General features: G+C 73.4%; 45 protein-coding genes and 2 tRNA genes. 28 read left to right on the top strand and 19 right to left on the bottom strand.

Translation table 11 applies throughout. From position 1 onward, the window contains the following. Positions 1 to 425: 425 nt before the first annotated feature. The 6 genes from ACIBO1_RS29220 to ACIBO1_RS29195 form a co-directional block, all read right to left on the bottom strand. Complete coding sequence (locus ACIBO1_RS29220) at positions 426 to 1,391, bottom strand: endonuclease/exonuclease/phosphatase family protein (RefSeq protein ID WP_396752029.1); 966 nt, start codon at positions 1,389 to 1,391, stop codon at positions 426 to 428. A 19-nt stretch (positions 1,392 to 1,410) separates the two neighbouring features. Next, positions 1,411 to 2,901: a phosphatase PAP2 family protein gene (locus tag ACIBO1_RS29215; RefSeq protein WP_396752025.1), complete on the bottom strand. Its 1,491-nt coding sequence runs from the start codon at positions 2,899 to 2,901 to the stop codon at positions 1,411 to 1,413. A gap of 124 nt (positions 2,902 to 3,025) precedes the next feature. Further along, a complete protein-coding gene (locus ACIBO1_RS29210) occupies positions 3,026 to 4,036 on the bottom strand; it encodes a YihY/virulence factor BrkB family protein (protein ID WP_396752023.1) in 1,011 nt (336 codons plus the stop codon). Next, positions 4,029 to 5,015, bottom strand: a complete 987-nt coding sequence (locus tag ACIBO1_RS29205; protein ID WP_396752021.1) for a diacylglycerol/lipid kinase family protein — start codon at positions 5,013 to 5,015, stop codon at positions 4,029 to 4,031. The genes ACIBO1_RS29210 and ACIBO1_RS29205 overlap by 8 nt, the downstream gene beginning before the upstream one ends. A gap of 113 nt (positions 5,016 to 5,128) precedes the next feature. Further along, entirely contained in the window at positions 5,129 to 5,710 is a 582-nt protein-coding gene (locus ACIBO1_RS29200) for a Clp protease N-terminal domain-containing protein (protein ID WP_396752019.1), read from the bottom strand. Further along, positions 5,710 to 5,946 carry an HTH domain-containing protein gene (locus ACIBO1_RS29195; RefSeq protein ID WP_111218248.1) on the bottom strand — a complete coding sequence of 79 codons (237 nt, stop codon included), beginning with the start codon at positions 5,944 to 5,946 and terminating at the stop codon, positions 5,710 to 5,712. The genes ACIBO1_RS29200 and ACIBO1_RS29195 overlap by 1 nt, the downstream gene beginning before the upstream one ends. Before the next feature lie 123 nt (positions 5,947 to 6,069). Between ACIBO1_RS29195 and ACIBO1_RS29190 the strand changes: the two genes are divergently transcribed. The 4 genes from ACIBO1_RS29190 to ACIBO1_RS29175 all read left to right on the top strand — a co-directional run bounded on the left by ACIBO1_RS29190 (position 6,070) and on the right by ACIBO1_RS29175 (position 11,174). After that, the gene (locus ACIBO1_RS29190; RefSeq protein ID WP_396752016.1) at positions 6,070 to 6,840 is read left to right on the top strand and encodes a PP2C family protein-serine/threonine phosphatase; all 771 of its coding nucleotides are present in this window, start codon (positions 6,070 to 6,072) and stop codon (positions 6,838 to 6,840) included. A gap of 92 nt (positions 6,841 to 6,932) precedes the next feature. Beyond that, positions 6,933 to 7,793, top strand: a complete 861-nt coding sequence (locus ACIBO1_RS29185; RefSeq protein WP_396752014.1) for a universal stress protein — start codon at positions 6,933 to 6,935, stop codon at positions 7,791 to 7,793. 86 nt (positions 7,794 to 7,879) lie between these two features. Then, positions 7,880 to 10,273, top strand: coding sequence for a phosphoketolase (locus ACIBO1_RS29180; protein ID WP_396752012.1), 2,394 nt, complete (start codon positions 7,880 to 7,882; stop codon positions 10,271 to 10,273). A 13-nt stretch (positions 10,274 to 10,286) separates the two neighbouring features. Further along, positions 10,287 to 11,174 (top strand): universal stress protein, encoded by an 888-nt coding sequence (locus ACIBO1_RS29175; RefSeq protein WP_396752010.1) that lies wholly within the window; start codon positions 10,287 to 10,289, stop codon positions 11,172 to 11,174. Between the two features lie 21 nt (positions 11,175 to 11,195). Here ACIBO1_RS29175 and ACIBO1_RS29170 read toward each other — a convergent pair whose 3' ends face one another. Continuing rightward, entirely contained in the window at positions 11,196 to 13,106 is a 1,911-nt protein-coding gene (locus ACIBO1_RS29170; RefSeq protein WP_396752007.1) for a heavy metal translocating P-type ATPase, read from the bottom strand. 188 nt (positions 13,107 to 13,294) lie between these two features. Here ACIBO1_RS29170 and ACIBO1_RS29165 point away from each other — a divergent pair, with 188 nt between their 5' ends. Both ACIBO1_RS29165 and ACIBO1_RS29160 read left to right on the top strand, forming a co-directional pair. Further along, the gene (locus ACIBO1_RS29165) at positions 13,295 to 14,302 is read left to right on the top strand and encodes an Acg family FMN-binding oxidoreductase (RefSeq protein ID WP_396752005.1); all 1,008 of its coding nucleotides are present in this window, start codon (positions 13,295 to 13,297) and stop codon (positions 14,300 to 14,302) included. A 146-nt stretch (positions 14,303 to 14,448) separates the two neighbouring features. Beyond that, positions 14,449 to 16,077, top strand: a complete 1,629-nt coding sequence (locus tag ACIBO1_RS29160) for a GAF domain-containing protein (RefSeq protein ID WP_396752027.1) — start codon at positions 14,449 to 14,451, stop codon at positions 16,075 to 16,077. 22 nt (positions 16,078 to 16,099) lie between these two features. On the opposite strand, the gene ACIBO1_RS29155 is transcribed toward ACIBO1_RS29160, so the two are convergent. Further along, positions 16,100 to 16,738 carry a response regulator transcription factor gene (locus ACIBO1_RS29155; protein WP_117226524.1) on the bottom strand — a complete coding sequence of 213 codons (639 nt, stop codon included), beginning with the start codon at positions 16,736 to 16,738 and terminating at the stop codon, positions 16,100 to 16,102. A gap of 189 nt (positions 16,739 to 16,927) precedes the next feature. Between ACIBO1_RS29155 and ACIBO1_RS29150 the strand changes: the two genes are divergently transcribed. After that, positions 16,928 to 17,902 (top strand): Acg family FMN-binding oxidoreductase, encoded by a 975-nt coding sequence (locus tag ACIBO1_RS29150; protein ID WP_396752003.1) that lies wholly within the window; start codon positions 16,928 to 16,930, stop codon positions 17,900 to 17,902. 34 nt (positions 17,903 to 17,936) lie between these two features. Here ACIBO1_RS29150 and ACIBO1_RS29145 read toward each other — a convergent pair whose 3' ends face one another. From ACIBO1_RS29145 to ACIBO1_RS29130, 4 genes are all read right to left on the bottom strand, one after another. Next, the gene (locus ACIBO1_RS29145; protein WP_396752001.1) at positions 17,937 to 18,962 is read right to left on the bottom strand and encodes an NAD-dependent epimerase/dehydratase family protein; all 1,026 of its coding nucleotides are present in this window, start codon (positions 18,960 to 18,962) and stop codon (positions 17,937 to 17,939) included. A gap of 251 nt (positions 18,963 to 19,213) precedes the next feature. Next, positions 19,214 to 20,236, bottom strand: coding sequence for a LacI family DNA-binding transcriptional regulator (locus ACIBO1_RS29140; RefSeq protein ID WP_396751999.1), 1,023 nt, complete (start codon positions 20,234 to 20,236; stop codon positions 19,214 to 19,216). A gap of 124 nt (positions 20,237 to 20,360) precedes the next feature. Next, positions 20,361 to 21,380, bottom strand: a complete 1,020-nt coding sequence (locus ACIBO1_RS29135) for a LacI family DNA-binding transcriptional regulator (protein ID WP_396751997.1) — start codon at positions 21,378 to 21,380, stop codon at positions 20,361 to 20,363. Between the two features lie 46 nt (positions 21,381 to 21,426). Further along, positions 21,427 to 22,722: an extracellular solute-binding protein gene (locus tag ACIBO1_RS29130; RefSeq protein ID WP_396751994.1), complete on the bottom strand. Its 1,296-nt coding sequence runs from the start codon at positions 22,720 to 22,722 to the stop codon at positions 21,427 to 21,429. A 255-nt stretch (positions 22,723 to 22,977) separates the two neighbouring features. On the opposite strand from ACIBO1_RS29130, the gene ACIBO1_RS29125 reads away from it, so the two are divergent. Then, positions 22,978 to 24,600: a glycoside hydrolase family 43 protein gene (locus tag ACIBO1_RS29125; protein WP_396751992.1), complete on the top strand. Its 1,623-nt coding sequence runs from the start codon at positions 22,978 to 22,980 to the stop codon at positions 24,598 to 24,600. 243 nt (positions 24,601 to 24,843) lie between these two features. After that, entirely contained in the window at positions 24,844 to 25,527 is a 684-nt protein-coding gene (locus tag ACIBO1_RS29120) for a polysaccharide deacetylase family protein (protein WP_396751990.1), read from the top strand. A 69-nt stretch (positions 25,528 to 25,596) separates the two neighbouring features. Here ACIBO1_RS29120 and ACIBO1_RS29115 read toward each other — a convergent pair. Together ACIBO1_RS29115 and ACIBO1_RS29110 are read right to left on the bottom strand one after the other, a co-directional pair. Further along, positions 25,597 to 25,671, bottom strand: a tRNA-Val gene (locus ACIBO1_RS29115). Positions 25,672 to 25,710: 39 nt separating this feature from the next. Further along, positions 25,711 to 25,783, bottom strand: a tRNA-Gly gene (locus ACIBO1_RS29110). A gap of 151 nt (positions 25,784 to 25,934) precedes the next feature. Between ACIBO1_RS29110 and ACIBO1_RS29105 the strand changes: the two genes are divergently transcribed. Continuing rightward, entirely contained in the window at positions 25,935 to 26,174 is a 240-nt protein-coding gene (locus ACIBO1_RS29105; protein ID WP_396691481.1) for a DUF6458 family protein, read from the top strand. Positions 26,175 to 26,275: 101 nt separating this feature from the next. Here ACIBO1_RS29105 and ACIBO1_RS29100 read toward each other — a convergent pair whose 3' ends face one another. Beyond that, a complete protein-coding gene (locus ACIBO1_RS29100) occupies positions 26,276 to 27,556 on the bottom strand; it encodes a hypothetical protein (RefSeq protein ID WP_396751988.1) in 1,281 nt (426 codons plus the stop codon). Positions 27,557 to 27,775: 219 nt separating this feature from the next. On the opposite strand from ACIBO1_RS29100, the gene ACIBO1_RS29095 reads away from it, so the two are divergent. From ACIBO1_RS29095 to ACIBO1_RS29075, 5 genes are all read left to right on the top strand, one after another. Continuing rightward, on the top strand, positions 27,776 to 28,384 hold the full coding sequence (locus ACIBO1_RS29095; RefSeq protein ID WP_350695515.1) for a response regulator transcription factor: 609 nt from the start codon (positions 27,776 to 27,778) through the stop codon (positions 28,382 to 28,384). 137 nt (positions 28,385 to 28,521) lie between these two features. Beyond that, positions 28,522 to 31,536: a hypothetical protein gene (locus tag ACIBO1_RS29090; protein WP_396751986.1), complete on the top strand. Its 3,015-nt coding sequence runs from the start codon at positions 28,522 to 28,524 to the stop codon at positions 31,534 to 31,536. A 19-nt stretch (positions 31,537 to 31,555) separates the two neighbouring features. Then, positions 31,556 to 32,212 (top strand): DUF4255 domain-containing protein, encoded by a 657-nt coding sequence (locus tag ACIBO1_RS29085; protein WP_396751984.1) that lies wholly within the window; start codon positions 31,556 to 31,558, stop codon positions 32,210 to 32,212. Beyond that, on the top strand, positions 32,209 to 34,338 hold the full coding sequence (locus ACIBO1_RS29080; protein WP_396751982.1) for an ATP-binding protein: 2,130 nt from the start codon (positions 32,209 to 32,211) through the stop codon (positions 34,336 to 34,338). Before ACIBO1_RS29085 ends, ACIBO1_RS29080 begins: the two co-directional genes overlap by 4 nt. 13 nt (positions 34,339 to 34,351) lie before the next feature. After that, on the top strand, positions 34,352 to 36,745 hold the full coding sequence (locus tag ACIBO1_RS29075; protein WP_396751980.1) for a DUF4157 domain-containing protein: 2,394 nt from the start codon (positions 34,352 to 34,354) through the stop codon (positions 36,743 to 36,745). Positions 36,746 to 36,825: 80 nt separating this feature from the next. On the opposite strand, the gene ACIBO1_RS29070 is transcribed toward ACIBO1_RS29075, so the two are convergent. Together ACIBO1_RS29070 and ACIBO1_RS29065 are read right to left on the bottom strand one after the other, a co-directional pair. Then, entirely contained in the window at positions 36,826 to 38,256 is a 1,431-nt protein-coding gene (locus ACIBO1_RS29070) for a hypothetical protein (RefSeq protein WP_396751978.1), read from the bottom strand. 259 nt (positions 38,257 to 38,515) lie between these two features. Beyond that, positions 38,516 to 39,490, bottom strand: a complete 975-nt coding sequence (locus tag ACIBO1_RS29065; RefSeq protein ID WP_396751976.1) for an alpha/beta hydrolase — start codon at positions 39,488 to 39,490, stop codon at positions 38,516 to 38,518. A 239-nt stretch (positions 39,491 to 39,729) separates the two neighbouring features. Between ACIBO1_RS29065 and ACIBO1_RS29060 the strand changes: the two genes are divergently transcribed. From ACIBO1_RS29060 to ACIBO1_RS29000, 13 genes are all read left to right on the top strand, one after another. Then, positions 39,730 to 41,286 carry a phage tail sheath family protein gene (locus ACIBO1_RS29060; RefSeq protein WP_396751974.1) on the top strand — a complete coding sequence of 519 codons (1,557 nt, stop codon included), beginning with the start codon at positions 39,730 to 39,732 and terminating at the stop codon, positions 41,284 to 41,286. Between the two features lie 55 nt (positions 41,287 to 41,341). Further along, the gene (locus ACIBO1_RS29055; RefSeq protein ID WP_350695527.1) at positions 41,342 to 41,785 is read left to right on the top strand and encodes a phage tail protein; all 444 of its coding nucleotides are present in this window, start codon (positions 41,342 to 41,344) and stop codon (positions 41,783 to 41,785) included. An 85-nt stretch (positions 41,786 to 41,870) separates the two neighbouring features. Continuing rightward, the gene (locus tag ACIBO1_RS29050) at positions 41,871 to 42,353 is read left to right on the top strand and encodes a hypothetical protein (RefSeq protein ID WP_350695528.1); all 483 of its coding nucleotides are present in this window, start codon (positions 41,871 to 41,873) and stop codon (positions 42,351 to 42,353) included. Next, entirely contained in the window at positions 42,350 to 42,508 is a 159-nt protein-coding gene (locus ACIBO1_RS29045; RefSeq protein ID WP_350695530.1) for a DUF6760 family protein, read from the top strand. The genes ACIBO1_RS29050 and ACIBO1_RS29045 overlap by 4 nt, the downstream gene beginning before the upstream one ends. Positions 42,509 to 42,514: 6 nt before the next feature. Beyond that, positions 42,515 to 45,658: a hypothetical protein gene (locus ACIBO1_RS29040; RefSeq protein WP_396751971.1), complete on the top strand. Its 3,144-nt coding sequence runs from the start codon at positions 42,515 to 42,517 to the stop codon at positions 45,656 to 45,658. After that, positions 45,655 to 46,083: a phage tail protein gene (locus tag ACIBO1_RS29035; protein ID WP_396751969.1), complete on the top strand. Its 429-nt coding sequence runs from the start codon at positions 45,655 to 45,657 to the stop codon at positions 46,081 to 46,083. Before ACIBO1_RS29040 ends, ACIBO1_RS29035 begins: the two co-directional genes overlap by 4 nt. Position 46,084: 1 nt before the next feature. Continuing rightward, positions 46,085 to 46,834: a peptidase M23 gene (locus ACIBO1_RS29030; protein ID WP_396751967.1), complete on the top strand. Its 750-nt coding sequence runs from the start codon at positions 46,085 to 46,087 to the stop codon at positions 46,832 to 46,834. 5 nt (positions 46,835 to 46,839) lie between these two features. Further along, positions 46,840 to 48,657, top strand: a complete 1,818-nt coding sequence (locus ACIBO1_RS29025; RefSeq protein ID WP_396751965.1) for a VgrG-related protein — start codon at positions 46,840 to 46,842, stop codon at positions 48,655 to 48,657. A 13-nt stretch (positions 48,658 to 48,670) separates the two neighbouring features. After that, on the top strand, positions 48,671 to 49,024 hold the full coding sequence (locus ACIBO1_RS29020) for a PAAR domain-containing protein (RefSeq protein WP_396751963.1): 354 nt from the start codon (positions 48,671 to 48,673) through the stop codon (positions 49,022 to 49,024). A 5-nt stretch (positions 49,025 to 49,029) separates the two neighbouring features. After that, positions 49,030 to 49,452, top strand: a complete 423-nt coding sequence (locus ACIBO1_RS29015) for a GPW/gp25 family protein (protein ID WP_396751961.1) — start codon at positions 49,030 to 49,032, stop codon at positions 49,450 to 49,452. Beyond that, on the top strand, positions 49,452 to 51,401 hold the full coding sequence (locus tag ACIBO1_RS29010) for a putative baseplate assembly protein (RefSeq protein WP_396751959.1): 1,950 nt from the start codon (positions 49,452 to 49,454) through the stop codon (positions 51,399 to 51,401). The genes ACIBO1_RS29015 and ACIBO1_RS29010 overlap by 1 nt, the downstream gene beginning before the upstream one ends. 29 nt (positions 51,402 to 51,430) lie before the next feature. Further along, positions 51,431 to 52,006, top strand: coding sequence for a phage tail protein (locus ACIBO1_RS29005; RefSeq protein WP_396751957.1), 576 nt, complete (start codon positions 51,431 to 51,433; stop codon positions 52,004 to 52,006). Next, complete coding sequence (locus ACIBO1_RS29000) at positions 51,993 to 53,180, top strand: NADase-type glycan-binding domain-containing protein (protein ID WP_396751954.1); 1,188 nt, start codon at positions 51,993 to 51,995, stop codon at positions 53,178 to 53,180. Before ACIBO1_RS29005 ends, ACIBO1_RS29000 begins: the two co-directional genes overlap by 14 nt. 6 nt (positions 53,181 to 53,186) lie before the next feature. On the opposite strand, the gene ACIBO1_RS28995 is transcribed toward ACIBO1_RS29000, so the two are convergent. Together ACIBO1_RS28995 and ACIBO1_RS28990 are read right to left on the bottom strand one after the other, a co-directional pair. Then, positions 53,187 to 54,005 (bottom strand): BTAD domain-containing putative transcriptional regulator, encoded by an 819-nt coding sequence (locus ACIBO1_RS28995; RefSeq protein ID WP_396751952.1) that lies wholly within the window; start codon positions 54,003 to 54,005, stop codon positions 53,187 to 53,189. A 115-nt stretch (positions 54,006 to 54,120) separates the two neighbouring features. Next, complete coding sequence (locus ACIBO1_RS28990; RefSeq protein WP_396751949.1) at positions 54,121 to 56,997, bottom strand: ATP-binding protein; 2,877 nt, start codon at positions 56,995 to 56,997, stop codon at positions 54,121 to 54,123. Positions 56,998 to 57,423 lie beyond the last annotated feature (426 nt).

Below are 57,423 nucleotides of genomic sequence, written 5' to 3'. Positions count from 1 at the left end.
ACTCGAAGATCACCCACCCCACAACCAGCCCACCCACCACCACCAACCCCACAGTCAAGACCCCCCGACCAGCCCAAACAGGATGGAACTACTTCATTGATGTTGCTGTCTCCGGGAGCCTCTGAGGCAGCAGTATCAATGAAGTTGCGCGGATCATGGTGGGTTCGCGCGGGACGCCGGGTGCGGGACGTGGGGTGAGCGGCGCACCGGGCCGGACCAGGTGGAGGGTCCCGGGCATGGGGCGCGGGACGTGGACCACTGTTCATCCACGACACTCGACACACTCGCAGCCTGCGCTCACCGTCTGTCTAGCAAAGGAACTGGCACGGGGATGGACCGGGCAGGAGCCAGGCGGGCACAGGTGGCTGGGCTGGACGAGGCGGACATGCAGCGGGCCTCGGCGAGCCGGACCCGGGCCACGGTGGCTAGGTGGGTGGGGTGAGAGTGAAGGTGGCGGCTACGGGGTGGTGGTCGGAGGCTTGGTGGGTGTCGGGGGTGCGGATCACCTGGACGTCGACCAGGCGGGCGGCCAGGGCGGGGGTGGCCAGCAGGTAGTCCAGGCGCATCTCGGCGAACTCCGGGGTGCGGCCGTGGCCGGTGGGCACGGTCGGTCCGGCGGTGGCGGCCAGGTCGACCAGACCGGTGGCGAGCAGGTGGGCGATCGCCCGGGTGTCCACGGTCCGTCCGTCGCGGCGCAGGTGCCGACGGCGGTACGCGGGTGCCAGCCGGGCCAGGCTCTCGGCGTGCTCGGCGCGGTGAGCGTGCTCGGCGTGGTCAGCGTGATCCGCGTGCTCGGCGCGGTGAGCGTGCTCGGCGTGCTCGGCGTGATCCCCGTGCTCGGCGCGCTCGGAGCGGTGAGCGTGCTCGGCGTCATGAGCGTGGTGAGCATGGTCGGGGTGGTGAGCATGGTCGGGGTGGTGAGCATGGTCGGGGTGGTAAACGTGGTCGGCGTACGGGGCGAGGGTGTTCAGGTCCCCGGCGAGCAGGGCGAGGTCGGCGCGGGCCCGGCGCAGCGCGGTGGCCGCCCAGCGGGCCTCGATCAGGCGGCGACCGCCACGGTACGGATAGAAGTGGGTGCTCAGGACCGCGAGCGGTCCGGCGTCGGTGGACAGGGTCACGCGCTGCGCCGCGTGGTGGAACGGGCGACGGACCGGCCCGGTCGACGGGGTCGGCCAACGCGGGTCGACGAGTATCGCGACCGGCTGGCCGAAGGGTGACCGGGCCAGGTGGGGCGTCAGACCGGCGTCCGCCGCGAAGCGGGCCACGTCGAGGCCGCGCAGCTCCTGGAGGGCGAGGACGTCCGGCCGGTGCGCGGCGACGACCCGGGCCAGCAGGGTACGCCGGTCCGGGCCGCCCCGGTCCTGCCCGCCGTTGCGGATGTTCCAGGTCATCACCCGCAGCACGGTCGCCTCAGCCCGGCTGGCCGGCCTTGGCCAGCTCGTCGTCCAGGGTGTCCACGTCCTCCGACTCGATCTCCGGCCGGTTGCCCGCACGCACGTCCTCGTTGGGGCGAATCACCCAGGAGAGCAGCCCGATCCAGAGCCCGGTCAGCATGATCGCGCCCATGAAGTCGGTCGGGTGGTGCATGCCCCGGTACATCCGGGACACTGCCACGCCGACCGGCATGATCACCGCCGCCGCCACGAAGAGCCAACGCCACCACCGGTCGGTACGCGGGAAGACCACCACCGCGATCGCCACCCAGAGGCAGAGCGTGGCGGCGATGTGGCCGGACGGGAAGGAGGAGGTCGGCATCGGACCGTCCAGGTTCTCCACCGGCGGGCGCGGCCGGTCCACGGCGGCGGCGGAGGCGAGGAAGAGCGTCAGCTCGCCGAACATGGTCAGCGCGACGAAGAGCACCGGCCGCCAGCGTCGCCAGATCGCCAGCACCAGCGGGCAGAAGACCATCGAGACGAGCAGGATGGCGTGGGTGTCGCCGACCTTGCTCCACACCCAGCTCACGTCGTCCAGGAACGGGGTGCCCCGGTCGGCGAACCACTGCGGGACAGTCTCGTCGAGCCGGGCCAGGAAGGTGCCGCCGGCGTGGTAGCTGACGAGCATGCCGAAGCCGTAGAGGGCACCGAAGACCAGCACCCAGCCGACCACGATCTCGGCGACGCCGGCACGGGCGTGCGGCAGCAGCTTCTCCTCGTCCGGTGCCAGGGCCACCTCGTGTGCCGCCTCGGGCTCCAGGCCGTCGGTCAGCGGAGCGGCCGGGCGACCGCGTTCCAACCGCCACAGCCGGAAGGCGTACGCGGTGACGCCGAGCCAGGCCGCGCCGAGCAGCCAGGCGCCGAGCACGTCGGAGAGGAAGTGCACGCCGAGCGCGACCCGGGTGAATCCGATCAGGGTCACCACGGTGGCGACCAGGGCGATCGCCGGCTTGCGCCAGCGGGGTGCCATGGCCGGCAGGAAGACCAGCAGCAGCGCACCGTAGGCGACCATCGACCCGAGCGCGTGCCCGCTGGGGAAGCTCTGCCCGGCGTACGTGCCGATCGGCACGTCCACCTCCGGGCGCAACCGGTCGACGAGCGTCTTGAGCGACGGGTCGAGGATCAGCGCGCCCGCTCCGGTGACGATCAGGAAGACCGCGAGCCGACCCTGCTTGCGGATCAGCAGCCCGACCACGGCCACGGTGACCAGCCAGACGATCACCGGTCGACCGCCGAGGTCGGTGACGGCGTTGAGCACCGTCACCAGCGGACCGATGGGTGAGATCTGCTCGTTGAGCCACACCGCCACGCCGTGGTCCACGTCGTACAGCGGGGACCACTGCACGCGGACCAGCACCAGCAGCAGCCCGAACCCGACCCCGGCACCGAGGACGAGCAGCAGCCCGGCGAGGGTACGTTCGGTGAAGTGACCGAGGGGTCGTCGTAGTACGTCCCGGACCGCGCCCACGGCAGCCTCCTTGTGCGGTGGCGTCGACCGACGGCGACGCCTTCTGGCGTGGCGCTGTACCCGCGTCGATGCGTGCGTACACCCACCCCGGGTGGCCCACGACGGTCCGGCCCGGGTGGCGGGCCTACAGCGCGGTCATCTCTCCGGTGTCGTGCAGACCCGTACGCGGGGCGTTCGGCTTCCACAGGTCCGGCTTGGCGGGCTCGGACACGCCGATGCGGACCGCCTCCAGTTGGGCAGCGAAGGCCAGCCCGCCGAAGAGCGCCATGCCGGTGAGGTTGGCCCAGAGCAACAACGCCATCATGCCGGTCAGCGCGCCGTACGTCTGGCCGAAGTCCTCACTGAACCGCACGTAGCCGGCGAGCAGCAGGCTGGCCAGCCACCACAGCGCGGTGGCGATGCCGGCGCCGAAGAGCAGCCAGGACAGGCCGGGTTGGCGGCGACGTGGCGCGTACCGGAACAGCACCGCGACGGCCAGCACGGTCAGCCCGAGGCTGAGCGGCCAGCGCGCCACGTCCCAGACGACGGCGGCCAGCTCGCCCCACGCGTAGCGGCGTTCCACCGAGTCGCCCATCGGGCCGCCGCCGACGAGGATGAGGAACCCGGTCAGCGCCGGGATGCCGGCGATGACGGCGAGCACCGCGGCGCGCAGGTACTTCCGCAGGGCGGGGCGGTCGCGCTCGACGCCGTAGATCCGGTTGGCGCCCCGCTCGATCTGCGCCATCGTGCTGGTCAGCGCGACCAGCCCGGTGCCCAGGCCGAGGGCCAGCGCCACCTCGCCGATGTCCTCGACGCGTTCGCCGCCCTCGCCCTCGCCGAGCAGCTCGGCGACGACCGCCTCGCTGGCGCCGGGGGTGAGTGCCAGGACGGTGTCGGCCACCACCTCGCCGCCCTCGGCCGCCCCGAGTTCCGCGATGAGCCCGGTCAGCGCGATCAGGAACGGCACCACGGCCAGGCAGAGCTGGAAGGCGAAGGCGCGGGCGTGGCTGAACCCGTCGCCGTAGCGGAACCGGACGAAGGCGTCGTGCAGCAGGTGCCAGCCGCCCTCGCGACGCAGCGTCTGCCAGGCGTGGTCGGCGCAGAGCTGCTCGTCGGACATCAGCCGGGTCTCCGGCACCATCTTGGTGCTACTCACCCCGGCCCTCCTCGATGAGCCGCTCACCCCGCTCGGCGGCGCCGGACGCGTCCTCGGCCAGGTCGGGTGTGCTCTCCGGCTGCGGTACGCACAGCCACAGGGCCCGTCGGCGGATCTGCACGCTCAGCTCACGGCCGGGCTCGATCAGGTCGCCGTCCAGCTCGCGCGGCTGCGCACGGTTGCTGGTGATGGTCACCCGGCGGGCCCGGAAGACCTCCATCCGGGGCACCCGGTCGCGGCGGCGTACCACCGCCCAGCCGAGCCTGATCCAGTGTCGCAACCGGTGCGGGGTGAGCACGGCCACGTCGAGGTAGCCGTCGTCGGGTTCGGCCTCGGTGAGCAGGCGTACGCCGCCCTGGAGCCGGCCGACGTTGGCGACCAGCACCGAGCGGGCGCGGCGGCGCAGCGGCGGCTGGTCGTCCAGCGAGATCGACACCCGCATCGGGCGGTCCCGTAGGTGTCGGGCGGCGCCCACCACGTACGCCGGCCAGCCGATCCGCCGTTTCGTCGTCTCGTTGGTGGCAGCCAGCATCTGGGCGTCGAAGCCCATGCCGGCCATCACCGCGAAGTGCTGCCCGTCGACCTCGCCGACGTCGAGCAGCCGCCGGCCGCGCTCGACGGCCACCTCGATCCCGGCGGCCAGATCGGTGGAGAGCCCCAGGTTGGCGGCGAGCAGGTTGCCGGTGCCCTGGGGAAGCACGGCAAGGGCCACATCGGTGCCGACCAGGGCGCTGACGCAGGCCATCACGGTGCCGTCGCCGCCGCACGCGAAGACCACGTCCACGCCCTTGGCCAGGGCCTGCTCGGTCTGGCCGCGACCAGGGTCCTCGACGGTGGTCTCCAGCCACAGCGGCTCGGGCCAGCCGGCGGCGGCGAGCGCGTCAACGACGGTGCGGCGGAACGTGTCGAGATCGTCCACCTTCACCGGGTTGACCACGACCGCACTGCGCAGGGCCCGTCCGTGCCGTCCAGCTTCCACGGCGTCAGTGTGCGGCACGGTCGGCGGTTCGGCGACCCGACGCCGGGTGACCAGGTTCACCCGCCCGGCGGGTGTGACGCCGACCCGTGGCGGTGCGGCTCAGGCGGCGCGGATCAGGCGGCGGCCCGCAGGGCGGTCTCCACCCGGCGGCGTACGTCGGCCAGGTCCACCCCAGCCTCGGTGAGCACCAGCGCGGCCAGCCCGTTGCCCTCGCGGAGCAGCCCCAACAGGAGGTGCTCGGTGCCGATGTGCCGGTGACGCAGGCGCATCGCCTCGCGCAGGGAGAGCTCCAGCACCTTCTTGGCGCGGGCGGAGAACGGCCCGCCCGGTTGCCGCCGTAGCCGACCCCAGCGGCGACGTGGTGCCGGAACGGCCTCACGCAACGCGTCCGGGCCGAAGGACTCCTCGATCCGGGCCACGATCGCGGCCAGGTCGATGCCGATCTCCCGCAGCGCGGCGGCGTCGGCCTCGGCGAGCCCGTCGCCACCGCGGACGGTGTGCCGGCGTACCCGATCCCGCAGGTCGTCACCGGTGACCCCGACGTCGCCGAGCACCCGGACGGCCAGCGCGTCGCCGTCGGCGAGGATGCCGAGCAGCAGGTGCTCGGTGCCGACGGGTCCGCGCCCCTCGGCCCGGGCCTCGTCGCGCGCGTGCCGCACCACGACACGGGCGCGGTCGGTGAACCGTTCGAACATCACGCCTCCCAGGAGGATCCGACCGCCGGTCGCCCGGCGTGCTTCTTGTGGACCGCCTGCCGGCTGACCTCGAGCGCGTCGGCGATCTCCTGCCAGGACCAGCCCTGTCGTCGGGCGTTGTCGACCTGGACCACCTCGAGCCGTTCGAGCAGCCGGCGCAGGGCGCGGACCGCGCGCAGGCCGACCCGGGGGTCGGTGCTGCCGGCTGCGGCCGCGAGTTCCGTCGCCTGACTCATGGCGTCAACTTACATTGACAGCAGCGCCTCTGTCAACCCTGGTTGACAACCCCGCGAAGGCCCTCTTCCGTTAGGGTCGGGGCCGCGCGGGGCTCCCCGCCGGTCGGGGGTCGGAGGGGTCGAGTGAGCCGGGTCGCCAGGGACGAGGTGCGTCGCTTCACGCTCGCCGGACTGACGCTGGACTTGGTCGGCGGCAGCGTGGTCGGCAACCGTTACCGGGAGAACTACGACGTGCTGCACGTCGATCCCGCGCTCCCCTTCGCCGTGGTGGCCGACGGCATGGGCGACGGTGCCGGTAGCCGTCGCGCCGGGGCCGCCGCCGTACCGACCTTCGCCGCCCGGGTCCACGCCGCCTGGCCCGAGGTCGGGGCGGCCGGGCTACGCACCGCCGCCGAGGCGGCCCAGACCGCCGTACGCGAGGCCGGGGCGGGTCGCGCCGAGCTGACCGGGTGCACCCTGACCGGCCTGGTCGTCGAGCCGGACGGCAGTCAGGGCTGGGTGGTCCAGTTGGGTGACTCGCGCGCCTACCGCCTCCGCGACGACCTGCTGGAACTCGTCACCACCGATCACACGGTCGCCTGGCTGGGCGTGCTGCACGGCTGGTACCCGGTGGACTCCCCCGCCGCCGCGCGGGCCCGCTACCAGCTCACCCGCTACGCCGGCCATCCGGCCGCGCCCGAGGCAGACCTGCTGGCGGTGACGCTGCGCCCCGGCGACACCTGGCTGCTCTGCACCGACGGGGTCAGCGACCAGGTCGGCTACCACGGGATGCGGGACGCCCTGGTCCGCGCCGACCCGGCCGACGCGGTCGCCGCCCTGCTGGACGCCTCGCTGGCCGCCGGTGGGGCGGACAACGCCAGCGCGGTCGTGCTCCGGGCGCGGCCGGCGTCCTGACCAGGGCTGCCGTCCGGCGATCACGCCCCGGGGGCGCACCGGCGCGACTAGCCTCAACAGCAGGCCGAGCGCAGCTGCGGGGGTGATGGCGGATGGCCCCAGGCAGCGAGGCGCCGGTGCTGGTCGGCGTCGGTCCGGACGGCGCGCTGCCGGTGGCCCGTACCGCCGCGCGGGTGGCCGCCGCCCACGGCCGCGCGCTGCACCTGATGCACGCGTTCAACTGGGCCGCGCTGGAGGCGCCCGCGGTCACCGCGTCCCGCTCGCACGCCGAGGAACTGCTCGCCGAGGCCACCGTGGCGGCCAACCAGAGCGAGCCGGACGTCCCGGTCACCGCCGAGATCATCGAGGGTTCGGCGGTGGCGACGCTGGTCCGCAAGTCCGAGGCGGCCTTCCTGGTGGCCGTCGGGGACGGCGGCATGGCCCACTGCGACCGCTGCATCCCGGCCGACAGTCCCGCCGTCCAGGTGGCCGCCCGCGCCGAGTGCCCGGTGCTGGTCGCCCGCCAGGAACCCCCGCCGACCGGACCGGTGCTGGTCGGGGTGGACGGCTCCACCTCCGCCGAGATCACCCTGGCCTGGGCGTACGCCTGCGCGAGTCGGCACGGCTCGCACCTGCTGGCGGTCTGGGTGGTCGAGTCCGACGCGGCGGTGGGCGAGGCCACCGACCGGCTCGCCGCCCTGGTGGCCCGGCACGGTGCCGGACACCCGGACGTCGCGGTGGAGTGCCGGGTCGTCCGGGGCGAACCGGGTGACGTCCTGGTCGAGCAGTCGCGCACCGCGCAGTTGGTGGTGGTCGCCGCGCGCGGCGACGAACCGTGGCGCGGCATGCTCGGCGCGGTCAGCCAGTCGCTGCTCTACCACGCCCCGGCCCCGGTGCTGGTGGTCCGTGGCGTCACCGGGCCGCCCACCGACGACGGGCCAGGGCACCCGGACGGGCGGGACCAACGGCCCTGATCCACGCTGGCCGATCCCGCGAAGCTGGAGGCAGGAACCCGCGCAGCGGATGCAGAATCCACCGACCCGCGAGAGGCTCAAGCAGTATGGACACGGCCGTGGACATCCCGAGCACCTTGACCGACGAGGAACTGCGTCGCCTGGACGCCTACTGGCGGGCGGCGAACTACCTCAGCGTCGGGCAGATCTATCTGCTCGACAACCCCCTGCTCCGCGAACCGCTGGCCGCCGAGCACGTCAAGCCCCGGCTGCTGGGACACTGGGGCACCTCGCCCGGCCTGAACCTGATCTACGCCCACCTCAACCGGGTGATCGTCGCCCGCGACCTGTCGGCGCTCTTCGTCACCGGTCCCGGCCACGGTGGTCCGGCGGTCGTGGCGAACACCTGGCTGGAGGGCACCTGGAGCGAGCGGTATCCGGGCGTCGGCCGCGACGAGGCCGGCATGGCCCGGCTGTTCCGCCAGTTCTCCTTCCCCGGCGGCATCCCCAGCCATGTGGCGGCGGAGGTGCCGGGCTCGATCCACGAGGGCGGCGAGCTGGGGTACGCGCTCAGCCACGCCTACGGTGCCGCGTTCGACAATCCCGACCTGCTGGTGGCCTGTGTCATCGGGGACGGCGAGGCGGAGACCGGCCCGCTGGCCGGGAGCTGGTTGTCGACCGTGTTCCTCAATCCCGCCCGGGACGGCGCGGTGCTGCCCATCCTGCACCTCAACGGCTACAAGATCGCCAACCCGACGGTGCTGGACCGGATCCCCGAGTCCGACCTGCTCGCGATGATGCGCGGCTTCGGCTACCAGCCGTACGTGGTGGCCGGTGACGAGCCCGCCGCCGTGCACGAGGCGCTCGCCGCCACCCTGGACCGGGCGCTGGACGAGATCGCCGAGATCCAACGTCGGGCCCGCTCCGGTGCCGGCACCGAACGTCCCCGCTGGCCGATGATCGTCCTGCGGACGCCGAAGGGCTGGACGGGCCCGCGCGAGGTCGACGGCAAGCAGGTCGAGGGCACGTACCACGCCCACCAGGTGCCGCTGTCGAACGTCCGCAGCAATCCGGATCACCTGGCCGAGCTGGAGCGCTGGCTGCGCAGCTACCGCCCGGAGGAGCTGTTCGACGCCACCGGCGCCCCGGTCGCCGAGCTGACCGCCCTGCCGCCCACCGGGGACCGGCGGATGAGCGCCAACCCGGTCACCAACGGCGGGTCGGTGCTGCGCGACCTGGTCCTGCCGGACTTCCGCGACTACGCGGTGGACGTGCCGCGTCCCGGTGCCACGGCCACCGGTGCCACCGGCGAGCTGGGCCGGTGGATCCGGGACGTGATCGCCGCGAACCCGCAGACCTTCCGGCTGTTCGGGCCGGACGAGGTGGCCTCCAACCGGCTCCAGGCGGCCTTCGAGGTCACCGACCGGGCCTGGATGGGCGCCACGGTGCCCGGCGACGACCACCTCTCACCCGACGGGCGGGTGATGGAGGTGCTCTCCGAACACCTGTGCCAGGGCTGGTTGGAGGGCTACCTGCTGACCGGCCGGCATGGCGTCTTCACCAGCTACGAGGCGTTCATCCACATCGTCGACTCGATGGTCAACCAGCACGCGAAGTGGCTCAAGGTGACCCGGGACATCCCCTGGCGGATGCCGGTCGCGTCGCTGAACTATCTGCTCTCCAGCCACGTCTGGCGGCAGGACCACAACGGCTTCTCGCACCAGGACCCGGGCTTCATCGACCACGTGATGAACAAGAAGGCCGAGGTCGTCCGGGTGTACCTGCCGCCGGACGCGAACACGCTGCTGTCCACGATGGACCACTGCCTGCGCAGCCGGCACTACGTCAACGTGGTGGTGGCCGGCAAGCAGACCGCACCGAACTGGCTGACCATGGACGAGGCCGTCCAGCACTGCCGACGCGGGGTGGGCATCTGGGACTGGGCCAGCACGGACGCCGGCAGCGAGCCGGACGTGGTCCTCGCCTGCGCCGGTGACGTGCCGACCCTGGAGACCCTGGCGGCGGCGGACCTGTTGCACCGGCACCTGCCCGACCTCAAGGTCCGGGTCATCAACGTGGTCGACCTGATGCGGCTCCAGCCGTCGAGTGAGCACCCGCACGGCCTGCCGGACAACGAGTTCGACACCCTGTTCACCCGCGACAAGCCGATCATCTTCGCGTACCACGGCTACCCGTGGCTGATCCACCGGCTCACCTACCGCCGCACGAACCACCGCAACCTGCACGTACGCGGGTACAAGGAGGAGGGCACCACCACCACGCCGTTCGACATGGTGATGCTCAACGACCTGGACCGGTTCCACCTCGTCATCGACGTGATCGACCGGGTGCCCGGGCTCGGCGACCGGGTGGCGTACCTGCGGCAGGAGATGAGCGACGCGCGCGACGCGGCCCGCGACCACACCCGCCGGTACGGCGAGGACGACCCCCGGGTGGCCGAATGGCGCTGGATCCGCGAGACCGACCCCACCAACCCCTGAGGAGGAAGCAGCCATGACCAGGAGTACGAGCGGCGCGGAGATCGTGGTGGGCTACGACGGCTCACCGGACGCGGCGGCGGCCCTGGACTGGGCGCTGGACCAGGCCCGCCGGGACGGCCGGCCGGTCCGGCTGGTGTACGTCTTCGAGTGGCTCACCGTGGCCGGCTGGGTCGGCCCGGGCGTCACGCCCGGCATGTGGCCCGACGAGCAGGCCCGCCAGCAGGTCGAGGAGCTGGTGGGCAAGGCCGCGGCGGACGCCGGCGCGGCCAACCCCGAGCTGACCGTACGCGGTGAGGTCCGCGACGGCCCGCCGGCCCTGGTGCTGGAGGAGAGCTCGGCGGAGGCCGACCTGGTGGTGCTGGGCGGCCGGGGACACGGTGGCTTCGCGGGCCTGCTCGCCGGTTCCACGGCGGTCAGCGTCACCGCACACGCGCACTGCCCGGTGGTGGTGGTCCGCCGCGACACTGCCGACGCCGCGCGGGCCGGGCACGTCACCGTCGGGGTGGACGGCTCCGAACCGTCCCTGGTGGCGCTCGGCTTCGCCGTCGAGCACGCGGCACTGCGCCGGGTGCCGTTGCGGGTGGTACGCGCCTGGCAGCCCGGACGCGAACAGTGGAACCTCACTGGCGAGCAGGCCCGCGACGCCGCCCTGGCCGAGGACCGCGCGGAGCTCAACGAGGCGGTGCGCCGCTGGCAGGAGACCTTCCCCGACGTCGAGGTCAGCGTCGAGACGGGCGCCTCCGCGGCGGCCGGACTGCTGATCGAGTCCAGCCGTCAGGCGCAACTGGTCGTCGTCGGCACCCGGGGCCGCGGCGGCCTGCGCGGCATGCTGCTCGGCTCGGTCAGCCAGCAGCTCATCCAGCACGCGCACTGCCCGGTGGCGGTCGTCCGGGAACGCTGAGCCGATCCGCGCCGGCCGGTGTCAGGCCGGTCGGCGCGGCCCGCCGCCGAGTGCCCGCAGGGCGTTGAGGATCACCAGGACGTCGATCCCCTCCTGGAGGAACGCCCCGGCCACCGGCGGCAGCTTGCCGGCCGCCGCGAACCCCATCGCGACGACCGCCAGTCCCATCCCCACCGTGGCGCTCTGCACCGCGATCCGCCGGGCCCGGCGGGCCACCTCCACCGCGTCGGCCAGCGGGTCGAGCCGGTCGACGCTCAGCACGGCGTCGGCGACGTCGGCGGAGGCGGTCGCCCCGGTGGCACCCATGGCCACCCCGACGTGCGCCTCGGCCAGGGCCGGCGCGTCGTTGACGCCGTCGCCGACCATCACGGTGACCGCCCGCCCCGCCTCGGCCCGGACCCGGGCCGCCTTCTCCGGCGGGGTGCACCGGGCCAGCACGTCGTCCACGCCGACGTCCCGCGCGACCCGACGCGCCGTCTCCGGGCGGTCTCCGGTGACCATCACGATCCGGGTCATCCCGGCCGTACGCAGCCGCTCCACCACCCGGTGGGCGTCCGGGCGTACCGGGTCCTCCAGTACCACCGCGCCGAACGGCCCGGTCTCGTCGGACACCCAGACCACCGTGTGTCCGGCCTGCTCGGCGCGGGCACGGACGGGCAGCGCCCAGGGCGGCACCTCGTCACCGAGCTGACCGACACGGATCCACCGTCCATCCACCCGTCCGCTCACGCCCCGGCCCGCCTCCTCGGTCACCTCCGTCGGCGCGACCAGCCGCATCTCCCGCTCCCGGGCCTGACGGACCAGCGCCGCCGCCAGCACGTGCGGGGAGAGTTGTTCCACCGAGGCGGCCGAGCGCAGCATCTCGTCGGGGTCGCCACCGGGGGCCACCACCAGGTCGGCGACCCGGGGCCGGCCCAGGGTGAGCGTGCCGGTCTTGTCGACCAGCAGAGTGCGGGCGCGACCCAGCACCTCCAGCGACCCGCCGTCGCGGACCAGCATCCCCCGCCGGGCCACCCGGGACAGCCCGCTGACGATGGCGATCGGGGTGGCCAGCAGCAGCGGGCACGGGGTCGCCACCACCAGCACCGCCACCGCCCGCAGGAACTCCCCGGACAGCAGCCAGCCCAGACCGGCCAGCACGAGGGTGAACGGCACGAAGGCGACGGCGTAGCGGTCGGCCAGCCGTACCGTCGGGGCCTTGCGGGCGGTCGCCTCCTCGGCCAGCCGGACGATCCCCGCGTACGTGCTGCGGGCGGCGCTCTCGGTGGCCCGCAACCCGAAGTCCGCCCCGGCGTTGACCACGCCACTGGCCACCCGTTCCCCCGCCGCCCGCTCGACCAGCCGGGACTCCCCGGTCACCACCGACTCGTCGAGGGTCGCCGGGGACTCGACGACCCCGTCGACGGCGACCACGTCCCCCGGCCCGACCAGCAGCCGGTCCCCGGCTGCCAACCGGTCCACCGGCACCACCTCCACGGCGCCGTCGTCGGTGCGTCGACGGGCGGTCCGGGGCGCGCGGGCGAGCAGGGAACGCAGGTCACGGGTCGCCCGCCGGTGCGCGTACGCCTCCAGGGTCCGGCCGGTCGCCAACATCACCGCGACCACCGCACCGGCCAGGTACTCGCCGACGACGAGCGCCCCGGCCAACGCCAGGACGGCGATCACGTCCACGCCGAAGCGTCGCCGCCACAGCTCGCGCAGCATCGAGGCGGCCGCCGGCAGCAACGCGACGAGAGTGGCCGCCGCCCACAGTGCGTCAGCGACGCCGACCCGTCCCGCCAGTCGTGCCGCCGCTCCGGCCAGGACCAACGCGGTCAGTGCGGTCAGCGGCGCCCACAGCCACCACCATCGTGGTCCACCCGACGGCACGGGGCGCGGCGGCAGGCACTCGCGGGGACCGTGGTCCGGCGCGTCCGACGTCGGTTCCGCCATGCGCGGATCGTCGCAGGCGCCGCGCCCCACCGTCGGGCACTCCGGCCAGATCCCGGGCCGAACTGCCCCTCGGTGCCGGGACGTTGGGACCGTGCGTGCCCCCGGCGGATGTCGCATGATGGGCCAGACCCGGCCCACGGCCGTACCGAGGTGCGGCACGATGAGCAGAGAGACGAAAGGTCGTGAGGATGAGCCACCAGACGCCGGCCACGCATCGCCCGCTGCCCACCGCGCTCGCGGAGGCCGCCACGATGGCCGGTCGGGCGCCCTCGGTGCACAACGCGCAGCCGTGGCGCTGGCGGGTCCTGCCCGACGCGCTGGAGTTGCGGATGGTCCACGACCCGCAGTTGGCGGCGACCGACCCGGAGGGTGAGCTGGTCCGGTTGAGTTGCGGGGCGGCGCTGCACCACGCCCGGCTGGCGCTGGCCGCCGAGGGCTGGACGGCGACGGTGCGGCGGGTGCCCGACCCGGCGGAGCCGGACCTGCTCGCCCGGCTGACCGACCTGCGTCCCAGCGGGGCCGACCCGGACGCGATGCGTGCCGTGCAGTGCATGCAGGTCCGGCACACCGACCGGCGACCGGTCAGTGACGAACCGGTCGGCGACGAACGACTGGACGCGGTCGGCGCCGCCGCCCATCGGGAGGGCACCCGGTTGGAGATCCTCGACCGGGACCAGGTGCTGGAGCTGGCCGCCGCCGCCTCGCGCGCCGCCACCGTGGAGGCGGACGACACCCGGCTGCGCGAGGAGTTGGACTACTGGACCAGCCGGGCCGCCGGGACCGGGTTGACCGCCGAGGTGCTGCCCGAGCAGGCGGCGCAGACCACGGTGCCGGGCCGGGACTTCGGCCGCCCGGGGACGTTGCCGGTGGGACCGGGGCACGACCGGGCCGCGTCGTACGGGGTGCTCTACGGCGACCAGGACGAGCCCGTGGACTGGCTGCGGGCCGGTGAGTCGCTCTCGGCCGCCTGGCTGACCGCCACCCGGCTGGGTGTCTCGGTGGTGCCGCTGAGCGGGGTGGTGGAGGTGCCGGCGACCCGGCAGGTCCTGCGCGGGGTGCTGGCCGGGCTCGGCCACCCGTACCTCGTCCTGCGGCTCGGGGTCGCGGACCCGGCGCACGCCGGTCCGCCGCACACGCCGCGACTGGACCGTGCGCAGGTGGTGGACCTGTCCGCCGTCGAGGGGGCGGCGGGGTGAGCCGAGGTCCGGCGGGCGTTCGACGTCCGTCGCCGGCCGGTTAGCATCGCCGGGTGACCGTCGGCGAACCTCACCCCCGGCACGAGCCGCCCTCTCTCGGCCTCAGTCCGCTCTCCCGCGTCCACCTGGACGAACTGCTCCAGGAGATGCTGGACCGCGTCGGGGAGGTGATGACCAGCCGGGAACGGCTGCGGGCCCTGCTCGACGCGGTGGTCGGCATCGGCACCGACCTGGACCTGCGCAGCACCCTGCAACGGATCGTGCAGTCCGCCTGCGACCTGGCCGGCGCCCGGTACGGCGCGCTCGGCGTGATCGGCACCGACCGGATGCTGCACGACTTCATCACCCACGGCATCTCCCCCGAGCTGCACGCCAGGATCGGTGACCTGCCGCATGGCCGGGGCGTGCTCGGCCTGCTGATCGACGACCCGAAGCCGCTGCGGATGCCGGACATCACCCAGCACCCGCGCTCCTACGGGTTCCCGCCGAACCACCCGCCGATGCACACCTTCCTCGGGGTGCCGGTCCGCATCCGCGACCAGGTCTTCGGCAACCTCTATCTGGCCGAGAAGCAGGGCGGCGCGCAGTTCACCGAGGACGACGAGGAGATCGTCGTGGCGCTCGCCGCGGCGGCCGGGGTGGCGATCGAGAACGCCCGGCTGTACGCGCTGGCGCACCGGCGGGAACGCTGGCTCGCCGCCACCGCCGAGATCACCTCGCTGCTGCTCGGCGAGGTACGCCGCACCGATGCGCTGACGCTGGTGGCGCGGCGGGCCCGCGAGGTCGCCGAGGCCGAACTGGCCCTGGTGCTGCTCTATGACGACGAGGCCGACCACTTCACGGTGGAGGTGGTCGACGGCGCCGGCGCTCAGGCCCGCGCGCTGGTCGGCACGGTGCTGCCGGCGGCGGACACCAGTTTCGCCGGGCCGATCGCGCAGCGCCGGCACGACTCGGTGGACGACCTCGCCCACGCCGCTCCCTGGCCGGCGGTGCTGCACACCGGGCCGGCGGTGATCTCGCCGCTGGCCACCGCCGACACCCTGCACGGCGTCCTGGTCATCGCGCACACGGCCGAGCACGGTGGCGCCACCGACGAGGACGTGGCGCTGCTCGGCAGCTTCGCCGGACAGGCCGCGCTGGCCATGGAACGCGCACGCGGCCAGGAGGAGCGCGAGCAGTTGGTGGTCCTGGAGGACCGCGAGCGGATCGCCCGGGACCTGCACGACGTGGTCATCCAGCGGTTGTTCGCCACCGGTCTGCACCTGCAGAGCGCGGTGCCGTTGGCCGCGCGGCCCGAACTCACCAAACGGCTCAACGCGGCGGTCGACGACCTGGACGCCACCATCTCCGACATCCGCCGCACCATCTTCGAGCTGCGCAGCCCGGTGAGCGCGGCGCTGCGCACCGAGATCCGTGAGGCGGTGGAGGTGGCTGCCGAGTCGTTGGGCTTCCGTCCCCGGCTGGAACTGACCGGTCCGGTCGACAGCGCCGTCCCGGACGCGGTCCGCCCCGACCTCACCGCCGTGCTCCGGGAGGCCCTGTCCAACGCGGTACGCCACGCCGAGGCGTCGGCCGTGACGGTGTCGGTACGGGTCGACGGTGGTCAGGTGACCGTGCTGGTCACCGACGACGGGGTGGGATGCGACCCGGCCGCCGCCCGGGGTGGGCTGGTGAACCTGCGCGAGCGCGCGGAACGCCACGACGGCACCTTCGAGGTACGCCCGGCCCGTCCGCGCGGCACCGAACTGCGCTGGTCGATCCCGCTGCGGGACTGACCGGCGCAGTCACGCGTACGCGTCAGCGGGGTTTGCCGAGCAGCCGGGTGGCCAGCACGGCGGCCTGGGTACGCCGTTCCAGGCCGAGCTTGGCCAGCACGCTGGAGACGTAGTTCTTGACCGTCTTCTCGGCCAGGAACATCTTGCCGGCGATCTCCCGGTTGGTCAGTCCCTCGGCGACGTACTCCAGGATCCGCCGTTCCTGCTCGGTGAGGGACTGCAACTCGCGCGGCTGCTCCACCCCGCTGCGGATGCGGTCCAGGACGCGGGTGGTGATCGCCGGGTCGAGCAGCGACTGTCCGGCCGCCACCCGGCGTACCGCGTCGACCAGGTCGGTGCCGCGGATCTGCTTGAGCACGTACCCGGAGGCTCCGGCCATGATCGCTGCGAACAGCGCCTCGTCGTCCTCGTACGAGGTGAGGATCAGGCCCTTGATCGAGGAGTCCACGGCCCGTACGTCCCGGCACACGTCGATGCCGTTGCCGTCGGGGAGCCGGGCGTCGAGGATCGCCACGTCGGGGCGGAGCGCCGGGATCCGGCGGGCGGCCTCCGGCGCGGAGCCGGACTCGCCGACCACCTCTATGTCGCCGCTGGCCTGGAGCAGGTCGGCAAGGCCACGACGGACGACCTCGTGGTCGTCGAGCAGGAACACCCGGATCATCCCTCGTTTCTACCCGTTCTCCCCCACCGCACGCACGGGCCGAAGGTCCCGTCCCGGGTGGTCGACGCCGGTGCGAAGGGGCCGGGCCGGGGCGGGGTGTCCCGGGGGTTCGGGACGTGTGGCCCTGCTGAGCGGGGGTCCCCGAGGCGCACCGTAGGGAGGTACCGGCGAGCGTGAGGGGGCAGGACCATGGAGACCGGCTACACCGTCGAGCAGCTTCGGGTCGCCGCGGCCGACGCGATTCGGGCGCCGTCCCTGCACAACGTCCAGCCCTGGCGGTTCCGGCTGCGCGACGGCGGGATCGAGGTGCTGCTCGACCCGGAGCGGCGGCTGCCCGCCACCGATCCGAGCGGTTGGGGTGCCCGGGTCGCCGGTGGCGCGGCACTGTTCAACCTGCGGCTGGCGCTGGCGGTGGCGGGTACCCCGGCCACCGTCCGGCTGCGGCCGTACCCGGCGGAACCGACCGTGCTGGCCCGGTTGGTGCCGGACCTGCCACGCCGACCGACTCCGGCCGAGCAGAACCTGCACGCGGCGATCCGCCGCCGGTTCAGCAACCGCGCCCCGTTCTGGCCGGACCCGGTACCCGCCGACACCCGTTGGCGCCTCGGCGAGGCGGCCCGCGCCGAGCACTGCTGGCTGGAACTGCTGATCGGGGTGAGCGCGGTCACCGCCTTCGCCGAGATCGCCCGTGGCGCGCACCGTGTCCTCGAACGCGACCCCGCCTACCGGGCCGAACGCGTCGCCTGGGCACGCGCCGAGCCCGCGCCCGACGGGGTACCGGCCGCAGCCGGCGGGCCGCAGGCCGAACCGCAGGATCTGCTGCCGTCGCGCGGCTTCGGTGGCGCCCAGCGCGCACCCGGCCGCGACTTCGAGCCGGAGCCGCTGGTGGCGGTGCTCGGTTCGGCCGGCAACACCGCCGTCGACCAGGTCGTCGCCGGACAGGCGTTGCAGCGGGTCCTGCTCGCCGCCACCGACTCCGGGCTGTCCGTGTCGATGCTGTCCCAGCCGATCGAGGTGCCCTCGGCCCGCGAACAGCTCCGGATGTCGTTGGGGAGGTTCGGCACCCCGCAGATGGTGATGCGGATCGGGTTCGGTCGACCTGGCCGGCCCACCCCACGTCGCCCGGTCGACGAGACGCTGGACCTGCCGGTGCGCCTCGGCTGACCGGGTGACGTCGCGGGGAGGGCCGGAACGGCGCTCAGTGGGCCGGCGGGACCGGGTGGCCGGTGGTCAGCTCGGCGAGCAGGGCGGACTCGCGGACCGGGTCGAGACCCACCGGCTCCCGGGCCGGTCGGCCCGCCCGGTCGGGCACCGTGCCGACCCGGCGCAGCCATTCCCAGGTGTCGGCGACGGTGTCGGAGACCGGTCGACCGGTGAACCCGGCGGCGAACGCCCGACTCACGTCGATCTGCTGCATCCACCGGTACGCGTGGCCGGGCGGCAGCCAGACCGGCAACTCGGTCCACGGTGACACGCCCGCGTCGCGCAGACGCTCCGGCGCGACCCACCGCAGCGACGCGTCGGCGCCGGTCGCCGCGACACAGGCGGCGAGCAGTTCCCCCATGGTGGTGTGCCCGGCACGGTCCACCACGTTGACGGCGCCGCCGAGGCCGGCGGCACCGGCGTCGAGCAGGAAGACGGCCAGGTCCCGCACGTCGACGTACTGCACCGGCAGGTCGGCGGGACCGGGCGCGAGCACGTCACCGCCCCGGGCGATGCGCGTCAGCCACCACGGCAACCGGCCGATGTCCTCGCCGGGGCCGAGGATCAGCCCGGCCCGGCCCAGCAGCACCCGGTCGCCGAAGACCTCCTGCACCGCCCGCTCGGCACCGCGTTTGAGGGTCGGGTAGTCGCCGTCGGCGGCGTCCGGGTCGGCGTCGAGCACGGCGTCGTCCTCGGTCACCCCGGCGGGCACCGGCGGCGCGTAGACCGCACCGGAGGAGACGTAGACGTAGTGCCCGACCCGTTCGGCGAGCGCCCGCGCCCCGGCCTGGGCGTCCCGGGGCGCGCCGTCCCAGGTGTCGACCACCACGTCCCACTCGCCGTCGGCCAGCGCGGCCAGCCCGTCCGAGGTGGTGCGGTCGCCGACCAGGTGGCGTACGCCGTCCGGAGGAGCCCCGTGCCGCCCCCGGTTGAACACCGTCACCGACCATTCACGACGGAGGCCCTCGGCGACCGTCGCCCGGCCGACGAACCCGCTGCCGCCCAGCATGAGCATTCTCATGTGGTCCACCCTGCCGTGGGTCGGGCGCGGTGGGGCAGCTCGTTCACCGTCAGCAGATCTGCCCTGGGCAGAAGCCGGTCCGGTGCCGTGCCCGGCGGACGCCTACGGCGTGCGCCGGGCACGGGCTTCGGCAGGGCGGTGCCGCGGGCACGGCGGGCACCCCTGGCCGGCTCCTTCATCGAAGGTTGGCACGCTAAATCGTCGTCGCGACCGAGACGCGCGTCAACAACTTCCGGAAAAGTATCGGTAGCTCATCCGGTGGGCCGGGTGGCGGCGCTGTCCCGGACGACCAGTTCGGTGGCCAACTCGATCCGGGGACTCTCCACCCTCTCCCCCTTGGCCAACCGCAGCACCGTACGCGCCGCCAACATCCCCATCTCGGCCAACGGCTGACGCACCGTGGTCATCGGCGGCGAGGACCAGCGGACCTCCGGCAGATCGTCGAAGCCCACCACGCTGACGTCGTCGGGCACCCGCAACCCCCGCTGCCGGACCGCCTCGTACACCCCCAACGCCATCTGGTCACTGGACGCGAAGATCGCCGTCGGCGGATCGGCCAGCCCCAGCAGGCGGGTGCCGCCCACGAACCCCGACTCGTGATAGAAGTCGCCCGGGCAGACCAGCGCGTCGTCGAAGCCCAGCCCGGCGGCCTCCAACGCCGCGCGGTAGCCGTCCATCCGGGCCCGGCTGCACATCAACTGCGGCGGCCCGGCGATGAACCCGATCCGCCGGTGACCCAGCCCGATCAGGTACTCGGTGGCCCGCAGGCCGCCGGCCCAGTTGGTGGCACCGACCGTCGGCGCGTCCTGCGGCGGCAGGCCGTCGGCGTCCACGATCACCACCGGGACGTCCATCCGCCGTAACTCGGCCCGCATCGGCGCCTCGACCATGGACGTCACGAAGATGACCCCCTCGGTGCCCCGGCCGCGCAGGCTGGTCAGCCACTGCTCGGCGGGAGCGGTCTGCCGGTGGATGGCGGAGACCACCGTGCCCACCCCGGCGGCGTGCGCGACGTCCTCCACACCCCGGATGATCTCCACCGCCCACGGGCTGTCCAGGTCGTTGAAGACCAGGTCCACCAACCCCGAACTCGCCCGCATACTCGGCGGACGCCGCTGGTACCCGTGCCGGGTCAGCAACTCCTCCACCCGCTGACGCGTCTGGGGGGCCACGTCCGAACGCCCGTTGATCACCCGCGACACGGTCGGCACGGACACGCCGGCCAGATCGGCGATCGCCGAAATCGTGACCCTGCGGGTCTCTCTGGCAACCACAGCTCCACCCACCCAACCCGGTACGGCGACCCACCCGGCGAGGCAGCCGACAACTCCTACCCTAGTGCCGGAATTTTCACGCGCATACCGGGAGGTGGGGCAGATCCTTCGGGCCGTCGGGTGGTCAGCTCCTCGGCGCCGCCGCGCTGTCCCGGACGACCAGTTCGGTGGCCAACTCGATCCGGGGGCTCTCCACCCTCTCCCCCTTGGCCAGCCGCAGCACCGTACGCGCCGCCAACATCCCCATCTCGGCCAACGGCTGACGCACCGTGGTCAACGGGGGCGAGGACCAGCGGACCTCCGGCAGATCGTCGAAGCCCACCACGCTGACGTCGTCGGGCACCCGCAACCCCCGCTGCCGGACCGCCTCGTACACCCCCAACGCCATCTGGTCACTGGACGCGAAGATCGCCGTCGGCGGATCGGCCAGCCCGAGCAACCGCACCCCGCCGGAGAACCCCGCCTCGTGATAGAAGTTGCCGACCTGGATCAACCGGTCGTCCACCGGGATACCGGCCGTCTCCAGCGCCGCGCGGTAGCCGTCCATCCGGGCCCGGCTGCACATCAACTGGGGCAGTCCGGCGATGAACCCGATCCGCCGGTGACCCAGCCCGATCAGGTACTCGGTGGCCCGCAGGCTGCCGGCCCAGTTGGTGGCACCGATCGTCGGCGCGTCCTGGGCGGGGACACCGGCCGGGTCGACGATCACCACCGGGATGTTGAGGCGGCGCAGCTCGGCCTGCTGCGGTCCCTCCAACGTGGAGGTGACGAAGATGACGCCCTCGGTGGAGCGGGTCCGGATGTTGTCCAGCCACTGCTTGGCCGAGGAGGTGCGGCGGTGGATGGCGGAGACCACCGTGCCCACCCCGGCCGCGTGCGCGACGTCCTCCACACCCCGGATGATCTCCACCGCCCACGGGCTGTCCAGGTCGTTGAAGACCAGGTCCACCAACCCCGAACTCGCCCGCATACTCGGCGGACGCCGCCGGTATCCGTGCCGGGTGAGTAACTCCTCCACCCGCTGACGCGTCTGGGGGGCTACGTCCGAACGCCCGTTGATGACCCGTGAGACGGTCGGCACCGACACGCCGGCCAGGCGGGCGATCGCCGCGATGGTCACTGTGCGGTTGTCGTTGGCAGCCACGCGGCGCCTCCATCTCCTCGCTCGATGGACGCCGCCGACGGAGGCGTCACTGCTGGCTCTTCGCCACCGCGGTGATGTCCTTGAGGATCTGATCCGGCCGCTTACGGCCGATCATCAGCTCGGCGACGCTGTCGTTGACCTGCTGACCGACCGCCGGCGGGTACGCCTGGTCGAGGTAGAGCTGGAACCCGGTCGCGACGGCCAGGTGCGCCGCCACCACCTGGTTGTTCGGGTCCTTGATCCGGCCGACGGCGGCCAGGTTGGTGGGGAGCACGGCTCCGGTCTCGGCGGCCCGGCGCTGGTTCTCCGACCGCAGCAGCAGGCGCAGGAAGTCCACCGTCGCGGGCGGCGCGTCGCGGCCGACCGCGAAGCCGTTGCCGCCGCCGAAAGCGTCGGTGGCGGCACCCTTGCCGCCCTCCACCGTCGGGAAGGTGAAGAAGCCGAGCTGGTTGCCGATGCCGAGCTTGCTGTTCGACGACGACGCCTGGATCGAGGGCGCCCACTGGCCCATCAGCTCCATGGCGGCCTCGCCGTTGCCCATCGCCGCGCCCTGCCCGTCCGCCGTGCCGTACTCCGCGGAGCGCCAGTTCCGCTGGAACGGCTTGAGATCGACCAGCTCCTGTAGGCGCTCACCGGCGGCCACGAACTCCGGGGTGTCGAAGTTGCCGGTCTCGCCCGCGCGGCGCAGGGCGTCCACACCGCCGACGCGCATCGCGAGGTACGCCCAGTAGAAGTGCCCCGGCCACTTGTCCTTGCCGGCGAGCGCGATGGGGGTGATGCCGCGCGCCTTGAGCTTGCCGACCGCCTCCAGCAGCCCGGCCCAGGTGGTCGGCGGCGAGGTGATGCCGGCGTCGGAGAAGTGGTCCCGGTTGTACCAGAAGCCGGTCATGCCGACGTCGAACGGGATGCCGTAGATCCGTCCGTCGATCGTGTAGGGCTGCAACGCTGCCGGCAGCAACTGCCCGATCCACGGCTCCACGTCAGCGGTGATGTCCTTGACCAGGCCCGCTTCCACCTGCTGCTGCAACAGGCCGCCGCCCCACGACTGGAACAGGTCCGGCGGGGTGCCCTTCTTGGTGATCTCGGCCAGCTCGCCCTTGAAGATCTCGTTCTCCAACGGCTCGATCTCGAACGTCACGTTCGGGTGCCGGCCCGAGTACACCCGCGCCAGGTCGGCCCAGACCGGCAGCATCGGCTCGGTGTTCTGGATGTGCCACCAGTTGATCGTCTGTGGGGCGCCGGTGGTGTCGGAATCGTCGCCTCCGCATCCTCCGAGCAGGAAGGCGCTGGCGCCGAGACCGGCCAGGCCGAGCAGTGACCTGCGGGAGACGGGCGCTGTCATCTGTATCCCTTCGACAACCGGTGACGTACGCATAGAGGCACCGCGATCGGCGACAGGCCGCGAATGGCAGTTCGAAAGTTTCAACCCGTTGCCGGTATTTTCGACGTGATGGCCGGCACGTTACGACGCGTCGACGTACGCGGTCAAGAGGGCTGTCGCAAGCAGACACTACCCGCTACGGTGATCCGAATCTTGGGGGGTTCCCGCAGCCCACTACCGGAAATCCACCGGGATCGAAGCCTGAAGGAGTAGCGCATGTCGGCCGAGCCCGCGGACGTGGCCACCACCCGGTCGATCCGAAACCCGGTCCTCGCCGGTTTCCACCCCGATCCGTCCATCCTGCGCGTCGGCGACGACTACTACCTGGCCACCTCGACCTTCGAGTGGTATCCGGGCGTGCGCGTGCACCATTCCACGGACCTGGTGCACTGGCGTGACCTGGGCGGGATCGTCACCGACCGTCGCCTGCTCGACCTGCGTGGCTGCGACGACGCCGCCGGGATCTGGGCCCCCGACCTGACCTACCACGATGGGCTGTTCCACCTGGTCTACAGCGACGTGGCCAGCTTCGCGGGCGGCTACTGGGACGTGCAGAACTTCCTCACCACGGCGCCGAGCATCACCGGCCCGTGGTCGGCGCCGGTCCGGCTGCACGCGCACGGCTTCGACGCCGCCCTGTTCCACGACGACGACGGCACCACCTGGGTGCTCGCGCTCAGCGCCGAGTGGCGGCCGGGCCGAGACCGCTTCGGCGGCATCGAGATCCAGCAGTACGACCCGGTCGCCGAGCGCATGGTCGGCGAGCCACGGATCATCTTCACCGGCACCGACGTCGGCCTGACCGAGGGACCGCACCTGTACCGCCGCGACGGCTGGTACTGGCTGGTCGCCGCCGAAGGCGGCACGAGCTGGGAGCACCAGGTCACGGTGGCCCGCTCGCGCGAGCTGTTCGGGCCGTACGAGGTCGACCCGGCCGGACCGCTGCTCACCTCCGTCGGTCGGCCCGACCTCAGGTTGCAGAAGGCCGGACACGGCAGCCTGGTGCAGACCCCGCACGGCGACTGGTACCTGGCGCACCTGGTCGGCCGCCCGTACACCCCGCTCGGGAAGTGCGTGCTGGGTCGGGAGACCGCCCTGCAGAAGGTGGACTGGCCGTCCGGCGGGTGGCCCCGCATCGACGGCGGGATCCCGGCCGACGAGGTCCCGGCCCCGGACCTGCCGGCCCAGCCGTGGCCGGCGGAACCGGCCGTCGACCACTTCGACGCACCCGAACTGGCGGTGTGCTGGTCGACTCTGCGCCGACCGGCCGACGACGACTGGATCGACCTGCGCTCCCGCCCCTCGCACCTGCGGGTGCACGGTGGACAGTCGCCGACCGGCAAGCAGACCCCGAGCCTGGTCGCCCGCCGGGTCGGCGCGACGCACTGTTCGCTGGAGACGGTCGTCGAGTTCGACCCGCGCGACCACCGGCACCTGGCCGGCGTGACCGGGTACTACAACACCCGCAACTGGCACCACCTCTATCTGACCCGCGCCGACGACGGGCGCGTCGTGCTGGAGGTGCTCAGCTGCGACCGGGGCCGGCGCACCGCGTACCCGCAGCTCACCGTCGACACCGGTGGCGCCCGCCGGGTCGGCCTGCGGGTGACCTTCGACGGCCCGGTGTTGCGCTTCGCGTACGACCTGGGTGACGGCTGGCAGCAGGTGCCGGTCGAACTGGACGCCACCATCCTCTCCGACGAGCACGCCACGGAGATGGTCGACGGGGAGTTCACCGCCTGGGGTTTCACCGGTTCGCTGCTCGGGCTCTGGGTGCAGGACATCGGCGGCGACGGCCGGTACGCCGATTTCGACCACGCCACCTACCTCGAACACTGACCACAGGCGCGTCCGGAAAGTTTTCGATATCGCTTTCCAGCTCCCTGAGCAGGCAATATGCCGAGAGTCGGACGTATCGACCGTTGACGCCCCGGCATCGACGGCCGTAACGTTTCGACCAAGTTACCGGACGCTCCCGGAACGACCGCATCGCCACCGCAGCATCGTCGCCGTGCCAGGTGGGGCGGGTCCGCGCCCCACGCGACCCACTCGCCGCACCACCCCGTCGGAAGGCCACCGGTGATGCCACCGCCCACCCAGTCTCGCCACGCCCCCTACCCCGCCGTCACGTTCCGGCCGGGCATCGGGCCCCCGCCGGCACGCCCGGTCGAGGTGATCGACACCGGGCAGGTCCTCTGCCTCACCTTCGACGACGGGCCCCACCCGGTGCACACCCCGCGCCTGCTCGACGTGCTGGCCGACCACGGCGTCCGGGCGATCTTCTTCCTCCGGGGCGATCAGGTCGTCAGGTACCCGGAGGTGGTCCGCCGGATCACCGCCGAGGGCCACGTGCTCGGCAACCACGGGATGCGGCACGACGACATGAGCGACTGGGCCGCCGGACGCATCGCCTCGGACCTGCTGGAGACCAACGCGGTGATCCGGCAGGCCGTCCCGTACGCCCGGGTCGGCTACTTCCGCGCCCCGTACGGCGCCTGGGGCCAGACCCCCACCGTCGCCGCCGCGCTCGGCATGCGGCCGATGGGCTGGCGGCTCGCCGTCACCGACTGGGAGCCGCCCGGCACCGACGAACTGCTGCGACGTCTCACCGACGGCGCCGCACCCGGCGCGGTGGTGCTGCTGCACGACGGCGGCGGAGACCGGAGCCAGACCGTCGACGCGGTCGACCGTTTCGTGCCGTCGGCACGTGCCGCTGGGTGGAGTTTCGCGCTGCCGCCGACGGCCACTCGCCCGTCGGGCCGATAGCCGTCAACCGGGCGGGGCATCCTGGACAACACCGACGGCCTCGCGTCCCGGCCGGGTCAGGCAACTGTGTGGTGGGCGATACTGGGTTTGAACCAGTGACCTCTTCCGTGTCAAGGAAGCGCGCTCCCACTGCGCCAATCGCCCGTGGAGACCGCCGACACCCGAGGGTGCGGGCAGGCTGCGAGCGGACGACGGGATTCGAACCCGCGACCCTCACCTTGGCAAGGTGATGCGCTACCAGCTGCGCTACGTCCGCGTGCCCCGTGAAGTGCCGGGGACGCGCCAACTCTACCCGATGACAAGATCGCTCGACCGGCCACCCCGCTTCCCCGCGTGATTGTGCCGGTCACCGTCGGGGTACAGACCCTCACGACAGCACACCGCGCCCCTGGAAGAAGGAGGCTGTCATGGGTATCGGAACCAGTGTTTTCCTGCTCGCGCTCGGCGCGATCCTCGCCTTCGCGGTCAACGCCAGCATCGGTGGTCTCGACCTGGACGTCGTCGGCTGGATCCTGATGGCCGCCGGCGTACTCGGGCTGATCATGACGACCCTGGTCTGGGGCCGCCGCCGTCAGGTGGTCACCACCGAGCAGCCGGCGGAGTACCGCCGGGTCGAGGAGCGCCGGGACGTCGCGCCGCCGCTGTGAGCGGCGTACGACGGGCGGGTCGGCGGCCGAGGGAGCTGATCGGTCGCCGAGGCAACGACGATGGCGGCCACCGTGACCGGTGGCCGCCATCGTCGTTCGTGCTAGCTCGGCCTGGTCCGGTTCAGGATGCCGTTCAGGTAGAGCCCCTCCTGGCAGGTCCGGGGCGTGGCGGCGCCGACCGGGGTGCCGGGTTGCCGGCACTCGATGGTGAGGGTCACCTGCGCTCCGGCCGGTACCCGGATCGGGGTGACCGAGTGGTAGTCCTGGTTACGGAAGTTCTCCAGGCCGTAGGTGACCACCCGCACGTCGTTGGCGGTGATGGTCAACGTGCCGGTGTCCCCCTGCGGGTTGTCGACCAGGAAGTCCGTGAGCAGGAGGACCCGGTTGCGGGGCACCGTGTAGCTGCGGGACGCCGTGCTGCCGGGGTTGGTCCGCAGCGTCAGCGCGGTGGCGAACTGTCCACCACCGGTGGCGGCCGCCGGGGTCGGCGACGGGCTCGCCGGCGGGGCGGCGGGGGTCTCGGCCCGTTCCTGCGCCACGGCCTCCCGGGCCGCCTGGCCGGCGGCCTCGTTCGCGGACGCCTCCATCTGGGTCGCGGCCTGCGCCACCCGCTCGTCGGCGGCCTCCTGGGCGGCCGACTGCACCGCCGGGCGCAGCAGGCCGAACCAAAGCGCCAGCAGGAGCAGCAGCAACGCCAAGAGCAGCGCCAACAGTTTGAGCAGCCACCCGGAGAGGACGGGCTGCTGCACCAGAGTGCCGTCCAGGGTGATCGCGCGGCCGTCCCGGTCGGTCAGCAGGGCCCGGAACGGCAGGTGACGCGGCGTGCCGCGCCAGAGCAGCCGCCGTGTCCGTACGCGGAGCCCGGCCTGGTACTGCTCACCCGCGGCCAGGATCATCGCCGGCGGGCGGGCCGTGAAGCGCAGTTGCTCCGCCCCGTCGGTCGCGGTGACCGTCAACTCCTCGCCGATGTTGCCGCCGTTGACGACGGCGAGTCGGTAGCGGGCAGTGAGCCGGGCCCGCCGCACCTGCGGCCGGAGTTCGGCGCCCACCTCGGAGAACGGCGCGATGGTCAGCACGCCTTCCTCGACCGTCGCGGTCTCCGGCGCCTCCGACGGGACCACCCGCACGCCGTACGGCAGATCCCCGGCGCGGACCTCGGAGGACCGGGGCGGACGGACGGTGAGCACGACGGTCTGGCTGGCGCCGGGATAGAGGGACACCCGGGGCGGATCGAACGTCACCCACGCGTCGGGCACGCCGACGATGGTGAGGTCGTACGCTTCGACGACGTCGCCCGAGTTGCGGATCGTCACCGGTATGTCGACGCTTTCTCCCGGCACGACCACCGTCGGGGTGTCCACCAGACCCAACGAGACGCTCATGTCCGCCCACGCTAGGCGGGTGAGGACGCCTGCCGGCCGTCCGGCGGGGAACCGGCACGGGCAGAACCGTTGCCCGTTAGGTCCACGTTAGGTGCACGCGAAGTCACGCCGGTCATGCTCTGCGTACCGGCGCGGCACCCGCCGTGCCGCGCCGTCCGGGCCGGACGAACGGGTCCGGGCGTCGAGGTGTGGGGGAGGCTGAAGATGCAGCGTGTCACGGTGAGCGTTCACGCGGAGGACCCGATCTCGCGGTCGGGGGTGGAGAGCCAACTGCGTGCCCGACCGGACCTGTGGGTGATCGAGCCGGGCCGGGAGACGCCGGAGAGCGTCTCGCTGGTGGTCGTCGACGTCCTCGACGAGTCGGCCATCCGGCTGCTGCGCCGCCTGCACCGGACCGGCCCGGCCAAACTGGTGCTGGTGCCGGCCCGGATCGACGACGCCGGGTTGTCCCAGGCGGTGGAGCACGGCGTGGTGGGGCTGGTCCGCCGCACCGAGGCGAGCGCGGAACGGCTCAGTCACATCGTGCTGGCCGTAGCCCGTGGTGAGGGCGCGCTCCCGGCGGACCTGCTGGGTCGGCTGATGGCCCAGATGGGTCGGTTGCAGCGGCAGGTCCTCGAACCACGCGGCCTCACCCTGCTCGGGCTGAGCACCCGGGAGGTGGACGTGCTGCGGCTGGTCGCGGACGGGCTCGACACCCGGGAGATCGCCAGCAAGCTGTCGTACTCGGAGCGGACCGTGAAGAACGTCCTGCACGACGTCACCAGCCGGCTGCAACTGCGCAACCGGGCGCACGCCGTGGCGTACGCGCTGCGCAACGGCCTGATCTGAGGCGTGTTTGCCTGAACGGGCGGAGCCGGATGCCCCCTCGGGTGCCCGGCAGGCCGAGGCGGCCGGACGCCGGAGCACCGGAGGATGACGGTGGCCATCCCGTACGACGTACGCCTCGCGAGGTCCACGTGCGACGCATGATCGGATTCCCTGTCGTCCTGGCCGTGCTGCTCGTCGCCGCGCCGCCACCCACCACAGGGGTCGCCGTCGCCGCGCCCGCACCGGCCCCGACCGCGCCACCCGCACCGGCGCCGAACGACGATCTGAGCCAGCGGATCGCGTACGCCGGCACCGGACACCGCAGCCTCGGTGTCGTCACGGGCGACGGCTCGGCGGCGACGGCGGCGCCGTTCTTCGGCACCGGCCCGGGCCACTTCGACGACGAGGTGTCGGCCCGGGGGTCGGCGGTGACCTGGGTGGGCCGACGCGACGCGCGGACCACCGAGGTCTACCTGCGGCGGGGCACGGGCCCGGTGCTGCGGGTCACCCGGAACTCGACCGACGAGTCCCGGCCGGTGCTCTCCCCCGACGGCACCCGGATCGCGTACAGCTCGGCCGACGGTCGGGCCGACGGCGCGCACGACGTGTTCGTGGTCGATGTCGCGACCGGCGACAGCCGACGGGTGACCGACGGCACCGGCGACAACAGGTGGCCGACCTGGTCGCCGGAGGGCACGACGCTGGCCTTCGCCGGCCTGCGTGGCGACGCCACGCTCCCCCAGGTCTATCGGATCTCCGCCGACGGCGGCCCGGTCGCCCAGGTCACCACCGAGCCGACCGGGGCCGCCGAGCCGGCCTGGGACCCGAACCCGGCGCACGGACGCCTCGCCTACACGGTCGGGCCGGCCGAACCGGCCCCCGAGGTGTGGTTGATCGCCCCGGACGGCACCGCACGGACCCAGATGCTGCCCGGCGGCTGGCAGGCCCGCCAACCGGCGTGGACGGCCGACGGGGCGACGGTGGCGTTCGTCAGCCGGACGCTGCCCGACGGCGGCACGACCGGAGATGTGGACCGGCTCTACTCGGTGCTGGTGCAGGAGGACGTGTGCCAGTGCGTGGTGGTGCAACGACTCAACGAGAACCGCGACGTCAGCTATCCCACCTGGTATTCCGCGCCCGGCAGCGACACCGAGTCGCTGCTGGTCGGCCGGACCAGCGCCCTCGACCGGACGACCGCCACCCTCCAGGACATCCGGCCCGACGGAGTGGACCCGCGGGACCTGGGCGTATCGGTGCTCCGGGAGGACCCGGGGGCGCTCGACGACTCCATGCTGCTCTGGGAGCCGGTGGACGGTGATCCGTGGTTCGAGCGGCAGGCGTACTCGCCGGACGGACGGCAGATCGCGGTCACCCGGTTCGAGACGGTCGACGGCGTACGGACCGAACGGCTGTGGATCGTGGACGCCGACGGCGGTCGACCCCGCCTGCTGCCGATCGCCGGGCGGGGCAGCGGCGACCGGGAGACAGACCCGGCGTGGTCGCCGGACGGCACCCGGCTGGCCCTGGTCCGCAACTCACCGGGCGAGGGTCCGGGGGGACGTACCCCGTCCCGGATCGAGGTGGTCGACGCCGTCGACGGGGACCTCCTGCTGGACCTGCCGGTCCCGGCCCCGCTGGCCGGACTCGACGACACCCAGCCGGCCTGGTCGCCTGACGGCACCCGGCTCGCCTTCACCCGGGGCACCTACCGGGGTGAGGTGTCGACCCACATCTGGACCGCCGACGCCGGCAACGGCCTGGACCAGACCGACCTGACCGAGACGATCTGCGGCGTCGGCTGCCCGGTCGTCGACGACAGCGCCGCCTTCTCGCCGGACGGCACCCGGCTGGCCTTCAACCGGGAGGCCGACGGCGTGGTCCTTCTCGACCTCGACGACGGCGACTGCCGCCTGCTGCTGCCCGCCGGTGGCGGATCGTGCGCCCTGCCGGTGCCCGACCGCGAGGACGCCCCGCACCAGCCCCGCGACGTGGCCTGGTCGCCGGACGGCCAGCGGCTCGCCTTCTCGGCCCGCCGCGCCGAGGGCAACAACTCGCCCGAGGCACTGTGGAGCTACGACCTCGCCGCCGGCACCGTCGGCCCGCTCACCGGGCACCTGCCCGGACGGCAGAAGGAGCCGAGTTGGCAGCGCCGCGTGGACGTCGCCACCAGCGTGTCGGCACCCGCGCCCACCACCACGGTCGGCGGGCGGACCTCGCTGCGGTTCGCCGTCACCGACCAGGGGCCGACCGCCGCCGACGACGTCCAGGGCACCCTGCGCGTACCGGCCGGGCTGTCGGTGACCGGCCTCGACACGTCGGCCGGTGAATGCGTGCTCGCCACCCTGCGCTGCGCATTGGGCCGCGTCGAGGTGGGACGTACCGTCGAGGTCCGGGTCGACCTGGTGGGGGACGCTGCCGGCAGCTTCGAGGTGGGCTGGTCGGTCGAGACCACCCCGACCGACGCGGACCCGTCGGACAACGCCACGGTGACCACCGTCCGGGTCGTACCCGCACCGCCGGACAGCCCGGCCGACCCGACGATCACCGTCTCGGTCGACCCGCAGCCGGGCTACGTCGGCGGCGTCGTCACCGTCCAGTACACGGTGCGCAACGCGGGCGGGACCACCGCGACCGGCCTGCGGGTCCGCGCCGGCCTGCCCGACGGGGTACCGGCCGGCGGGCTCCTGCCCGACTGCCGCGACGACGGCTGCCCGGTGCCGGACCTCGCCCCCGGCGCCGCTGCCACGGTGGGCGGCACGCTCGCCCCCGGCGCGGCCCTCGACACGACCGTCCGGGGCACCGTCTCCACCACCGGCGGCAACGCCGACCCAGACAACGACACCGCCACCGCGCGGCTGCGGGTGCTCCAGCCGCGTATCGAGGCGGTGCCGGGGATCGGACCGCCCGGCTTCGTCGCCACGATCCGGGGCTTCGACTTCCCACCCCGCCAACCGGTGCGCCTGGCCTGGGACGTCGGCATCACCGCGACCGCCGCACCGGTACGTCCGGCCGCCGACGGCACCTTCACCGGCCAGGTGCTGGTGCTGCCGAAGGACCGGCTGGGCGAACGCCGGGCGGTGGCCACCGGCGTCGGGTTCCGCCCGGTGAACACCCCGTTCCTGGTGGTGCTGCCGGCCCAGCAACCGCCCGGACTGCTGCGCCGCAGTTGGTGACGACGATGGGAGCGGGCGCGTGATACACGAGATCGACGAGGCCCTGCGCGGGCTGGTCGCCACCGAGGCGCTGACGGGTACCGGGGTGGAGGTGTCGTTCGACGCGCCCACCCGGGACTGGGCGACCCGCCGCAACGCACCGACGGTGAACCTGTTCCTCTACGACATCCGGGAGGACCGGTCGCGGTACTTCCAGGGCCGGGTCGCCGAGCGGGACGACACCGGCCAGACGGTGGCCTGGCACGACTCCCCGCACTTCTTCGCGCTCTCCTATCTGGTCACCGCGTGGACCAACCGACCCACCGACGAGCACCGCCTGCTCGCCACCCTGTTGGCCGGTCTGATCCGGTACGACGAGGTGCCGACCGAGCGGCTGACCGGATCGCTGGCCGCGCTCGGCCTGGCCGTACCACTGTCGGTCGCCGCGCCGCCCGGCGAGGGACGTGCCCTGGCCGACGTCTGGACCGCGCTCGGGGGCGAGCTCAAACCATCGCTGGACCTGGTGGTCACCGCCCCGGTGTCGACCCGCCGGTCGCCGGCCGCCCCGCCGGTGCGGGAGAGGACCGTCCAGGTCGGCGACGTCGCCGGGGCGCGGGTGAGTCGACGTACGCACACGATGGCGAACCCCCGCCGGGACGGCGACGGTCGGTTCCCCGGGTCGGGCGGTCTGCGGTGAGCGAGGCAGACGACACGGCGTACCTGTCGGAGCGGCTCGGCCTGCTCGCCGCGCGCGTACGCGGGGCGGTGACCGAGCGCCGTCGGGACGACCCCGACCCGGACGACGCCTTCCGTGGGCTGTACGTGTCAGCCGACCACGCCGAACGCCTGGCCGCCGCTCCTACCCGAGCTGCCGCAACCGTCGGGGTGCCGAGTAAGGAGGGGTCCCCTGCTATACACGAGGCGTTAGCAGGGGACCCCTCCTTACATCCCGACGGACACGAGCCGCGACTGCTCCGGTTGGCCCGCCGGTTCGGACTCGGCGCGCTGGACGTGGACTTCCTGCTGGTCGCGTTGCTGCCCGACGTCGAGGCCCGGTACGAGAAGCTCTACGGCTATCTCCACGACGACGTCAGCAGGCGTCGCGCCACCATCGGGCTGGCCCTGGAGCTGTGCGGGTTGCCCGCCTCGGCGGTCGCCGGTCGGTCCCGGTTCGCCGCCTCCGCGCCCCTGGTCGGCGGCGGGCTGCTGCTGGTCGAGCAGCCGGACCAGCCGTACCTGTCCCGGCCGTTGCGGGTGCCCGACCGGGTGGCGGGGTACCTGCTCGGTGACGACACCGTCGACGCCCGGCTCGCCGAGCTGGCCTGGCCCGTCGGGGACGACACGGCCCCGCCGTCGGACACCGCGTACCGCCTCGGCGGGGCGGTACGCGCCGGAGTGCGCCGGGCCTACCTGCGGGAACAGCCCGGCGCCGTCGCCGACGACCTGGGGGTCGCGGCGCTGCTCTCGGCCGGTTGGGCGGTGCTCCGGCTCGACCTGGACGCGTTGGCCGCCGAGCCGGCCCCGGCCGACGTGCTGGCCGTGGTGGTGCGGGAGGCCCGGCTGCGCGGTGCCGGCCTGGTCGCCGGCCCGGTCCAGGCACTCGACCCGATCGGCGTGCCGGCACATGCCCGGCTGCTGCGTCGGGTCACCGACCAGCCGGTGCCGGTGCTGCTCACCGGGACGGTCGAGTGGGATCCGCACTGGAGCCGGCAGGCGCCGCTGCTGGTCACCGCCACGCCGCTGGACGAGCAGGGCCGGGCCCGGCTGTGGCGCACGGCGGGCGCGGCGCGGGCCGCCGACCGGCCCGAGGGCTGGACCGACGGCGTCGACCCGGCGCGGGAGCTGGCGGCGTACCTGCTCGGCCCGGACCAGATCCGGCGGGCCGCGCAGGCCGCCGACCAACTCGCGCTCTTCGCGGGCGCGGACCGGGTGGACGCCGGCCACCTGCGCGCGGGGGTACGCGGACAGAACGCCGGTGGCCTGGCCCGGCTGTCCCGGCGGATCGAACCCGGCGTCGGCTGGGCCGATCTGGTGCTCCCCGACCAGGTGCACGACCAGTTGCGGGAGCTGGCTCTGCGGGTGCGGTACCGGGACCGGGTACTCGGCCGGTGGCGGATGCGTCCCGGCGGCGGGCGGGGGCGCGGGGTGCTGGCGCTGTTCGCCGGTGACTCGGGCACCGGCAAGACCATGTCGGCGGAGGTGGTCGCCGCCGACCTCGGTCTGGACCTGTACGTCGTGGACCTGTCCACGGTGGTGGACAAGTACGTCGGTCAGACGGAGAAGAACCTGGAACGGATCTTCACCGAGGCGGCCGGTGTCAACGGGCTGCTGCTGTTCGACGAGGCGGACGCCATCTTCGGCAAACGGTCCGAGGTCAAGGACGCCCGCGACCGGTACGCCAACCTGGAGAGCGCCTACCTGCTGCAACGGATGGAGTCCTTCGACGGCGTCGCGGTGCTCACCACGAACCTGCGCGCCAACCTGGACGAGGCGTTCACCCGGCGGCTCGACCTGATCGTCGACTTCGCCATGCCGGACGTGGCGCAGCGGCGGGCGCTCTGGGACCGCTGCCTCGGCACCGAACTGCCCCGTGATCCCGACCTGGACCTGGACTTCTGCGCCCGCAGCTTCGAGCTGGCCGGCGGCAGCATCCGGGCCTGCGTGGTGACCGCCGCCTACCTGGCGGCGCAGGCCGGTCGGCCGGTCCGGATGGCGGACCTGGTCGGTGCGGTGCAGCGGGAGTACCGCAAGCTCGGCCGGCTGCTGCTGGAGAGCGAGTTCGGCGTGCACCAACCACGCGGGGAGCCCGCGCGGGTCCACTGACGAGAGGGCAGCGATGCGAGCACACGATCCAGCCGGCCGCGACGTCTCGGCCCGCCCCGTCACGCAGGCCAAACCGGAGACCACCGGTGCCGAGCAGGTCCGGGCGGAGACGGGTGCGGTGCCCGTCGGTCCGGCCGGCGTCGGGCCGAGCGGCGCGGCGGCCACCATCCTGGACCTGCAACACCGGGCCGGTAACGCCGCCGCCACCCGGGCGGTGCAGCGGATGCGGTGCGCCGACCCGGACCACGGCCACGAGTCGGAGCCGATCCAGCGGTCGGCGGTGAACGAGGTGCTGCGTTCGGCCGGCAGCCCGCTGGCCGGGCCGGTGCGGCAGGACATGGAGGCGCGGCTGGGCGCGGACTTCTCCGACGTACGCCTGCACACCGGCGCGCTCGCCGAGCGTTCGACGGCGGAGGTGGACGCCCGCGCCTTCACGTCGGGATCGCATGTGGTGATCGGCCGGGGCGGGAGCGACCGGCACACCCTGGCCCACGAACTCACGCACGTCATCCAGCAGCGCTCCGGACCGGTCGCCGGCACCGACAACGGTCACGGCCAGCGGGTCTCCGACCCGGGTGACGCCTTCGAGCGGGCGGCCGAGGCGAACGCCCACCGGGCACTCAGGGAGCCGCCCGCGCAGCGAGCAGATGCGTCGTCCTCCCCGGAGCCACGGCTGGGTCCGGCCCAGCCGGCCAGGCCGGACGTGGCCCGGGCCCCGGGGGTGCAGCGGACGGCAGACAACGCCACGGTGACCGGAACGACCGGCCGGGACACGCCCGTGCAGCGGATGACGATGGACGCCTTCCAGCAACGCCTGAACGCCGCGGGCCTGGCCGACGACCAGGACTTCCTCATGCGTTTCGAACTGGAACGCGGCAAGCTGAATCGGGGCCCGCTGCTGCCGCAGCGGGCGGGAGCGCCGTCCCGGCTGGAGCAGTTCGTCACCGACGACGACATGACCGACGAGAAGCTGACCGAGTACATCAACGCGCACGACCCCGACCGTCGAGCGCCGTACGCCCAGCCCCAGGAACTGACCGATGCCAAACGCACCGGCATCGAGGTCGAGATCCCCAAGGTGCAGCTCAGCAGCGACGATGACCTGGTCGTCCTCGTCAACGGCATGGCTCTGGCCAGGACGGACAAGGTGACCCCGGTCGGGGAGAACGGCCAGCTCCCCCTGCTCAAGCTGGAGGTGGAGGGTGTCGCACCGCCGAGGAACTCGCCGACCATCGAGCTGATCTACGGCCCCTTGCCGACCAGGGCCTATGCGCGGCCTGCGGTCATCTCGGCACGCAAGAAGCTCGGCAAGGCGTTGACGGGAAAGGGCTCGCTCGAGGAGATCCTCAACGAGTACAACAAGACGCTGCGCGGCGAGGAGCAGGACTTCAGCCTGAACATCGACGCCGATGCGACCGGCGTGCGCAAGGACAGGACGAACACCGACCCGTTCGAGAGCGCCAACCAGCAGACCAACGTCTCCCTCCCGTACGAGAACCTGGGTAAGGCCAGCGCGGGGGAGATCGAGGCGGCGCAGGAACGGCACAACCGGTCGGCCGTGTCGGCGCAGGGTGCTAGCCGACCCACTCGAGGCGTGCCGGCGGCCCGCGGTGGCCGGGGCGGCGCGTCGGCCCGGGCCGCCGGCAAGCGGCCGGCCCCGCCGCCGTCGCCGATGTCCGGGTTGTTCTTCAAGGAGGAACATCGCCGGGTCTACGACTTCGCCCGGGTCGAAGCCCACGTCATGGTCGCCGGCATGAAGGCGCACTGGAGGCAGAGCTATCCCCCGGCGGACTACCCGGACGCGGCCCTCCCGCAGGTGAGTGGCAACGTGGCAGCGCTGCTCACCCAGGTCATGCTTCAAGAAGCCCTGTTCGGCATCTTCGGCAAGGATCGCGACGCCCTGGCGAAGGAGGACAAGTACCAGTTCAACACCATGCTCAAGGCAAGCCCCCAGGACGCGGTGATGTCCATACTCGACGACGGCGAAGCAAAGGTGCTCCTGTCCTGGCTGGTCGCCACCGGCAAGACGGACCTGGCCGCGGGTGCGACCAACGCGTGGTCGAGATCCAGCAGACCCGCGACGCGACAAGTGCCTGCGGCGTCCCTGACCTATCTGGAGGACGCCCTGGTCACCCGGCTCGTCACCGGCCGCCAACTGCTGAAGATGCTCCGCGACGACGACACCGTGGCGACCAGGACCCCGGTCGCCAGCCCGCGCGGCGTGGAGGTCGGCGAACTCACCCACTTCCATCCGCGACCCAGCAACCGGGTACCGATCACGATCAGCGGCGACAAGTACTACTTCGTCATCGAGCAGCGCAACTCGGGACACGAGTTCAACCGCGTTGGCCCGGACTACCAGACGAGCCAGAAGGTCGCGGCGATCAGGGAGGTCCAGGACTACTGACCGGTCCATGCGCCCCTACCGCCGAGGCCGCCCCTCACCGTGGGGGGGCGGCCTCGATCCGGGTCGGACGCGGCGGTGGGCTACGCGTCGGCGACGAGCTGTGCGTAGTCGTCGTCGGTGCCGACCAGCGCGGAGAAGATCTCCCGCAGTCTGCGTTCGTCCCGGTCTGCCCGGTTGATCTGCTCGGTCAGCCTGGCGTCCTCCGCCTTGAGCTTGCGCAACCAGTCGCCGCCGAGCGTGACCCGCATGGTGTCCAGCTTGCCCACCCCGATCTTGTCCTGCTTGAGCCCGCCGACACTGGACGCCGGGTTGGCGGTCGCCTCGGTGGACTTGGCGGTGTGGCGGTATCCGACCGGATTCTGCGGGGCGTTCGGGTCCGGTTTGGACAGGCCGATCGCGTGCAGCACGGTGTCCTTCACCGATTCGGGGGCGGTGGTCTCCAGGCCGATCTGGAGCCAGCCGATGTCGCTGCTGGTGGGCGGTTTGTAGACGAGCAGGATGTGGCCGTGCAGGCCGTTGGGGAGCACCACGTCACCGTTGAAGTCCCGGCTGCCGATGCCACCGGCCGCGATGTCCGCACCACGCTCGTCGCGCCGGGGGTGCTTGAACAGTTTGCCGGCCGTCGCCTTCACACCGCCGACCTCGCGCAGCGTCTCCTCGCTGCCGCCGGTCATGTCGTGCGTGCTGAACGCCCGCTTCGGCAGGTTCCGCATCCCCAACCACTCCGGCAGCGAACCGCCACCGATCGGTTCCGCCGTCTCCTCCCGGGGGATCTCCACCCGGACGTTGACCCGCCCGCCGTGCGCGAGGGCCCGCGCCACGGCTCCGGTGTGGCGGCGCCACTGCCGGTCCGCCGAGTTCTTGCCCTCGGCCCCGGCCACCTCCAGCCCCTGCTGGATGATCACGAAGAGCCGCCGGAGCAGCGTGTTGGCCTGCTGGTTCTTTCGGTTGAACTCCTCGATCTGCTGCGCGCTGAGTCCCTCGGTGCTCTCCTGTCCGGCCTGGAGATCCTGGGCGGCGAGGGTGGCGGCGAACGTGTCGCGCACGTCGGTGGTCAGTTCCGCCTCCAGTTCCTCGCGCAGCGGGTCGCCCTCGGGTGCGGAGCGCATCATGATGCCCCGGGCCAGCACGTACGCGGGGGTGTCGCGGATGCCTGCGGCGTCCGCCCGCCTCTCCCAGGCCAGGGTGGCGACGTACAGCCGCCTTCCCGGGGGCAGTTGCAGCCAGTCGTAGTACCTGCTGGCGTCCAGGTACGCCTGCGCCTGCGCGAACGACCCGGTCTCGGCCTGCATCGCGCTGCCGGGACCGGCCGCCTCGATCTCCGCCCGCTCGGCGGTGCTGAGCAGCGGTCCCCGGGACAGTCGCGGGGTGTAGTCCGGTGCCGCCTGCTCGGTCGAGGCCGACTGGGCACCGCCGGGTGCCCGCTGCACCGGCAGCGCGGGTGCGCTGCCGTGCTCACCGGAGAGTGCCGCGGCGACGGCCGCGTTCCCGGCGGCGTGCTGAAGCGCCATGATCGGATGTTCCGGCCGGGCACCGGACGCGGTGCCACCGCGACGGACCGACCCTGCTGTACCGCGCTCGCCCTGGTCCTGACGCCACTCTCCGGCCCGCATCGTGCTCCTTCCGGCCCGCTGGATCTTCCTGCCGTGCGGCAAGTCTGCGCGGCCGTGCGGGCAGTCGACGGTGACCGCGAGGGCACACGCACGGGTAAGGCGCATGGGGCGGATCGGGAAGTGTCGGCGACGCGGGCGGGCATCGGCGGCACACCGCTCAGGCCAGCCGCAGGGTCCGCTTGAGGAAGGTGACCGCCTGGTTGATGGCGGCCTCGGCCGCCTCGGTGCCGCGCAACGCGTCGAGCATCACGAAGTCGTGGACGATCCCCTGGTAGCGGGTCGCCGAGACCTGCACACCGGCCGACCGCAGCAGGTGGGCGTACGCCTCACCCTCGTCCCGCAGCACGTCGGCCTCGGCGGTGATGACCAGCGCGGGTGGCAGCCCGGCAAGGGTTTCCGGGGCCGCCCGCAGCGGTGAGGCCGCCACCTCGGCCCGCACCGTCTCGTCCGGCGCGTACTGGTCCCAGAACCAGCGCATCGTGTCCCGGCGCAGGTGGAAGCCCTCGGCGAACATCCGGTACGACGCGGTGTCGAAGCCGGCGTCGGTGACCGGATAGAAGAGCACCTGACCGACCGGTCTCGGCGTACCGCGCCGCTTCGCCAGCAGCGTCACCGCCGTCGCCAGGGTGCCGCCCACCGAGTCACCGGCCACCGCGATCCGCTCCCCGTCCAGGTCGGCCGCGCCCGCACCGGTGAGCCAGCGCAGCACCGCGTGGCACTCCTCGACCGCCACCGGATAGCACGCCTCGGGCGCGAGGCTGTAGTACGGGAAGACCACCGCGGCGCCGGTACCGACGGCCAACTCCCGGACCAGCCGGTCGTGGGTGTGGCAGTTCCCGAGGACCCAGCCGGTCCCGTGCAGATAGAGGATCACCGGCAACCGGCCGATGGCACCGGCCGGCCGGACCACCCGGACCACGATCTCGCCGCCGGGCCCGCCGGGCACCACCCGCTCGTCCAGGTCGGCGTCGGGCCTGGCCAGGTTCCCGGACTGGAGGTCGTCCAGGACCCGCCGGCTCCGCTGCGGCCCCAGTTCGTGCAGGTACGGCGGGCGCGCGGTCGCCTCGGCGAACTGTCGGGCGGCGGGTTCCAGCACGATCCCGGCGGGAACGTCTCGCCTGAGGATGGGCATCGACCACTCCCGGGATCCGGGCCGCGAACGCGGCGGAGACTCCGAGGTGTCCCCCGGGTACGCGGAGCCTCTCCGGCCCCCGTCCGGAAAGACATCCGCCATCTGACGGCACTGTCGGTGGACTGCCCCTTCGGGTAGTGGCCGCTTCCCCGCCGCCCGCCCGTCGAGTCATGGTTGCCGGCACCGGGCGTGACCAGACTTCTCCTCACGGATCGCCGTCGTGCCCGAGGGAGCGTGTCATGCCGTCGTACCTGTCACCCGGGGTGTACGTGGAGGAGGTGCCGAGCGGTTCACGCCCGATCGAGGGTGTGGGCACCGCCGTCGCCGCCTTCGTGGGCTTCGCCGCCAGGGGGCCGTTGCACACCGCGACCCTGGTGACCAACTGGAGCCAGTTCGTCCAGACGTTCGGGGAGGCGCTCGACGACGCCTACCTCGCGCACGCGGTGTACGGCTACTTCGCCAACGGCGGCGGCATCTGTTACGTGGTGCGGGTCGGTGCGTCGGAGACTGCGACCGAGGCGACCGGGACGACCAGGACGGGCCGCACGGTCACCGGGCCGTCGGTGGCGCTCGGCACCTTCACCGTCACCGCCCTGCCCGGCTCCGGTGACGGCGGTGAGCTCACCGTGGAGGTGGCCGACGTCGAGGGCGAGTCCGTGCCGGAGGACCGGTTCCGGCTGGTCGTCCGGCAGGGCGGCACGGAACGGGAGGCGTTCGACGTCTCCGCGAAGCGCAACACCAAGGCGTACGTCGTCAACCAGGTGCGGGAACGGTCGAAGCTGATCGCGGTCGAGGAGGCGGCACCGGCCAGCTCGCTGGCGCGGCCCTCCAAGCAGTCGGTGAGCGTACCGCCGGTGCCGACCGAGGACGCCGGGCTGCCCGCCCGGATCTCCGCCGACGACTACGTCGGTGACGCGGACGCCCGGACCGGCTTCGGTGGGCTGGAGGCGGTCGACGAGATCACCATGGTCGCGGTGCCCGACCTGATGAGCGCCTACCAGCAGGGCCGGATCAGCCTGGAGGACGTCAAGGCGGTCCAACTGGCGGTCATCTCGCACTGCGAGCAGATGGGCGACCGGATGGCGCTGCTCGACCCGCCGCCGGAGCTGACCGCCCGGCAGGTGTTGACCTGGCGGCAGGAGGAGGCCGGGTACGACTCCCGGTTCGCCGCGCTCTACTACCCCTGGATAAAGGTGTTCGACCCGGCCAGCGGGCAGCACCGGTTCCTGCCGCCGAGCGGGCACGTGGCCGGCCTGTGGTCGCGTACGGACGCGGAGCGCGGGGTCCACAAGGCACCGGCGAACGACGTGCTCCGGGGCGTGATCGAGGTGCAGAACTCGGTGACGAAGGGCGAACAGGATCTGCTCAACCCGATCGGGGTGAACTGCATCCGCACCTTCCCCGGTCGCGGGATCCGGGTGTGGGGCGCCCGGACCCTCTCCTCGGACCCCGCCTGGCGGTACATCAACGTGCGCCGGTTGTTCAACTACATCGAGGAGTCGATCCTGCTCGGCACCCAGTGGGCGGTCTTCGAGCCCAACGACGAGCGGCTCTGGGGGACGATCCGGCGCAACATCGCCGCGTTCCTCACCGAGGAGTGGCGTAGCGGGGCGCTGTTCGGCAGCACGGCCGCCGAGGCGTTCTATGTCAAGTGCGACCGGGAGACCAACCCGCCGGAGTCGGTCAACCTCGGCCGGGTGGTCTGCGAGGTCGGCGTCTCCCCGGTACGCCCCGCCGAGTTCGTCGTCTTCCGGATGTCGCAGTACTCCGACAGCACCAGCCTCGTCTCCGAGTGACCCGACGCGTACGCACCACAGACCTGTGACGGCTAGGAAAGGACGGTAGCCAGCGATGGCGGAGACGGGCGATACCTTCGTTACCCACCGATTCCAGGTGGAACTCGGCAAGGCACGGGTCGAATCGGTCCAGGAGGTCAGCGGCCTCACCGTGGAACTCGACGCGATCGAGGTCACCCAGGTCACCCCGACCGGGGAGTACATCATCCGCAAGATCCCGGGGGCTCGGAAGGGCGGCGAGGTGACCATCACCCGTGGCCTGGACAAGAGCAGCGCCTTCACCGAATGGATCAAGGACACGTACGAGAAGGGCGCGATCAACACGGCCCGGCAGAACATCAGCGTGATCGTGGTGGACGCGGAGAACTCGGAGCAGCGTCGGTGGGACCTGACCAACGCCTGGGTGAGCCGGTGGGAGGGCCCCAGCCTGCGGGCCGGTGACACCTCCCCGGCCACCGAAAAGATCACGATCGTCTTCGAGGAGATCACCAGTTCCTGAGGCGCACCACCACGTACCGCCTGAAGGGAGGTAGCGGCGTCCACTCCCGGCCCTGCCCGGGCCGGGTCCGCACGCCGTGGAGTCGATGAGACGACGGACCGTTTCGTACACCGCCCCGGAGGAGCCGCTCGACGGCTCGGACTCCGACCCCGGGGCCGCCCCGGCCGGCCGGGCCACACCGCCGCCCGAGCCGCCGAGGCTCCAGACCGAGTTCTCCTTCGAACTCCCTCGCGGGTACGTCGACGAGGCCGGCACCGTGCACCGGCACGGCACCATGCGGCTGGCGACCGCCCGCGACGAACTCGGCCCGCTCGTCGACCTGCGGGTCAAGGACAACCCCGCCTATCTGTCGGTCGTGCTGCTCAGCATGGTCGTCACCCGGCTGGGCACGATCACCGACGTACGGGCCGAACACGTGGAACGCCTGTTCGCCTCGGACCTGACCTTCCTGCAGGACTTCTATCGCCGCATCAACGCCGAGGGGCACACCCGCGCGGCGGTCACCTGCCCGCACTGCACCTCGGACTTCGAGGTGGACCTGGCCGGTGGTCGCCCGGGGGAATCGTGACGTACGCGACCGACCGGCTCTACGAGGAGGTCGCGTACGTCGCCTACCACTTCCACTGGTCCCGCGACGAGATCCTCGACCTGCGTCACGACGAACGACGGCGCTTCGTCGCGGAGATCGCCGCCATCAACACCCGCGTCAACGAGGGGCGGTGATCCACGATGGGCGTACGCGACCTGCTCCGACGGTGGCGCGGACCGGTCCACTCCGACGCGGTCGGCCCGACCCCGGTCGCTGACCCGGCGCCCACCCCGGTCGTCGACGGCCGGGGCTGGCGGAGCGTACCGCCGATGGATCGCCTGCTCGCCGGTATCGAGGTGCCGATCAGCGACCCGATCGGGTTCCGGCACCGGCTGGCCACCTGGCAGGACCCCACCGCCCGACGCCCGCTGCACCACCTGGTCAGCCCCGACGCGCCCAGCGGGCTGGCCCACGACCTGCTCCGCCCGGTGCCCCCGGCGAAGCCGGCCCGCGCCACCGGCACCGCCCTGCCCGGACAGCGTCCCGCCGCCTCCACCCTGCCGGTGCAGCGCCGGGCCACCGCCGGCTCCCCGGCCGAGCCGGGCCCACCGGCCCCGGCGCTCCCGGCGGTCCTCCGCGCACCGTCGGGGTCCCCCGCCGGACCACCGGCCGGAGCTGACGGTCCGCCAGCCGACGGCCCGGCCCGGACACCGGCCACCGCCGTGGTGCCCCGACCGGTCCGCCCCGCCCCGGCCCGCCGAGCCGGTACGCCGTTGACGCTCGCCCCGGTCGCCGCGCCGCCGCGCCGAGTGCCCGCCCGGCAACCCGGCCCCACCGACCTTCCCCGGACACCCCTCACCGCCGCCCGGTCCGGCCCGGACCCCACAGGTTCTGCCGCACCGGCCCCCGGCACCGCCGTCCACACGGCCGCGCCGACCAGCCCTGCTTCGGTGCCCGGTACGTCGAGCGGCCGCGACCGGTCATCCACCACGCCGGCCCGCCACGACCCGCTGCCCGCCGTACAGGCCGGAAGCGCCCCGGTACCGACCGCACCGTCCCGCCGCGACCCGTCGACCACCGCGCCGACCGGCAGCGCCTCGATGTCCGCCGCGCCGACCGGCAGCGCCTCGGCACCGGTCACGCCGACCGGCAGCTCCCCGGCACCCACCGCGCCGCCCCGCCGCGACCCGCCGCCTGCCGCGCCGACCGGGACGACCGGATCGGTCCCGGTGGCGCGGGCTCCCCGCGTCGGCGGCACTCCCCCGCGACTCGGTCTCGGCGAGCCCATCGTGATGCCGGCGCCGGACCCGGACGCGCCACCGGCAGTGCTGTCCGCCCGCCGTCCGGCCCCGGACCAGCCACTGCCCCGGTCCGCAGGTCGAGGCACGGGTGCTGCGTCGTCCGGTGTGGGCGGCGGCACCCCGTCACCGGTGCAGCGATCCGGTGTCGTCGGTGGAGGGTCACCGGGCGGCGCTGCTGCGGCCTCGCCTGGAGGCGGCGGGACCTCGCCCGTGCACCGGTCCGGCGGCCCCGCCGGTCCGCAGTCTCCGGCCGCCGCCCCGGCCGACCGGGCCGTCACCGGCCGACCGGAGAGCGGTCGGGCGGTACGGCCACCCGGTGCTGGAGCGTCGCGGTCGGAAGCCGGAGCGGGGCCGTCCGGCCCGGGTCGGTCACCGCTCCGGGAGGTGCCGGCGGGTCGGAGCGGTCCGCCGGTACCTCCCCCCGGCCCGCAGGTGGGCCTCGGAGCCCCGCTCGTCCCGGACGCGGCCCCACCACGGATCGCGGCCCGGCCGGTGGCCACCCCCGGCCCGGTACCGCCCCGGCAGACCACCGACGGCCCCTCGCCCCACTCCGGCGGCACCGCCCACCGACCCGCCCCGCCGACGGTCCCCCCAGCCGCCGATGCCCTCCCGTCGGCGAGTACCGCCCGGGTCCGCCCGCACGGCACGTCACCGGCAGCCCCGATTCCCGCGGACGCCCCGACACGCGGCACACTCCCGGCGCGCACGGACCGTCACGGCCGACCCGGGGCCAGCAGCACACTCCAGACGGCCCCGGCCCGCCCCGGAAGCCCGGCCCCCACGGCCGGGACCGGCAGCGCATCCCCGGGCCGAACGGGAAGCCCGACCTCGACGCCCCGCGCCGGTGCCGATAGCGCGACCCCGGCGCCCGCGACCCGGACCGCACACCCGACCTCGGCGCCGCTGGCCGGCACCGCGCCCCTGGCCCGGGCCGCAGGCGCCACCCCGGCATCCCCGCCCCGGACCGGCAGCACGCCTCCGGTGCCCCCGACGTCGAACGGCGGCGCGCCGTCGGATGCCGCCCGGTCCGGCCTGCCGCAGCGGGCAGCGCGCCTGCTGCCGTACCCCGCCGAGCCCACCGCCCCGGCGGCGGCCGAGCGACCCCACCCGGGGGCGACGCCCGTCGTGGCACAGACGCCGGTCGTCCGTGCCCACTCCCCGGTGGCCGCGCCGACGACGGCGGCCGGTGCCGGTCCGGCTCCGACGCGGCCCGGCGCGGCGGCCGGAGCATCCGGACCCGCCGGCCCGGCCCACCGACCGACGGGTCGCGCCCCGCTCCTCGGCGAACGGCCCCTGACACCGGTCCTGCAACGGTCCGGCGGACTCGGCGCGCCACCCCGAGGCGGCACGGACCCCAGGACCCCGGCCGGTGCCCGCGCCTCTGCCGCTTCGACGGCGGTGCCGGTCCGCTGGGTCCGGTCCTCGGGCGGCGCATCGGAGACCACGACCAGCCGAACTCCGGCGAGCACCAGGAAGGCCCACACGATGGCGGGACCACAAGCACCTGTCGCCGGCTCCGGCGCCCGGACCACCCCGGCCCCCGGGCCTCATCCGGCCCGGTCACCGGCCCGGCCGGTCGCCGGACCGATCCGCCCGGCGTCCACCGTCCCCGCGTCGGTGCCCCCGCTGGCCGGCCCGGTTCCGCGCCCGGCGGTCGTGACCCGCGCGCCGAGCACGCCCACCGGCGCCGCACCACAGATCCAGCGCACACCGCGCGGCCACACCGTTCGCCCCACGCCGACGCCGCCGCGCTCCACCACGGTGGTCCAGCGGACGGGACCGGAGGCGGCCGGAGCCGCGACCGCCACCCGTGCCCCGACGCCCGGCGGCTCCGACCGGGTCACCGCCGGGTCGACCGGCGCGCAGACGGTACGCGACGGGGGACGCGAGGACCGCGACAGCGCCGAACGGTTCCACCACCTCGACCGGCGGGCCCTGGACGAACTCGCCCACCGCCTCGTCGAACCGATCTCCCGACTACTGCGGACCGAACTCCGGCGGGGACGCGAACGCTCCGGCCGGTGGCTGGACGGTGGACGGTGAGCGACATCGATCCCGGCACCAGCGTCCACTTCCGGCTCCGCATCGACGGCATCGACCTCGGCAACTGGAACTCCTGCGAGGGGCTCGGCTGCGAGGTCGAGGTGGAACAACACCAGGAGGGCGGCAACAACGACTTCGTCTGGCAACTGCCGTCGCGGGTGCGCTACACCAACGTCACGCTCACCCGACCGTTGATCCCGGACACCGCCAAGGTGGCCCGGATGCTCGCCAAGCTGCCGCAGGGCGTCACCCGGGGCACCGCCCAGATCGCGGCGCTACAGCCCAACCGGGCCCTGCTGGTCCAGTGGGGACTGGCCGACGTCGTGCTGGTCCGCTGGAGCGGCCCGTCCTTCGACCCGGCCCGCTCGGAGACCGCAACGGAGAGCATCGAACTCGCCTACCACGGCTTCCTGGAGGTGGGCTGACATGCCGACCGGCAAGGTCTCCGCGTTCCTCCAGCGCTACAACCCGCCGCTGGGCGGCGGCAATCGCCCCGGCGGGGCGCTCGGCGGCCCGATCACCTTCATGTTCAACCCGAACGAGTTGACGCTGACCAAGTCGGCCTCCTGGATCCCGCACGTGGTCCGTGGCGCCGAGCAGGTCGGCATCCCGGAGTTCACCGGCTCGGAGCCGCGCAACCTCGCGCTGACGGTCTTCCTCGACGTCACCGACACGCACAGCCGCACCGTGCAGCAGCGCGTGGAGAGCCTGCTGGCCTGCTGTACGCCGACCACGGCCAGCATCGCGGCGAAGGCGCCCTCGCCACCGTGGGTGAAGTTCACCTGGGGCCAGTTCCAGACCGTCTCGTTCTACTCGTACGTCAGTCAGGTCACCGCGACGTACACGCTGTTCGACAGCTCCGGCACCCCGTTGCGGGCGACCTGCGCGGTCAACCTGACCGAGATCAACGGCAGCAAGCCCGCCCAGAACCCCACCTCGGGCACCCGCTCGGCGCGTCGGGTGCACCGGGTGGTGGACGGCGACTCGTTGCCGCTGCTGGCCCACCGCGAGTACGGGGACCCGACCCTCTGGCGGGTGATCGCCGAGGCGAACGACCTCGACGACCCGAGCCGACTGCCGCCCGGCACCGAGCTGCTGTTGCCCGCCCCCGACGAGGTCCCGACCGCCCTGTCCCGCGTGCCCGTCGGGTCCGGTGCCGATGCGGAAGGCAGGTAGCCCACGTGCCCACCGGAACCCTGACCAACCTGCTCAAGGTCGGCCTGCCCACCGACGAGATCCCCGCCCCCTGGCCGGAGGAGTTGACGTACGGCTGCGTCGAGGACGGCGTCAACATGCCGGCGGTGGCGACCCTGCGGTACCGCGATCCCGGCTCGCTGATGGTGGAGAAGGTCGGCATCACGATCGGCCAGAAGCTGACCGTGGCGGTCCGACCCGGCGACCGCAACGGCGAGACCGCGCTGTTCACCGGCGAGGTGATCACCGTCGAGACGGAGTTCGACGGCACCGGCACGTACACCACGATCCGGGCCCTGGACCTGTCGCACCGACTCCGGCGTGGCCGACGGGTGGCCCGCTATCTCAACCGGAAGGCGTCCGACATCGCCGGGGAACTGGCCCGGTTCGCCGGTCTGCCGATCGGCCGGATCGATCCCACCACCGTGGTCTACGAGGTGGTGGCGCAGCCCAACGTCAGCGACTGGGAGTTCCTCCGGATGCTGGCCGCCGACAACGACGCCGAGGTGGCGATGGTCGACGGACGGTTCGTGTTCCGCCGGCCGGTCCGCGCCGCCTCCGCCCCGGGCACGCAGACGCCCGCCGAACGCAGCGACTTCGTGGCGGAGGTCAACGGCAACGTCCTCTCCATGCACGCCACCGTCACCTCGGCCGGCCAGTTCACCGACATCGAGGTACGCGGCTGGGACCGCCGTACCCGCCAGCCGGTGATCGGCCGTACCCGGGTGCGCGACAGCGACGAGGTAAGCCTGCCGGTGACCGCCGGGGAGTTGGCGGCGCGGTTCGGCGACGCCGAGATGCTGGTCGCCGACGTGCCGTACGAGACGGCGGCCGAGGTCGACACCGTCTCCCGGTCGCTGGCCGCCCAGGTGGCGAGCGGCTTCGCCGAACTCGAGGTGGCGGTCCGGGGCAACCCGCTGCTGCGCACCGGCGTGCCGTTCACCCTCAGCGGCGTCGGGAAGCCGTTCGTCGGCAAGTACACCGTGACCGCCAGCCGGCACCTCTTCGGGCCGGCCCGGTTCTACGAGACCTGGCTGACGGTCAGCGGTGCCCAGGACCGGTCGCTGAGCGGCCTCACCGGCGGCAACCCGACGGCGCTGCGGTCGCGGATGCCGGGGCTGGCCATCGGCGTGGTCACCGACGCCAACGCCGTCCGGGACCGCAACCATCCGGAACGCCGGGACCGGGGCTGGGTCAAGCTCCGCTTCCCCTGGCTGGACGACGAGTACGAGACCGACTGGGTCCGGACGGTGCAACTGGGCGGGACCGGCGGCGGTGGGGTGTGCTGCCCCGAGGTCGGTGACGAGGTGCTCGTCGGGTTCGAGCAGGGGCTGCTCGACCGGCCGTACGTGATCGGCGGGCTCTACAACGGCGTCGACCAGCCCTCGCCGCACGACGGTCCACTCGTCGACCCGACCAGCGGGGCGGTGAACCGGCTCTCGTTCGCCTCCCGCAACGGCCGGGCGACCGGCGGCGGCACCACCGGCAACTGGATCGAGCTGCTGGACGGGCCGACCGTCGCCGCCGCGGCGCAGGGGGTCCGGCTGCGCACCCAGAAGGGCACCGACAACCTGCTGGTGCACCTGGACCGGGCCGGCACGTCGGTGGTGGTCCGCAGCGACGGCAGTGTGGTGATCGAGGCCAAGACCGACCTCACCGTCCGCGGCACCGGGGGCGTCTCGGTCGAGTCGCGCGGGCCGGTCTCGGTCACCGGTCAAGGCGTGTCGGTGGACGCCGGGGCCGGCGAGCTGAAGCTCACCGGTGGCAGCGTATCGATCTCCGGCCGGATCGTCCGGATCAACTGAGGAGGGAAACGCGATGCCAGCAGCAGCCCGTGTCGGGGACAGGATCGGCCACGGCGTACCCACCGGAAGCGTCGGCCCGCCCGCCGCAGGCCCGCCCGGGGGTGCCCCGCCGACGCCCGGTCCCCTGCTCGGCGTGGCCAGCGTGCTCATCGGTGGCCGACCGGCGGCGGTGGTCGGCACCCTGTGCACCTGCCCGGTCCCGCCACCGCACCTGGCCCTCGGCCCGGGCAACGTGGTGATGCCCAGCCCGCCACGGGCCGGCGGACTGGTGCTGATCGGCGGCTTCCCCGCCGCCCGGGTGGGCGACCGGACCACCTGCTCGGCGACGATCCTGACCGGCGCCCTGAACGTCTCGATCGGGGGCTGAGCGACGTGGCGGAGCAGTTCATCGGCGCCGGGTGGGCGTTCCCGCTGCGGTTCGACGCCGGTGGCGGCATCGCGCTGGTCAACCGGGAGCGGGAGATCGTCGAGGCGATCCGGCTCATCCTCGGCACCGCACCCGGCGAGCGACCCATGCGCCCCGAGTTCGGCTGCGCGATCCACGACTTCGTCTTCGCGCCCGCCGACGAGAACACCGCCGGGCAGGTCGCCTTCGAGGTCCGCGCCGCACTCGACCGCTGGGAGCCCCGGATCGAGGTCACCGACGTCCTCGTGGGCTTCGACGAGGTGACCGCCGGCACCCTCTACATCGACCTGCGGTACGTGCTGCGCGGGACGAACGACCCCCGCAACCTGGTCTTCCCGTTCTATGTGATCCCGTCGCACGACGCGGTCGAGGTGGAGGCGACGTACTGATGGTCCTGCCCGCGCCCAACCTCGACGACCGACGCTTTCAGCACCTCGTCGACGACGCCAAACGCTTCATCCAGCAGCGCTGTCCGGAGTGGACCGACCACAACGTCTCCGATCCGGGCGTCACGCTGGTCGAGGCGTTCGCGCAGATGACCGACGAGCTGCTGTACCGGTTGAACCGGGTACCGGAGAAGAACTACCTGGCCTTCCTCGACCTGATCGGCGTACGCCTCTTCCCACCGACCGCCGCGCGGGCCGCGCTCACGTTCTGGCTCGCCGCCCCGCAGGCCGAGACGGTGCTGCTGCGGGCCGGGACCGAGGCCGGCACGGTCCGCACCGAGACGGAGGAGGCCATCGTCTTCGCCACCGGCACCGACCTGGCGATCGTGCCGTGCGAGCTGGCCCACCTGCGCGTCCACCCCGCCGACGGTCCGGCCGCCGACCGCACCGACCAGGTGCTCGACGGCCGGGACGTGGCCTGCTTCGGCACCCCGCCGACGGTCGGCGACGCGGTGCTGTTCGGCCTGGACGCGGCGGTCCCGTCCTGCGTGGTGGTGCTACGGCTGGAGAGCCGGGTGGAGGGCATCGGCGTCGACCCCCGGCAGCCGCCCGTGAGCTGGGAGGCCTGGGACGGCGCGCGCTGGACGGAGTGCGAGGTGGACAGCGACTCCACCGGTGGACTCAACCGGCCCGGTGACGTGGTGCTGCACGTACCGGCCGGACACACCACCTCCACCGTCGGCGGCCAGCGGGCCGCCTGGCTGCGGTGCCGACTGGTCGCCGCCGAGCCCGGCCAGCCGTTCTACTCGGCGTCCCCGACGATCCGGGCCGCCACGGCCTTCACCATCGGCGGCACCGTCGAGGCGGTGCACGCCGAGACGGTCGTGGGTGAGTTCCTCGGCGAGTCCGAGGGCGTGCCGGGCCTGCGTCTGCGGGTGGCCCGCCCGCCGGTGCTCCCCGACGACGAGCCGTTCGTGGTCGAGGTCTCCGACGGCGCCGGCTGGCAGGAGTGGACCGAGGTGGACGCGTTCGGCGCCACCGGCCCCGACGACCGGTGCGTGACCGTGGACCGGACCACCGGCGAGGTGGAGTTCGGGCCGGCGGTCCGCGAACCCGACGGAACGCTGCGCCGCTACGGCGCGGTGCCGCCCAACGGTGCCCGGCTGCGGGTCCGGCGCTACCGCACCGGCGGTGGGCGGCGCGGGAACGTGGCCCGGGGCACGATATCGATGCTGCGCAGCTCGGTGCCGTACGTCAGCCGGGTGGAGAACCGGGAGGCCGCCCTCGGCGGGGTGGACGGCGAGTCGGTGCAGAGCGCCCGCCAGCGGGGCCCGGTGCAGTTGCGGGCACAGGACCGGGCGGTCACCGCTCGGGACTACGAACTCATCGCCGGGCAGGCCGTACCGGCTGCGGCCCGGATCCGCTGCCTGTCCGCCGGGGACGGCGCGGACCCCGGCGGCGTACGTCTGCTGGTGGTTCCGGAAGCGGTCGCGGACACGGGGGAGCAACTCCGTTTCGAGCAGCTGATCCCGCCCGACGACATGCTCGCCACCATCGCCGCGCACCTGGACGCGCGGCGGCCCATCGGCGTACGACTGAGCGTGGAACCCCCCTTCTACCAGGGCGTCACGGTGGCGGTCCGGCTGATCGCCGGGCCCGGTACGGCGACCGGGCGGATCCGCACGGCGGTGCTCGACGCGCTCTACGGCTATCTCAACCCGCTGCGCGGCGGGCCGGACGGGACGGGCTGGCCGTTCGGCCGGCCGGTGCAGGCCGGCGAACTGTTCGGGGTGCTCCAGCCGCTGCCCGGCGTCGCGCTGCTGGAGGAGGTGCTGCTCTTCCCCGCCGACCCGCTCACCGGCCGGCGCGGCACGGCCACGTCCCGGGTCGACCTCGACCCGCACGCGCTGGCCTTCTCCTACGAACACCAGGTCCGGGTGGAGGAACGCTAGGTCCGCCCAGGACCGGAGAGGGATGTCCCATGCGCGGCACGGTGGCGGGTCTCGGCACACCGCATCCGTTCGACCGGCGACTGCCGGCGATCTATCAGACGGACGAGGTGGCCGGCCGGCTGCTCGCCGCCTTCGACGAGGTGCTGGCTCCGGTGCACTCGACGCTGGACAGCCTCGCCGCCTATCTGGACCCCCGGCTGGCCCCGGCCGACTTCGTCGACTGGCTCGCCGGCTGGGTGGCGGCCGAGACAGCGCCGGGCTGGACGCTGGCGCAGCGCCGTGAGGCGGTCGCCGGTGCGGTGGCGCGACACCGGGTGCGGGGTACCGCACAGGGCCTGGCGGAGCAGGTGCAGATGGTCTTCGGGGTCTGGCCGGAGATCACCGAGAACGGCGGCACGGCCTGGTCGTCGAGATCGGGCGGGCCGCTTCCGGGAACGGCGGTGCCCGCCCTGACCGTCACGGTACGGGTACCCGAGCCGGACCGGGTTCCGCTGGAGGCGCTGCGGGCTCTGGTGGAGGCGAACCGGCCGGCGCACGTGCCCTGCACGGTCCGGGTCGTCGCCGACGGGCAGCAGGCGGAAGGGAACGACGATGGAACGCTGTGAGCGGTGCGTACCGGCCGAACCCGGCAGCGCGTTCTGCGGGGTCTGCGGATCGTTCCTCGACTGGGAGCAGTCCGCGGGCGCTCCCCCGCCCGTCCGGCCGTCGACCACGCCCCGTTCCAGCACACCCCCGACCGACCCGACGACCGCTGACCGACCCGACGACTTCACGCCGTGGCTCGACGCTCCGGTGGCGGCCGTCGAGGAAAGCCCGGCGACCCCCGCCACCAGGCAGGCACCGGCGACCTCGGCCGTCGAGCAGGCACCGGCTGCCCTGGCCGCCGAACAGGCACCGGCGACCTCGGCCGCCGGGCGGGACTCGGGGCCGCCGGCCACCGCGCAGGAGCCGGCGGAGGTGGTGGAGGCGGTCCAGCCGGCCCGCCCGTCGACCCGCCGGCCCGTCGTCCGACAACGCCCACCGTCGACCGAGGACGGTGCCGGGGACGTCGTCTGCCCGGTGTGCGGGACCGGCAACCCACCGGACCGCAGGTTCTGCCGCCGGTGCGGAAGCCCTCTCGGTGCCCGGACCGGCCCGTCCGGGCGGGAATCGTGGTGGCGCCGCCTGCGTCGAGCCGTGGTCCGGGCACTGAACTGGCTGTTCCGGCCCCGTTCCGGTGTCGCCGGTCTGGTGCGCCGGATCGCCGCGCTGCTGCTCGTCGTCGCCCTGCTCACCGGTGTCGCGTACGGCGTGACACGGTTCGGTTCCCAGGCCGGTGACGCCGTACGGGACCGGCTCGCCGACCCGCAGCCGATCAGCCCGGTGTCGGTCCAGGCGTCCAGTCAGGCGGGCGACCACCCGGCGGAGGCGGTCGTCGACGGCATCAGCAACAGCTACTGGGCCCCGGCCGCCGAGGGCGCCGGTGGCGGGGAGTACGTGGAACTCACCTTCGCCTCCCCGTTCCGACTGCTCGACCTGATCGTGCACTCCGGCGTGTCGGCGCAGCGCGACGTGTTCCTGCGGCAGGCCCGCCCGGCGGTGCTGGAACTGACGCTCTGGACCAGCGCCGGCACCTCGGAGAGCCGGACGCTCCAGCTCGCCGACCAGGCCGGTCCACAGACCTTCCACCAGGTCGTCGACGACGTGGTGCGGGTACGCCTCACCGTCCGGGAGAGCTACGGCAGCGCCGCCGACCGTCGTACCGCCATCGCCGAGGTGGAGTTCTTCCGCCGCCCCTGACGACGCTCAGGCCGCCCGGGCCGACTCGGGCACCCCGAGTGTGCGCAGCACCCGGTCGTACGCGCAGCGTGTCCGCGCCGCCGCCGCCGTGTCGCCGGAACGCTGATGCGCCTCGGCCAACACCCGCCAGGCGTCGTCCCGGAACCCGTCGATCTCCAGTCCGCGTCGGGCCGCCGCAGCCGCCCCGGCGAGATCGCCCGCCTCCAGTTCGAACGCGGCGAGCGTCGCCGCCGCCTCCGCCGCCAGCGTGCGGTAGCGGTCGCGGTCGGCCACCACCCACTCCGCCGGCCCGTCCTCCGGCAGCAGGTCACCGGCGTACTGGGCGAGGGCCTCCCGCAGGGCCGCCGTCGCGACGCCCCGCTGCCCCGCGCCCACGTTGCGACGCCACGCCGCCACCGCGTTCTCGAACGAGCGCACGTCACAGCGGGCACTGCGCGGCAGGTCCAGCAGGTACGACTCGCCGTCCCTGCGCACGAACCGGGACTCGCCGCGCCGCACGCCCGGTTCGAGGAACGCCCGCAACGTGGAGACACCGACGTGCAGGTTGCGGATGCCGGACCCGACCGGCAGTTCCGGCCAGAGCGCCGTCAGGATGGTCTCCCGGTGTACCGGCCGACCACCGTGGGCCGCCAGGAAACGCAGCAGGGCGCGGACCCTCGGCCGGACCGTCGTCCACTCCAACCGCCGCCCCGGCATCTCCAGGTGAAACCCGCCGAAGCAGCGGACCACGAGTGGCGCGCCCGCGTCCGACGGCTGCGCAACGGTCGGCGGCTCCGGTTCCTCGACCGCCCGTCCCCGGAGCGGCTGCTGGCTCGAATACCTCATCTTCCGGAACTCCTCCGTCCCCCATCGGTCGCCGTGCCCACCACCGATGCTGCGCCGATCACCGCGCGCAGACATCAGTCAGTTGACGCATACCGATTCCGGTGACGTCCGAGGGTCAGGGCTCGACGCCAGACACCGCCTCGCGGCGCAGCGCCTCGCGGGCGATCTCGACCCGGCTCCGGACGCCGAGCTTGCCGAGAACGTGTGAGATGTGGGTCTGTACGGTACGCCGCGACAGGTACATCTCCCGGGCGATGTCCGGTGTGGACCGTCCCTCCGCCACCAGCGCGGTCACCCGCGCCTCGGTCGGGGTGAGCGCCTCCCAGCCGACCTGCGCGCGGGCCGGCCGGGGCCCCCGGACACCCCGGCGCACCCCGAGACGCCGTAGTCGCCGCTCGGCCCGGCGCACGTCCCAGACCGCGCCGAGACCGTCGTACCCGTCGACCGCCTCGCCCAGCAGCGTCCTCGCCTCGGCCGACGAGCCGCGTCGGGCCAGCACCGCCGCCAGGTCCTCAAGCGTGCCGGTCAGCTCCACCGGCGACCCGACCGACCGGTAGTACACGACTGCCTCGCGCAGCGGTGCCGGATCGTCGTCGAGCAGCCCCTGACACCGACGCAGGGCCGCCGCGGCCCGCCCCGGCCGGGTCTCCGCCGCAGTCTCCGCCCGGCACGACTCCACCGCCGCCCGGGCCGCCGCCGCGTCGTCGGTCGCCACCGCGAGCCGCACCAGCTCCGGCGCCCACTGGTGGAGCAGGGTCATCTCACCGGGCCCACGCTCCAGGACCACCGACAGCTCCGCCAGCGCCCGGGCCGGATCCCCCTCCTGCTCGACGGCGAGCGACCGCGCGGCGAGCAGGAAATCGCGATTCTCCCGGTCGGCGACGGTACGCACGGGAAGCTCCAGACCGGCGCGCAGGTGCTCGGTCGCGGCGGCGCTGTTCCCGCGACGCCCGGCGATCATCGCGGCGACACCGTGCCACAGCAGCGCCGGCCCGCGCTCCCGGAGCCCGGAGTACGTGATCGTCGTGCTGTCCCGCCCGAGGACGTCGAGTTCGGCGAGCGCGTCGTCCCAGCGGCCGAGCCAGTACAACAGCACGGCGGCGGTGAGCGTCGAGACGCCCTGGCCCGGCCCGGCGGCCCGCTGACTCAGGTCACGGGCCCGCCACAGGGTCTCCTGCGCCGCCGGCCACCGGTCCAGGTTCTGCAGGCTGAAGATCCGGCCGTCGAAGGCGAAGGTCCGCAGGTCGGCGTGCTCGGGTGCGTCGCCCAGCACGGCCAGCGCCCGGTCGGCGTAGTCGAGGGCGGCCTCGTGGTCGCGGCGGACCGAGTGGGTCAGCCACAGGTCGGTCAACGCGTACGCGACGGCGAAGGCGTCCCCGGCCTCCTCCCCCACCCGCAACGCCTCGCGCGCGGTGCTGTCCGCGGTGTCCAGGTCGCCGTTGCTCGCCCGGTTGACCATCGACAGCGAGGCCAGCAGGCGGGCCCGCCACACCGCCGGTACGCCCGGACGGCGCAGCGCCGTACCGAGGACCTCCAACGCCTCCTCGTTGCGGCCCTGGCCGAACAGCGTGCGGGCCAGGATCGAGGACATCTCGGCCTGTTGTCCCGGCTCGGTCGGCAGCGTCAACGCCGACCGGGCCCGGGCGGCGGCCTCGGAGTGGCGCCCGGCGTCGAGCAGCACCCGGGCCAGTTCCACCGAGAGCGCGGCCTGGTCGGCACGGTCGAGCGGACTCACCGACAACTCGCGCTGCAGCAGCTCGGCCGCGATGTCCGGGGCGCGGGCCGCCAACGCCGGTGCCGCCTCGACGACCCACGTCCGGGTCCACTCGTCACCGGTGTGACCGGCCGCCAACAGTTGCTGGGCCACCCGCAGCGGTTCGGCGCCGGCACCGGCCAACGTCCTCGCCGCCTCACAGTGCAGCGCCGCACGCAGCGCGGCCGGCATGCTGTCATAGAGCGCCTGACGGATCAGCGGGTGTCGGAAGGCGAGCTGGTCGCCGACGCCGACGACGATCCCGGCGGTGACCGCGTTCTGCAGCCCTTCGGCCAGGTCCGACGCGGTCCGGCGGAGCACCGCGGCAAGGTCGGTGACGGCGAACTCCCCGCCGAGCAGCGAGGCGGTCCGCAACATCTGGGCGGTGCCCGCGGACACCACGCTGAGCCGGTCGGTCAGCGCCGCCGCGAACGAGGCGGGCACCCGGTCCAGCGCGTCGTCGGAGAGTTCACCACCGCTCGGCACCGCACCGGCGCTCTGCTCCCGGGCCAGGGCGTCGAGCAGTTCCCGCAGATAGAGCGGATTGCCCATGGCCCGCCCGAGCAGACGGTCGAGTCCCGGCCCCGGCGGCGCACCGAGGACCCCGGTGGTCATCGTGCGGACGTCGTCCGGACTGAGCGCGCCGAGTGAGAGCAGGGTGCCGCCCCGACGCAGGGTGGCGGCCCGCAACGTCTGGACGTCCTGCCGGGTCGGCACCGGACGGGTCGCGCTGACCAACAGCAGTGGAAGTTCCTCGACGGCGAGGGCGAGCCGGTGCCACAGCATCAACGACGCCTCGTCGGCCCATTGCAGGTCGTCGAGGACCAGCACCGTGGGCGCGTCGGTGCACAACTCGTCGACCAGCGACACGAGCATTTCGGTGGCCGTACAGGCGATGTCGTCGACGGCGAAAAGCCCTGGCCGCCGGTCCCGCAGGAACTCGGCGATCCGTGCGCGACGAGGGTCCGGCGAGCGCAGCCGAACCTGGAGACAGTCCAGCATCACCCGCAGCGGAAAGCGGTGGGACAACTGGTCCGCCGTCCCCCACAGCACCTCACGGTCGCCGCCCCCACCAGCGGTGAGACCGGCTGCGACCAGGGAAGACTTCCCGATTCCCGCCTCGCCCTCGACCCACAGCACCGCGCCACGGCCCTGGCCGGCGGCCTCGGCGGCGGCGTGCAGCACGGACAGTTCCTTTTCCCGTCCGGCCCAGACAGTTGGCAGATCAACTGGAAACATGGCGAATGCACCCGAACAGAATGGATCGCGAAGCGACGCGCATCGGTGCATATTAGCCGACCGCCACGGGCCGACATGACCAGGAATTGAGCGCCGAGAATGTAACCGGCATTTCCTGGCATCGCTTTTCCCATCACAACCGCATCCGCGCTGCGTACCACCCCCGGCGGGCACGCCCGCGCCCCACCGTCCCCGGATGTCTCCGGCGCGGGGACGCGACACGACCACGGGAAGGTGACAGGCCAGCCGGTCACCACCGACCCCCCTCGGGGCCCCTCCGACACGGGCGGAGGCAGCAACTTCATGGATGTTGCTGCCTCAAGGGGCACGTGAGACAGCAACATCCATGAAGTAGTTCCATCCTGAATCCGCTGGCCAGGAGGTCTTGACGGTGGGGTGGTGGTGGGTGTTTGAGCAGGTCCACGA

Origin of the sequence: Micromonospora sp. NPDC049903, from assembly GCF_044460945.1 — a bacterium.
In the GTDB taxonomy this organism is placed as follows: domain Bacteria; phylum Actinomycetota; class Actinomycetes; order Mycobacteriales; family Micromonosporaceae; genus Micromonospora.
Note: the sequence above shows the minus strand (reverse complement) of the source record. Positions and strands in the feature narration are given on the sequence as shown.

Coding starts and splice junctions, on each gene's coding strand:
- ACIBO1_RS29220 (WP_396752029.1), bottom strand. CDS start 1,391: ATGACCTGGAACATCCGCAACGGCGGGCAGGACCGGGGCGGCCCGGAC.
- ACIBO1_RS29200 (WP_396752019.1), bottom strand. CDS start 5,710: ATGTTCGAACGGTTCACCGACCGCGCCCGTGTCGTGGTGCGGCACGCG.
- ACIBO1_RS29195 (WP_111218248.1), bottom strand. CDS start 5,946: ATGAGTCAGGCGACGGAACTCGCGGCCGCAGCCGGCAGCACCGACCCC.
- ACIBO1_RS29185 (WP_396752014.1), top strand. CDS start 6,933: ATGGCCCCAGGCAGCGAGGCGCCGGTGCTGGTCGGCGTCGGTCCGGAC.
- ACIBO1_RS29180 (WP_396752012.1), top strand. CDS start 7,880: ATGGACACGGCCGTGGACATCCCGAGCACCTTGACCGACGAGGAACTG.
- ACIBO1_RS29175 (WP_396752010.1), top strand. CDS start 10,287: ATGACCAGGAGTACGAGCGGCGCGGAGATCGTGGTGGGCTACGACGGC.
- ACIBO1_RS29170 (WP_396752007.1), bottom strand. CDS start 13,106: ATGGCGGAACCGACGTCGGACGCGCCGGACCACGGTCCCCGCGAGTGC.
- ACIBO1_RS29165 (WP_396752005.1), top strand. CDS start 13,295: ATGAGCCACCAGACGCCGGCCACGCATCGCCCGCTGCCCACCGCGCTC.
- ACIBO1_RS29160 (WP_396752027.1), top strand. CDS start 14,449: ATGCTGGACCGCGTCGGGGAGGTGATGACCAGCCGGGAACGGCTGCGG.
- ACIBO1_RS29155 (WP_117226524.1), bottom strand. CDS start 16,738: ATGATCCGGGTGTTCCTGCTCGACGACCACGAGGTCGTCCGTCGTGGC.
- ACIBO1_RS29150 (WP_396752003.1), top strand. CDS start 16,928: ATGGAGACCGGCTACACCGTCGAGCAGCTTCGGGTCGCCGCGGCCGAC.
- ACIBO1_RS29145 (WP_396752001.1), bottom strand. CDS start 18,962: ATGAGAATGCTCATGCTGGGCGGCAGCGGGTTCGTCGGCCGGGCGACG.
- ACIBO1_RS29130 (WP_396751994.1), bottom strand. CDS start 22,722: ATGACAGCGCCCGTCTCCCGCAGGTCACTGCTCGGCCTGGCCGGTCTC.
- ACIBO1_RS29125 (WP_396751992.1), top strand. CDS start 22,978: ATGTCGGCCGAGCCCGCGGACGTGGCCACCACCCGGTCGATCCGAAAC.
- ACIBO1_RS29120 (WP_396751990.1), top strand. CDS start 24,844: ATGCCACCGCCCACCCAGTCTCGCCACGCCCCCTACCCCGCCGTCACG.
- ACIBO1_RS29105 (WP_396691481.1), top strand. CDS start 25,935: ATGGGTATCGGAACCAGTGTTTTCCTGCTCGCGCTCGGCGCGATCCTC.
- ACIBO1_RS29100 (WP_396751988.1), bottom strand. CDS start 27,556: ATGAGCGTCTCGTTGGGTCTGGTGGACACCCCGACGGTGGTCGTGCCG.
- ACIBO1_RS29090 (WP_396751986.1), top strand. CDS start 28,522: ATGATCGGATTCCCTGTCGTCCTGGCCGTGCTGCTCGTCGCCGCGCCG.
- ACIBO1_RS29075 (WP_396751980.1), top strand. CDS start 34,352: ATGCGAGCACACGATCCAGCCGGCCGCGACGTCTCGGCCCGCCCCGTC.
- ACIBO1_RS29070 (WP_396751978.1), bottom strand. CDS start 38,256: ATGGCGCTTCAGCACGCCGCCGGGAACGCGGCCGTCGCCGCGGCACTC.
- ACIBO1_RS29065 (WP_396751976.1), bottom strand. CDS start 39,490: ATGCCCATCCTCAGGCGAGACGTTCCCGCCGGGATCGTGCTGGAACCC.
- ACIBO1_RS29060 (WP_396751974.1), top strand. CDS start 39,730: ATGCCGTCGTACCTGTCACCCGGGGTGTACGTGGAGGAGGTGCCGAGC.
- ACIBO1_RS29055 (WP_350695527.1), top strand. CDS start 41,342: ATGGCGGAGACGGGCGATACCTTCGTTACCCACCGATTCCAGGTGGAA.
- ACIBO1_RS29050 (WP_350695528.1), top strand. CDS start 41,871: ATGAGACGACGGACCGTTTCGTACACCGCCCCGGAGGAGCCGCTCGAC.
- ACIBO1_RS29040 (WP_396751971.1), top strand. CDS start 42,515: ATGGGCGTACGCGACCTGCTCCGACGGTGGCGCGGACCGGTCCACTCC.
- ACIBO1_RS29030 (WP_396751967.1), top strand. CDS start 46,085: ATGCCGACCGGCAAGGTCTCCGCGTTCCTCCAGCGCTACAACCCGCCG.
- ACIBO1_RS29020 (WP_396751963.1), top strand. CDS start 48,671: ATGCCAGCAGCAGCCCGTGTCGGGGACAGGATCGGCCACGGCGTACCC.
- ACIBO1_RS29010 (WP_396751959.1), top strand. CDS start 49,452: ATGGTCCTGCCCGCGCCCAACCTCGACGACCGACGCTTTCAGCACCTC.
- ACIBO1_RS29005 (WP_396751957.1), top strand. CDS start 51,431: ATGCGCGGCACGGTGGCGGGTCTCGGCACACCGCATCCGTTCGACCGG.
- ACIBO1_RS29000 (WP_396751954.1), top strand. CDS start 51,993: ATGGAACGCTGTGAGCGGTGCGTACCGGCCGAACCCGGCAGCGCGTTC.
- ACIBO1_RS28995 (WP_396751952.1), bottom strand. CDS start 54,005: ATGAGGTATTCGAGCCAGCAGCCGCTCCGGGGACGGGCGGTCGAGGAA.
- ACIBO1_RS28990 (WP_396751949.1), bottom strand. CDS start 56,997: ATGTTTCCAGTTGATCTGCCAACTGTCTGGGCCGGACGGGAAAAGGAA.